The sequence below is a fragment of the Streptomyces sp. NPDC045701 genome, assembly GCF_056432045.1.
Genome location: NZ_JBWKJV010000018.1, coordinates 1 through 57,099, shown reverse-complemented (window position 1 = coordinate 57,099; position 57,099 = coordinate 1). Strand labels below are relative to the sequence as shown.

The window sequence follows — 57,099 nt, the reverse complement described above, 5'->3', positions numbered from 1 at the left end:
ACCGCCCGCACGTCACCCGCGTCCAGCAGGGCGATCGTCCGCTCGACGCGGTGGTTGTCGGACACCACGTGGCGGACGTACGAGCGAACCGTCTCGTCATCCAACCGCCGCAGCGCGTCGCGCAGTCGCGCGTACTCCACCTCGCGCAGCGTCCGCACGCCGAGCGCCCGCGCGCCCGCCTCGCACCCGGCGCGCCGCTCCGCGTACGCGCCGTCGCCGAGCGCGTGCTTCACCCGGGTGTCGACGACCAGCAGCCGCAGGCCCCGGGCGTCGAGATCGAACGGCACCTGGCGCGTCGCCAGGTCACGGGTGTCGAGGTACAGGGCGTGACCCTCGGTGCAACACGCCGACGCCATCTGGTCCATCACGCCGCACGGCACGCCCACGAACCCGTTCTCGGCGCGCTGCCCGAGGACGGCCAGCTCCGGGGCGGACAGCCCCAGCCCGTACAGGTCGTTCAGGGCGAGCGCGGTGACGACCTCCAGGGCGGCCGACGACGACAGTCCGGCGCCCGTGGGCACGGTGGAGGCGAGGTGGATGTCGGCGCCCGTGACGGCGTGGCCCGCCTCGCGCAGCGCCCACACCACCCCGGCCGGATAGGCGGCCCAGCCGGTGTCGGCGAGCGGCTCCAGGGCGCCGGTGTCGAGCTGGACCACGCCCTGGTCGGTGTCGGCCGAGTGGACCCGCAACCGCCCGTCGGTGCGCCGCGACACGGCGGCGACGGCGGTGTGCGGGAGCGCCAGCGGCATGACGAGCCCGTCGTTGAAGTCGGTGTACTCGCCGATCAGGTTGACCCTGCCGGGCGCGGCCCACACGCCCTCCGGGGCGTACCCGTACAGCCGGTGGAACTCCTCCGCGACGCTCATGCGCCCGCCTCCGCCGCTCGGGCCCGCGCGTCCCGGGCCTCCGCGTCCCGGGACCGCGCGAACTCCCAGGCGTCCGCCACGATGTCCGCCAGCTCCGGGCGGGACGGCTTCCAGCCGAGCCGGTCGCGCGCGGTGGCGGCCGAGGCGACCAGCACCGCCGGGTCGCCGCCGCGGCGGGCGGAGACGACCTCGGGCACCGGGTGGCCGGTGACCTCGCGCACGGTCTCGATGACCTCGCGGACCGAGAAGCCGTTGCCGTTGCCGAGGTTGCAGATCAGGTGCTCGCCCGGGGTGATCGCGTCCATGGCGAGCAGGTGCGCCTCGGCGAGATCGGCGACGTGGATGTAGTCGCGCACGCAGGTGCCGTCCGGCGTCGGGTAGTCGTCGCCGTACACGGAGATCGACGGGCGCCGGCCGATCGCGACCTGGAGGACCAGCGGGATGAGGTGGGACTCGGGGTCGTGCCGCTCGCCGTGGCGCCCGTACGCCCCGGCGACGTTGAAGTACCGGAGCGAGGCGGCGGCCAGGCCGTGGGCGGCGGCCTCGCCGGTGATCATGTGGTCGACGGCCAGCTTGGAGGCGCCGTAGGGGCTGGTGGGGGCGGTGGGGTCGGACTCGGTGAGGGGGGTGGACACCGGCTCGCCGTAGGTGGCGGCCGTCGAGGAGAACACCAGGCGGCGCACGCCGGCCCCGCGCATGGCGGCCAGCAGCGCCATCGTCCCGCCGACGTTGTTCACCCAGTACTTCTCCGGGTCGACGACGGACTCGCCGACCTGGGAGAAGGCGGCGAAGTGCAGGACGCCGTCGTAGGAGGCGTCCAGGTAGCGGGCGGCGTCCTGGACGCGGCCCTCGATGAAGTGCGCGCCCTCCGGGACGCCCTCGCGGAAGCCGGTCGACAGGTCGTCCAGGACGGTCACCCGGTGCCCCGCCTCCAGCAGGTGCGCGGCGACCACTCCGCCGACGTAGCCGGCCCCGCCCGTCACCAGGTACTTGGCTGTGCTCACTTGGTCGCCACCTCTCGCAGTCGGCGGGCCGCGGCCTCCGGCGGCACGTCGTTGATGAACACGCTCATGCCGGACTCGGAGCCGGCGAGGAACTTCAGCTTGCCGGACGTGCGCCGGATGGTGAAAAGCTCCAGGTGCAGCGCGAAGTCGTCGCGCTCGGGGTCCCCGAACGGCGCCTGGTGCCAGGCGGCGATGTACGGCGTCGGCGGTTCGCCCTCCCCGTCGCCCCGGACGTCACCCGGTGCGTCGAAGATCCGGTCGAAGCGCCTCAAGAGTTCCAGGTAGACCTGTGGGAACTCTGTGCGCGCCGCGTCGTCCAGCGCCAGCAGGTCCGGCACGCGCCGCTTGGGGTAGAGGTGCACCTCGTACGGCCAGTGGGCGGCGTACGGCACGAACGCGACCCACTCGGCGGTCTCCAGGACCACCCGTTCGGCCTCCGCGCGCTCGCGCCCGACGACGTCGTCGAAGAGGTTGCGGCCGGTGGCGGCGCGGTGGGCCGCGGCGGAGCGCTGCATCAGCGCCGTGCGCGGCGTGGTGAAGGGGTACGCGTAGATCTGGCCGTGGGGGTGGCCGAGGGTGACGCCGATCTCGGCGCCCCGGTTCTCGAAGCAGAACACCTGCCGTACGCCCGGCACCTCGGCGAGTTCGGCGGTGCGGTCCGTCCATGCCTCCAGGACCAGCGCGGCCCGGTCCTCGGTGAGGTCGGCGAACGAGGCGTCGTGGTCGGAGGTGAAGCAGACGACCTCGCAGCGGCCGGAGTCACCGGCGAGGGAGGGGAAGCGGTTCTCGAAGACCACGACGTCGTAGTCCTCGTCGGGAATCTCGCTCCGCCGCCCGTCGCGCGACGGGCACAGGGGGCACTCGTCGGCCGGGGGGTGGTAGGTACGGCCCTGGCGGTGCGAGGCGATGGCGACGGAGTCGCCCAGCAGCGGGTCGCGGCGGATCTCCGAGGTGGTGGAGATCGGGTCGAGGGGCCGCCGGTCGACGGCGTCGCGCACGACGTCGTCCCGGGCGTCGTAATAGACCAGCTCACGGCCGTCGGCCAGCCGGGTCGACGTCTTCTTCACTCGGGCTCCTCGCACGCCTTGCACCTATGCCCAACAGAAACAAACACAATCAACCATAAGTGAACAGGTTGCGTCAACGACCGGGACACGTGCGCGCTCGGCCACCCACGACTGCGGCGCGGGTTCACGTTGTAAGCGCTTGCTTGCGGACATTTCACCTCACCCGATCACAATCAAACAAAGAAAACCAACAGAAGTGTTCAGATCATGAAGGGGGAGGCGTAGGTTCCGGCCTGATCAGTTCGCGCGACGAAGCGAGTACTCATGCATCACCTGGCCGATGGGCCGTACCTGGCCGACGGGCTCCGGCTCCCCACCAACGGGCTCGACTACACGATTCTGGCGATCTACTTCGCCGTGGTCCTGGGCATCGGCTTCGCCGCCCGGGCGAGCGTGAAGACCAGCCTCGACTTCTTCCTCTCGGGCCGCTCCCTGCCCGCCTGGGTCACCGGACTGGCGTTCGTCGCCGCCAACCTGGGAGCGACGGAGATCCTGGGCATGGCCGCCACCGGCGCGCAGTACGGCGTGGCCGTCGTCCACTGGTACTGGATCGGCGCCATCCCCGCCATGGTCTTCCTCGGCCTGGTGATGATGCCCTTCTACTACGGGTCCAAGGTCCGTTCCGTACCCGAGTTCCTGCTCCAGCGGTTCGACAGGCCGGCGCACCTGCTCAGCTCCGTGCTGTTCGCCTTCGCCGCCATCCTCATCGCGGGCGTCAACCTCTACGCCCTGTCGATCGTCGTCGAGGCGCTGCTCGGCTGGCCGCAGTGGGTCTCCATCGTCGTCGCCGGGTTCTTCGTCCTGGCGTACATCACCATCGGCGGCCTGTCCTCGGCGATCTACAACGAGGTGCTCCAGTTCTTCGTGATCCTCGCGGCGCTCATCCCGCTGACCATCCTCGGTCTGAAGCGGGTCGGCGGCTGGGACGGCCTGACCGGCTCACTGGAGAAGAGCCACGGCTCCGACTTCCTCTCCGCCTGGGGCGGCACCGGCATAGGCGACGCCAACCCGCTGGGCGCCAACTGGCTGACCATCGTCCTCGGCCTCGGCTTCGTGCTCTCCTTCGGCTACTGGACCACCAACTTCGCCGAGGTGCAGCGCGCCCTGTCCGCGAAGAACCTGTCGGCCGCCAGGCGCACCCCGCTGATCGCCGCCTTCCCCAAGATCTTCATCGTGTTCGTGGTGATGATCCCCGGCCTGGTCGCCGCCGTCCTCGTCCCGAAGATCGGCACCGCGGGCTCCGACCTCACCTACAACGACGCCATCCCACTGCTGATGCAGGAGCTGCTGCCGAACGGCGTCCTGGGCATCGCCGTGACCGGACTGCTCGCCGCCTTCATGGCCGGCATGGCGGCGAACGTGTCGTCGTTCAACACCGTCTTCACCGCGGACATCTGGGCCAAGTACGTGGTCAAGGACCGCGACGACACGTACTACCTGCGCTTCGGCCGGATCGTCACCGCCGTCGGCGTCCTCGCCTCCATCGGCACCGCGTTCCTCGCCGCCAGCTTCTCCAACATCATGGGCTACCTCCAGACCCTGTTCTCCTTCTTCAACGTGCCGATGTTCGTCGTCTTCATCATCGGCATGTTCTGGAAGCGCGCCTCCGTCAAGTCCGGCTTCTGGGGCCTGATCGCGGGCACCGTCGCCGCGATGGTCAACTACTTCGTCATCTACAAGCAGGGCGTCATCGCCATCCCCACCGACCAGGGCGCCAACTTCGTCTCGGCGATCGTCGGCTTCGTCGCCGGCGCGGTGGTGATGGTGGCCGTCACGCTCTTCACCGCCCCCAAGCCCGAGGCCCAGCTGGCGGGACTGGTGTACGGGACGAGGTCGCCGGGCATGGAGGAGGCGCCGTCCGAGGGCGACGACGCCTGGTACCGGCGCCCCGCCCTGCTCGGCTGGGGAGCCGTACTCCTGGCCGCCGCCTGCTACCTGCCGTACTCCTTCTGACCACCCCGGAGGCACCGAGCCATGTCCGAACTGCAGCGTGAAGTCTCCGAGCTGGAGAAGAAGTCCGCCACCGCCGCCCGCCTCTTCGACATCCGGCGCATCATCGGGGGCCTGTTCACGGTCTACGGGATCATCATCACCGTCGCCGGGCTCACCGCGTCCGACGCGGACCTGGAGAAGGCCGTCGGCGTCAACATCAACCTCTGGACGGGCCTGGGCATGCTCGCCCTCGGGCTGTTCTTCCTGATCTGGCTCCGGCTGCGCCCGGTCGCCCCGCCGCCCCCGGCGCCGCCCGCCGAGTGAACCCGGGGCCGGGCATCAGGGGATGTCCGGCCCCCGCGGCGTCCCCGCCGCCCCCGGCACCCGGGGCGACCGGGGCGCGACCACCGTCCCCGAGGACGCCGCCCGGTCGAGCAGCCCGGTACGGGCGGCGAGGGCGGCGGCCTCCAGCCGCGACCCGACACCCAGCTTCATCAGCACCCGCTGCACATGCGTACGCGCGGTGCTCGGCGCGATCCTCATCCCGGCCGCGATCAGCTTGGTGTCCTCGCCCTCCGCGACCCGCACCAGCACCTCCACCTCGCGCGGAGTGAGCAGCCGCAGCAGCCGCTGCCCCTCGTCGTCCGGCTGCGCCACCGGGTTGAGCAGCTCGGTGAAGGCGCCCTGGAGCAGCTGCGGCGCCACCGCCGCCTCCCCAGCCCGAGCCTTCATCATGGCCCGCTCCACGCCCTCGATGCGCTCGTCGTGGCGTACGTAGCCCGAGGCGCCGGCCGCGAAGGCCGCCGCGATCCCGCGCGGCGACGGCACCGGGCCGAGCACCACCACCGCCACCTGCGGGCGCTCCCGCTTGATCGTCACGATCGGGTCGAAGATCCCCGGCTCGGCCGGTGCGGCCGTCCCCAGCAGGCACACCTCGGGCGCCCGGCTCACCACCAGCTCGGCCGCGCCCGCGGTGGGCGCGGCGGCGGCGAGCACCCGGTGCCCGCGCAGTTTGAGCGCCGAGGCGAGCGCCTCGGCGAGCAGCCGGTGCTCGTCGACCACCATGAGCCGCACGCCCATCGACCATCCCCCATCCCCCGGGGCCCGGCCCCCCGCCGCCCCCGGCACTGTTGACCCGGCAAGCTACACGCTTGTTCGACGGAGCGCGCCCCCTACGTGGCGAAAGCCCCCCGGAATGTCGAATAGTTCGCCGCACGGGGCTACAAGCGCCTCACCAAGTGGACGGCCCGGGACCCCGGAGGAGCCGGGGTGCCGGGCCGTCGGTCCGACCGGTGGGTACGGCTCAGCTCGTGCTGAACGAGATGGCCAGGTACTCCTTCCGGTCGGTGGACGTGCCGCTCGGCGCGTCGAACAGGTCGTCGGCGATGAACAGCCTGCCGTCGGTGTAGAGGATCTCGGCGGAGTCCAGGACGAAGGACGACTCGGCGTCCCGCACGGCCTTGTCGGACGGGTTCTCCAGCAGGACGGTCTGCTTGAACGTCCCGCCGTCGATGCTCACGACCTGCCCGCCCTTGTCGTACGGCGGCTTCTTGAAGGCGATGATGTTGCCGCCGTCCATCCGCAGCGGGAACATCGAGTACCGGTCGCCCGCGTCGGCCTTGTCGGTGGTGGGCTTGCCGGTGGTGAGGTCGAACGACACGATCTCGTTGGTGTCGCCGTACTCGCCACCGCCCTCGTGGTCCTCGGTCGGCAGGTAGAGCCGGTTGTTGCCGACGACCACGCGGTGACAGACCTCCACGCCGGTCGAGTCGCACTCGGCCGCGTACCGCTCGGCGTCCGCCGCGATCTTCACCTTGAGCTTGCCGGTCTTCTCGTCGATGGAGAAGAAGTCCGAGATGCCGGAGCCGTCACCGGCGGTGTCACCGACGTCGGCGGCGACCACCAGCGGCTTGGTGGAGACGATGCCCGCGTCCTCGACACCGGCCGGCATCTTGTAGGACGACAGGGGCGCGCCGGTCTTCGGGTCGAGGTTCTGGATCAGCAGGTACCCGTCGTCGAGCGAACCGCACAGCCGCGCCGCGACCAGTGCCTCGCCGCCGCCGTAGCCCCGGTCCTCGCAGCCCTCGGCGTTGATCTGCGGCCGCCACAGCTCCTTGCCGGTGGCCAGGTCCCAGGCGGCGCCGCCGTCCAGGCCGCCCGCGGCGACCGTGCCCGCGCCGACGGTCACCTCGTCGAACGAGGCCTTCTCGTCGCCGGAGTCGGGGCTCGCGACGGACTTGCGCCACAGCAGCTTGCCGGTGGTCAGGTCGATGGCGCCGACCTCGGTGCAGGGCTGGAAGTTCTTCGGTGGCACACGCTTGGCCGCCTCGAAGACGATCGCGGTCCTGTTGTCCTTGACGTGCCGCGAGGCCGCGCAGACCTGGCCGGGCAGCGCGGTGGTCCACAGGGGCGTGCCCTTGGCGATGTCGTGGCCGACGACCGACTCGATGCCGGTCTTCACATACGCCTTGTCCGTGGTCCAGGAGCCGCTGACGTCGGTGATGTCGGTGACCTTCGGCAGCGGCAGCTGGAACGCCACCTTCGCCTGGGTGTTGGCGGGGGGCTTCTCCGCGCCGCTGCCGCCCGGGGCGCCGCCACCGGTTCCCTGGCCGCCGCTCTCGCTGGTACCGGTGGACCCCTTGGCGTCGTTCGCGGGGTCGTCCTTGGAAGCCGCGTACCAGATGCCGGTGCCGACGATCAGGACCACGGCGACGGCAGCGGCGATGATAATCCGCATCTGCGTGGACAGCTTCCGGCCTCCGGCACCTCCCCGCGGTGGCATCGGCTGCGGGGGCTGCTGCATCGGAGCCGTGGGGTAGCCGTAGCCGGCCTGCTGGGGCGGGTACTGGCCGGGCGCCTGCGGGTAGCCGTAGCCGGGCGGCTGGGCGGGGGGCGGTGTCTGCGGCGGTTGCGGGGCGTGCGGGTACCCGTAGCCCGGGCCCTGCGGCGGGGGCGTCGGGGCGCCGAACCCGCCGGGGGGAGGGTCCTGCGGGGCGCCGAAGCCTCCCGAGGGGGGTTGGTTCGGCGGCTGGTTGGGCGGCGGCGGTGGCTGCGTCATGGGATGCGTACCTCTGGAAGTGAAGGATGTCGGTTCATGGCGGGGGGCGTCAGGACGCGGTCACGTACCGGAAGCCGTGGTCATCGCCGGTTGCCGCGCCTGCCCGTCCCGTCCGGGCGGGGTCGGCCGGAACCCCCGGCAGGGCGCGCGGTCCGGAGGTGCCCGGGGCGGCGGCGGACGCGACCACGTCGTACGGCCCGGACGGGCCGTACGACGGGTGGATCGGCCGACTCATCGAACTGGCCCTGTACCTACTTGCCGAAGGCCATCATCGTCTTCGTCTGCTTCTCCTCGGTGTCGTTGCGGGCGCTGACGCGACCGCTGGCGATGAAGAAGCGGCCGTCGGCGTACACGTACCTGGGCGAGTAGAAGTCGCTCTCGATCTCGGCCGTCGACGCCGGGTGCTGGAGCAGCACCTTCGGCGCGCCGCCGGTCGGGGCGAGGGTCGCGACGGCGCCGCCCCGGTCCCAGGAACCCTCCATGTACAGCAGCACGTTGCCGCCCTCCATGCGCAGCGGCGTCATCGTCCGCTGCGGCCCGGCGGGGGCGCGCCACTTGGCCTTGCCGGTGTTCAGGTCGAACGCCACCACGTCGTTGGTGCCGTTGGTGAGCTGGGTGGGCTCCGTCGACATGTAGAACGTGCCGGCGTCGGCGGCGACCCCGATGCAGCCCTGGAGGTTCTCCCCGAAGACGACGAAGGAACCGCCGCACTTGGGGTTGAACTTGTCCTTGCCGCCGTCGAGCGTCGAGCGCAGCTTGCCCGAGTCCGTCAGTGCGACGATGCTCCAGGTCTTCTTGTCGGGCTCCTCGGTGGAGATGACCAGCGGGCTCACCGAGAAGACCTTGGTGACCTCCCAGTTGGCCGGCAGGCTGTACGTCCACTTCGGCTTGCCGGTCGCCGGGTCGACCTCGCTGACCTGGTGCTGGGTCTTGTTGTAGTCACCGGTACGGCACCGGGACGCGGCGATCAGCTTCGGCCCGCCCGCGAAGGCGAACGGCTTGCAGTCGGCGTCCGGCGTGCCGAACAGCTGCTTGCCGTCGGCGAGGGAGAAGCCGTGGGCGTTGCCGGTGCCGGCGGCCGTCACGGTGTTGCCGCTGATGGCGAGCGTCATGTCGGACAGCGCGTTGAAGCCGGTGCCCTGCGGCACGGGCTTCTTCCACCCGGCCTTGCCGGTCTTGAGGTCGATCTTCTGGAGCACGACGCAGTCGGCCTTCTCGCCGGCCTTGTCGTTGAGGCCGAGGACGATCGTGCCGTCCGCGGCGGGCGCCACGGGGGCGGTGCACACCTCGGTGGTGAACGGCACCTCCCACTTCTTCTTGCCGTCGGCCGCCGAGTACCCCACGACGCTCTTGTACATGGCCTTGACGACGGTGTCGCCGACGACCCACGGGCCGTACACGTCCGCGCCGTTGCGCGGCAGGTCCACGTCGTTGGTCGCCAGCCACTCGACCTTGGCCTCGCCGTCCTTGCGGCCGGCGTTCAGGTCGTCACCGGCGTCGCGGCCGTCGCCGGTGCCGTCGCCCTGGTCGACCTCGTCGGAGCCCGTCGGGGCCGGCGCGGCGCTGGAGCCCTTGGCGTCGGGCTTCTTTGGGTCGCTGTCGTCACCGCTGAGGGCGACATACGTGCCGCCGCCGATGACCAGCAGGGCGGCGACGGCCGCCGCCACGATGGCGGCCGGCTTGCCCTTGAACGGCCCGCGCGGGCCGGCGGGCGGCGGGGTGGGCACACCGGGGTACTGCGGCTGGGCCGGGTAGCCGCCGTAGGGGTTCGGCTGGTCATAGGGCCCGGGCACCTTGTACGGGCCGGGCTGCTGGCCGGGAGCCTGCGGGTAGCCGTAGCCCGGCTGGCCCGGAGGCGTCTGCGGGTAGCCGTAGCCCGGCTGCCCCGGAGGCGTCTGCGGGTGGCCGTACCCCGGTGCGGTGGCCGGCGGCGGGCCGGGGGGCATCCGGGGCGGCGCCGGCGGCGGGGCGGCGTGCGGCGGTGTCCCGTGACCGGGTGCGGCGGCAGGCGGCTGCGGTGCCTGAGGAGGCTGCTGGTGCGGGTCCTGCGGAGACCCGAAGCCCCCCTGCGGCGGTTGCTGGCTGGGCGGCTGAGTCATCAGCGCTTCCCCCTTCGTGCGGCCCGCTGCCCGACCGGCCTCCCCCGCGATTCCGGCGCGCACGTACCGCCGGAAAGGAGCGAATCGGACATGGATTCCGCAGTGTTGCGTGAGTCGAGCGGGGCTTCTTTCTATCACTCGGCACCGACACGAAAGGGGCCGGTCCGCCCCTGTTCCCAAGGGAGGACCGGCCTGTGACGCCCTCGTTATCCGCTTTCCACGGCTTCCCCACGTACCCGTCGGGCTACGCGTCCTCGGCGAGTTCCAGCCACCGCATTTCCAAGTCCTCCCGTTGCGACGCCAGTTCCCGCAGCTCCGCGTCGAGTTTGGCCACCTTCTCGAAGTCCGTGGCGTTCTCGGCGATCCGGGCGTGCAGCGCGGACTCCTTCTCGGAGACCTTGTCGAGCTGGCGCTCGATCTTCTGCAGCTCCTTCTTCGCCGCCCGGGAGTCGCCCGCCGACTTCTCCTTGACCGGCGCGGACGCGGCGGCGGCCGGTGCGGGGGCGGCCGTCTCGATCATCCGTCGGCGCCGCTCCAGGTACTCGTCGATGCCGCGCGGCAGCATCCGCAGCGTGGCGTCGCCGAGCAGGGCGAAGGTCTTGTCCGTCGTCCGCTCGATGAAGAACCGGTCGTGGGAGATGACGACCATCGACCCGGGCCAGCCGTCGAGGAGGTCCTCCAGCTGCGTGAGCGTCTCGATGTCGAGGTCGTTCGTCGGCTCGTCGAGGAACAGGACGTTGGGCTCGTCCATCAGCAGCCGCAGCAGTTGCAGCCGTCGGCGTTCACCACCGGACAGGTCGCCGACCGGGGTCCACTGCTTCTCCTTGGTGAAGCCGAACTGCTCGCACAGCTGCCCCGCCGTCATCTCCCGGCCCTTGCCGAGGTCGACGCGGTCACGCACCTGCTGCACGGCCTCCAGCACCCGCAGGGTCGCCGGGAGCTCCGCGACGTCCTGCGACAGGTAGGCCAGGCGCACCGTCTTGCCGACGACGATCCGCCCGCCCGCCGGCTGCTCCTCGCCCCGCGAGGTGGCGGCGTCGGCGAGGGCACGCAGCAGCGAGGTCTTGCCCGCGCCGTTGACGCCGACCAGGCCGACGCGGTCGCCGGGGCCGAGCTGCCAGGTCAGGTGCTTCAGCAGCACCTTCGGCCCGGCGGTGACGGTCACGTCCTCCAGGTCGAAGACGGTCCTGCCGAGCCGCGCGTTGGCGAACTTCATCAGCTCGCTCGTGTCGCGCGGCGGCGGCACGTCGGCGATCAGCTCGTTGGCGGCCTCGATGCGGTAGCGCGGCTTGGAGGTACGCGCCGGGGCGCCGCGCCGCAGCCACGCCAGCTCCTTGCGCATCAGGTTCTGCCGCTTGACCTCCTCCGTGGCGGCGATGCGCTCCCGCTCGGCACGTGCGAAGACGTAGTCGGAGTAACCGCCCTCGTACTCGTGGACCGACCCCCGCTGGACGTCCCACATCCGGGTGCAGACCTGGTCGAGGAACCACCGGTCGTGCGTCACGCACACGAGCGCGGAGCGCCGCTCCTGGAGGTGGCGGGCCAGCCAGGCGATGCCCTCCACGTCCAGGTGGTTCGTCGGCTCGTCGAGGACGATCAGGTCCTGCTCGGCGATCAGCAGCTTCGCCAGCGCGATGCGGCGCCGCTCGCCGCCGGACAGCGGCCCGATCACGGTGTCCAGCCCCTGCGGGAACCCCGGCAGGTCGAGCCCGCCGAACAGCCCGGTGAGCACGTCCCGGATCTTGGAGCTGCCGGCCCACTCGTGGTCGGCGAGGTCCCCGATGACCTCGTGGCGCACCGTGGCGGCCGAATCGAGCGAATCGTGCTGCGTGAGCACCCCGATCCGCAGCCCGCCGCTGTGCGTGACCCGCCCGGTGTCGGCCTCCTCCAGCTTGGCGATCATCCGGATGAGGGTGGTCTTGCCGTCTCCGTTGCGCCCGACGACACCGATCCGGTCCCCCTCGGAGACGCCGAGGGAGACACCGTCGAGCAGGGCACGGGTGCCGTACACCTTGCTGACTGCCTCGACATTGACCAGGTTGACGGCCATTTCACTCCTGTGCAGGTGGGCGGGGTCGACCTACCAGGGTAGTCGCCGCGGGGGTGCGGTAGCGTGCGGCGTTCGATCGGGCGGTCAGGCGGGGGTGGATGGTCATGGGGCGAGACGGGTGGCTGCGCGGGGCCGGCGCGGTGGTGGTGGCCTGCGTGGTGCTGACCGGCTGCTCGGCCGGGGCCCCCGCGGCGAAGCCGTCCGCCACGGCGACCGGGGCGAGCGCTGCGGCGACGGAGGGCGGCCCCGAGCCGGTCGAGGGCGGCACCACGCTGGGCGGCGCGGGGACGCCGTGCCCACTGCCGGTGACGTTCGAGACGGCGCCGAAGTGGACCGCCGAGCAGGTGACGGTGTCCGGGGACCCCGATTTCGCGGCGCTGGCCGAGCAGGGGCCGGTCGTGCTCGTCTGCGAGGTCGACGCCAAGCCGGCCGGGAACGTCGGCTTCCTCCGCGTCTGGACGGGCAAGGACGCCGGGGCGAAGCCGCGTGAGATCCTGGCGGGGTTCGTCGGCGCGGAGAAGAACGCCTCGAAGGTCACGTACACCGAGACGGAGGCGGGCGGTCTGCCGGCCACCGAGGTGACGTACACCATCAGCAGCGAATTCACCGACGGACCCAAGCCCGAGCGGGCGTTCGCCGTCGCCACGCCGCGCGGCGCGGTCGTGGTGCACCTGGGCGGGCTGGACGCCGGGGAGCACAGGGCGATGTTGCCGGCGTACGAGCTGGCGAAGCGGACGACCGCGCTCGCGGGCTGACCCCGGCGCCGCTCCCGGCCGGCCGGGCCGCCCGCGCGGGCCGTCGGTTCGCGCGGCCCGCCCGCTCCACCAGCAGCCAGCCCACCAGCGCCGTGCCGACCGCCGCCGGGGCGGTGACGGGGACGGCGACCAGGAGGGCCGTACGCCCCTCCAGCAGGCCGCCGAAGCCCACCATCGACAGGCCCAGGACGCCGAACAGGCACAGCGTGATGCCGAGCGCCGCGACGGGCCCCGAGCCCCCCGCGGCCTCCGGCGCCCGCCGTACCGGCGGTCGCTCGACCGCACGGAACACGGCGACCAGCAGGGCCGTGACCGCCGCCGCGACCGCCAGCCGCACCGGCACCTGCGCCCACCACGCGCCGGTCGCCGGCTCCGGGAGGGGCACGTCCAGCGCGAGCATCGCGCCGTACACGCCGAGCATGGCCGTCAGGTGCCACAGGAACGCGGTCATCGCGACACCGTTCGCCGCGATGACGGCCCGCCACACGGCGGGGCGCCGCGCCAGGCGGGCACCCGGGCCCCGCAGCAGCTCCACCGCGCCGACCAGCCACAGGGCGTGGCACAGCAGCGCGAGGGTGGGCGGGGCCATGTTGGAGACCTTCTCGCCCGGCATGCCGACCATGGACAGCGGGTACGGGCCGAGCGCCACCAGGGCGGCGGCACCCACCAGGCCACCCGCGGCCAGGGCGGCGGGCAGCCGGATCCGGCCGTCCGCCCGCAGGAAACCCAGCTGGTGCACGGCCAGCCAGACGAAGGCGAAGTTCAGGAACTCGGCGTACGGCACCCCGGCGGCGAACCGCAGCGCGTCCACCGCTCCCGCGCCCGCCACCAGCCCGGCGAACGCTCCCCATCCATACCGCTGGTGCAGCTTCAGCAGCGGCGGGGTGAACGCCACCATGGCGAGGTAGATGCCGATGAACCACAGCGGCTGGGCGACCAGGCGCAGGGCGACGCCCGTCAGGCCGCGGTCGCCGCCCGCGAGCTGGACGGCGAGCGCGACGGCGGTCCACACGCCGATGAACACCAACGTCGGGCGCAGCAGGCGCTGGAGGCGGGCCCGCAGGAACGCGGCGTAGCCGGGGCGGGAGCGGTACGACAGGGCGTGCGAGAAGCCGCCGACGAAGAAGAAGACGGGCATGACCTGGAGCACCCAGGTGAGCACCTGGAGTTCCGGGACGACGGCCAGGAGGTTGCCGACGGACCCGTCGGCGGTGACGGCGGCCATCAGCCAGTGCCCGAGCACGACGGTCCCGAGGGACGCGACCCGCAGCAGGTCGATGTACCGGTCGCGGGTGTCGGGGGTGCGGGCGGCGAGCTCGAAGACGCTGGTTGCCATGCCGGTACGGTCCCGGAGGGTGCCGTACCGGCGTCAGGGCATTCGTACTCAGGTGCGGATCTGAGTAGCTCCCGGCGCGGGGGAGGTGGCCACGCGCGCGGTGCGGCAGGTCCCGGAGGCGAGCAGGGCGCCGGCGACGGTGCGGGCCGCTTCCTCGTCCTTGACCAGGAACGCGGTGGTCGGGCCGGATCCGGAGACGAGGCCCGCCAGGGCGCCCGCGCCGGTGCCGGCGGCCAGGGTGGCGGCGAGCGAGGGGCGCAGGGAGAGGGCGGCGGGCTGGAGGTCGTTGACGAGGGCGCCCGCCAGGAGCGCGGTGTCGCCGGTGCGCAGGGCGTCCAGCAGGGCGGGCGAGGCGGCCGGGACGGGGACGTCGGTGCCGGCGACGAGCCGGTCGAACTCCCCGTACACCGCGGGTGTGGACAGCCCGCCGTCCGCGACGGCGAACACCCAGTGGAAGGTGCCGCCGACCTCCAGCGGCTCCAACCGCTCGCCGCGGCCGGTGCCGAGCGCCGCTCCGCCGACGAGGCTGAACGGCACGTCGCTGCCGAGCCCGGCGCAGATGTCGAGGAGCTCCTCCGTGGAGGCGCCGGTGCCCCACAGGGCGTCGCACGCGAGGAGCGCGCCCGCGCCGTCCGCGCTGCCGCCGGCCATGCCGCCGGCGACGGGGATGTCCTTGGCGATGTGGAGGTGGACGTCCGGGGAGATGCCGTGCCGTCCGGCGAGGGCGAGCGCCGCGCGGGCGGCCAGGTTCGTGGCGTCCAGCGGCACCTGGTCCGCGTCCGGACCGGAGCAGGTGACGCGCAGCCCGTCGGACGGGGTCGCGGTCACCTCGTCGTACAGGGAGACGGCGAGGAAGACGTTGGCCAGGTCGTGGAAGCCGTCCGGGCGGGCGGCGCCGACCGCCAGCTGGACGTTGACCTTGGCGGGTACGCGTACGGTGATGCTCTCGGTCACGCTGACTTGGCCTCCGCGACGCGGGCGAACTCTTCCACGGTGAGGGACTCGCCCCGCGCCTGCGGGGAGACGCCGGCGGCGAGCAGTGCGGCCTCGGCGGCGGCCGGGGAGCCGGCCCAGCCGGCCAGCGCGGCGCGCAGCGTCTTGCGGCGCTGGGCGAAGGCGGCGTCGACGACGGCGAAGACCTCCCGCTTGGTGGCCGTGGTCCGCACCGGCTCGGAGCGGCGCACCAGGGACACCAGGCCGGAGTCGACGTTGGGGGCGGGCCAGAAGACGTTGCGGCCGATGGCACCGGCGCGCTTGACCTCCGCGTACCAGTTGGCCTTGACCGACGGCACGCCGTACACCTTGTTGCCGGGCCGGGCGGCCAGCCGGTCGGCGACCTCGGCCTGGACCATGACGAGGGTCCGCTCGATGGTGGGGAAGCGGTCGAGCATGTGCAGCAGGACGGGTACGGCGACGTTGTACGGGAGGTTGGCGACGAGCGCGGTGGGCGGCGGGCCGGGCAGTTCCTCGACGTGCATGGCGTCGGAGTGGACGAGCGCGAAGCGGTCCTTCCTGGCCGGCATGCGGGCGGCGATGGTGGCGGGCAGGGCACCGGCCAGGACGTCGTCGATCTCGACGGCGATCACCCGGTCGGCGGCCTCCAGCAGCGCCAGGGTCAGCGACCCGAGCCCGGGCCCGACCTCCACGACGACGTCGTCGGGGCGGACCTCCGCGGTGCGGACGATGCGCCTGACGGTGTTGGCGTCGATGACGAAGTTCTGGCCGCGCTGCTTGGTGGGACGTACGCCCAGTGCGGCGGCCAGTTCGCGGATGTCGGCGGGGCCGAGGAGGGCGTCGGGCTCAGTGGTGCTCACCGATACAGCCTACGGCCGCAGTGCGGCCACGGGCTCGCCCCCCGTTGCACGTAGAGCTTCTTCGCCCGGTATGTCTGTTCGGCGGCGGGGGCGTCCTGGGCGACGCCGCTGCCGCCGAGGGCACGCCAGGTCCCGGGGTCGAACTGGTACAGCCCGCCGTAGGTGCCGGAGGCGTCCACGGCGTCGGGCCGGCCGCCGGACTCGCACTGGGCGAGCGCGTCCCAGTTCAGGTGGTCGGCGCCGTCGACGGAGTCGGGCCTGGCCTTGGTGCCGACCAGGACCCGCCGGTGGACCGGCTCCCGGACGACCTCGTCGGCGATCCGGCGGTGCGTGTGCCGGACGCCGTTGACCGTGCGCAGGGAGTAGGTGATCCGGCGCGCTCCCGGCCGGCCCTGGCGTTCGACGATCTCGGTGCCCTTGAACAGGGTGGGGTCCTCGATCCTCTGGACCTGGTACGGGATGGGTTCCTCGTGGACCTCCCGGGTGTCGGTGATCCGCATGATGGTGATCGTCTGGCCGTCGCGCGGGAAACTGTCGGGCGGTACGGAGGTGGTGTCCCGGCCGCTGAGGGTGATGCCCGCCTGGTCCACCGCCTCGCGGACGGTGGCGGCGTTGGTGCGGACGGTGCGTTCGCGGCCGTCGGCCATGAAGGTCACGGTGCGTTCGGTGCGTACGTCGAGGGCGAGGCCGCGGCGGGTGATGGCGGCGGAGCGGGACACCGACAGGTAGGCGCCCTCGGCGCGGACCCCGAGGGCGCGCAGCGCCTCGTCGACGGTGCGGGCGGTGGTCCAGACGCGGCGGTGCTGCCCGTCCAGGGTGAGGGTGACGGGGCGGCCGTAGCGCAGGACGACCTCGTCGCCGCTGGCGATGGCCCGGTGGGGGCCGGGGGCGACGAGGTCGTGTGCGGAGACGGTCAGCCCCTCGTCGGCGAGGAGTTCGGAGACGTCGTCGGCGAAGGTGTGCAGGGTGCGGGGTACGCCGTCGACGCTGAGCCGCACCGCCTTGTCGTCGGCGACGAACGCGCTGGTGCCGCCGGCGAGGAACGCCACGACGAGGGCCTGCGGGACGAGTCGGCGCAGCCCTTCGGGGCCGCGGGGCTTGGGCGGCCTGCGGCGGCGTGCGGCGCGGCGGGCCTCGGCGCGGCCCGCGGGGGGTACGGCCGTGAGGGTGGGCGCCTCGGGGTCCAGGCCGGCCGGGGTGCCCGCGTTCTGGCGGGGCAGTGCCCGGTACACGGCGACCGGCGTGGTGCCGGGCGGGGGCGCGGGGCTCGGCCCGGTGGCGTCCCACTCCCCGCGCCCGGCCACGGCGACCGGGGCGGGGGCGGGCGCCCCTGAGGCGTGGCGGGCGCCCCGGGCGGGGGCGCGGTGACTGCCCTGGGAGTTGCTCACGAGGCCGGGACCCTAGCGGAGCACCGGTCACTCTCCAAAGCGACTCGACTACCCAGTGTCGCGGCGCTACCCTGTGCGGCCGGTGTTCGTTATCGGTCAGTAATCAAAGGCCCGCGCGGTGTTGACGGCGATCGCGGTCGACATGGCCTCCTCGTCGATCCCACGGACCTCTGCCATGGCGCGGACCGTGATCGGAACGAGATAGGGGGCGTTGGGCCGTCCGCGGTAGGGCGCGGGCGTCAGGAACGGCGCGTCGGTCTCGACGAGGACGAGGTCCAGCGGGGCGACGGCGAGCGCGTCGCGCAGCGGCTGGGCGTTCTTGAAGGTGACGTTCCCGGCGAAGGACATGTAGTACCCGGCCTCGGCGCAGACGCGCGCCATGTCGGCGTCGCCGGAGTAGCAGTGGAAGACCGTCCGCTCGGGGGCGCCTTCCTCGGCGAGGATGCGCAGGACGTCGTCGTGGGCCTCCCGGTCGTGGATGACGAGAGCCTTGCCGTGCCGCTTGGCGATCTCGATGTGGGCGCGGAAGGACCGTTCCTGGGCGGCGATGCCCTCCGGGCCGGTGCGGAAGTGGTCGAGGCCGGTCTCGCCGACCGCCCTGACCTCGGGGAGTGCGGCGAGCCGGTCGATCTCGGCGAGCGCGTCGTCGAGCGCCGCGTCGCCGCCGGCCTCGCGGGCGCCCTGCCGGGACCCGCCTCCTCCAGGATCGCCGAGCACGATGCGCGGGGCCTCGTTGGGGTGCAGGGCGACGGCGGCGTGGACGTTGGCGTACGCGGCGGCCGTCTCCGCCGCCCAGCGGGAGCCCTTGAGGTCGCAGCCCACTTGGACGACGGTGTCGACGCCGACGGCGGCGGCCCTGGCGAGGGCCTCGTCGACGGTGCCGGACTGCATGTCCAGGTGGGTGTGGGAATCGGCGACCGGCACCCCGAGGGGCTCGGGCAGCGGCGGCGGGGCGTCCTTGGAACTCATGCCCCGATCGTACGGAAGGGGCCGGGGCCTACTTCCGGTGGAAGGCGTGCAGCAGGTCGGACAGGTGCCAGTGGTGCGGCTCCTTGACCGGCGGCGTTTCCGTGGCCCCGGCGGGCCGCCCGGCAGGCGCGCCCGCGGGTGTCCCCGTGGGCGAGCCCGGGGCCGGTCCCCCGGTGGGCGCCTCGGCCCCGGGCCGTTCCTGGCCCAGGGTCGGTCCGGCGGCTCCGACGGAGCCCTTGGTGGGCTCGGGCTGATGCCGGGCGAGGAGTTCGAGCACGGAGGAGACCTGGCCGGCCCGCATGATCCGGACGACGTGACGCCCGCAGTTGAGGCAGGTGGGGTTGGACAGCGGCGACGGCACCCGGCGGCCCCCCGCCTTGTAGACGATGAACTCGTGACCGCCGATGTCGGTGTGGTGCTCGATGTCGTAGGCCTGCTCCCAGCCGTACCCGCAGTTCATGCACGCGAAGGCATATGCCTCATGGCCGACCGGTGTGCTTGTGGTCTCGCTCATGCCAGCTCCTTTCCACTGCAACCAGTGGACGCCTCTACGGGCGGGAGTGGGCAGGCACCTGCCGAATGTTGGAGCGGTCTTGGGGCTTCCCATGCCGAAAGGCCTGCCGCACGGTCTGGTCTTTGCCTTTCACGATAGTCCTTTACCGGCCGCGGGGCCTTCGGCAGACGCGTTCTTCGCCGCGACCACGGCGTCGAACACCTCCCGTTTGGGCAGGCCCGCCTCGGCTGCGACGGCCGCGATGGCTTCTTTGCGGCGCTCCCCCGCCTCCTCGCGCACCCGTACCCGGCGCACCAGCTCGGCCGCGTCCAGATCGGCGGGCCCGGCCTCGGGGGCACCCTCGACGACGATGGTGATCTCGCCGCGTACTCCTTCGGCCGCCCACGCCGCGAGGTCGCCGACGCCGCCGCGCTTGACCTCCTCGTACGTCTTGGTGAGCTCCCGGCACACCGCGGCCCGCCGGTCCGCGCCGAACACCTCGGCCATCGCGGCGAGCGTGTCGTCGAGCCGGTGCGGGGCCTCGAAGTAGACCAGGGTGCGCCGTTCGGCGGCCACCTCCCGGAGCCGGGACAGCCGCTCGCCCGCTTTGCGGGGCAGGAAGCCCTCGAAGCAGAAACGGTCGACGGGCAGCCCGGACAGCGCGAGCGCGGTCAGCACGGCCGACGGGCCGGGTACGGCGGTGACCTTGATGTCCCGCTCGACGGCGGCGGCGACCAGCCGGTAGCCGGGGTCGGAGACGGACGGCATGCCCGCGTCGGTGACCAGCAGGACACGCGCGCCGCCCACCAGGGCCTCGACCAGTTCGGGCGTACGGGCCGACTCGTTGCCCTCGAAGTACGACACGACACGGCCGGTCGTGTGGACGCCGAGCGCCTGCGTCAGCCGGCGCAGCCGCCGGGTGTCCTCCGCGGCGACGACGTCGGCGGTCTCCAACTCGGCGGCGAGGCGGGGCGGGGCGTCCTGGACGTCCCCGATCGGGGTTCCTGCGAGTACGAGCGTTCCGGTCACCGTTCCTGTCACGGGGCCATCCTCGCAGCCCGGACGGGCGACTCGCACAGGCGCGTTCCCTACGATGGCGCGGTGACCAGTACTGCTCATGAGGCCCTGCGCGGGCAGGACGCCGGGAAAGCGCCGCCCCCGTGGCAGCGGCGCCTGCGCCGTTACGGCTATGTGCCGCGGCCGGTGACGGGCCTGCGCGAGCGGCTGGTGCCCCCGTACGCCCGCCCCTCGGACCGGTTGTGGACGGTGCTCGGCGCGCCGCCGGCCGCGGCCCGGCGGCTGTGGCTGCTGGCGGCGTGGGGCGGGCCGCTGCTGGTGGCGCTCGTCGCGGGCCTGCTGCGGTTCTGGAACCTGGGCCGGCCCCATGCGGTGATATTCGACGAGACGTACTACGCCAAGGACGCCTGGGCGCTGGTCGAGCAGGGGTACGAGGGGGCGTGGCCGAAGGACGTCGACGCGTCGATCCTGCGGAACCCCGACGCGGTCGCCGTCCCGGCGGACCCGGGGTACGTGGTGCACCCGCCGGTCGGCAAGTGGGTCATCGGCCTGGGTGAGCAGTTGTTCGGGTTCACCCCGTTCGGCTGGCGCTTCATGGTGGCGGTGCTGGGCACGCTGTCGGTGCTGATGCTGTGCCGGATCGGACGGCGGCTGTTCCGGTCGACGTTCCTCGGCTGCCTGGCGGGCGCGCTGATGGCCGTGGACGGGCTGCACTTCGTGATGAGCCGCGCGGCGCTGCTCGACCAGGTGCTGATGTTCTTCGTCCTGGCCGCGTTCGGCTGCCTGCTCGTGGACCGGGACCGGTCCCGGCGGCGGCTCGCGGAGGCGCTGCCGGTGGACGCGGACGGGTTGCTGCGGCCGGACTCGGGGGTCGCGGGGACGCTGCGCCTGGGGTGGCGGCCGTGGCGGATCGCGGCGGGGCTGATGCTGGGCCTGGCGGCGGCCACCAAGTGGAACGGCCTCTACGTGCTCGCCGCGTTCGGCGTGCTGACGGTGCTGTGGGACGTGGGCGCCCGCCGTACGGCCGGTGCGTACCGGCCCTACGAGAGCGTGCTGCGGCGGGACCTGCTGCCCGCGTTCGTCTCGACGGTCCCGGTGGCGATCGTCACGTACGTCGCGTCCTGGTCGGGCTGGATCCTCTCGGACAAGGGGTACTTCCGGAACTGGGCCGGCACCGAGGGCAAGGACAGTTCATGGTCGTGGCTGTTCCCCGACTGGTGGCGCAGCCTGTGGCACTACGAGTCCGAGGTGTACAGCTTCCACGTCAACCTGACGTCGGGGCACACCTACGAGTCGAACCCGTGGAGCTGGATCGTGCTGGGCCGGCCGGTCTCGTACTTCTACGAGGACCCGGCGGCCGGGAGGGACGGCTGCCCGGCGAACGCCGCGGAGAAGTGCGCGCGCGAGGTGCTGGCGATCGGTACGCCGCTGCTGTGGTGGGCGGCGTGCTTCGCGCTCCTGTACGTCCTGTGGCGCTGGTTCTTCCGCCGCGACTGGCGGGCGGGCGCGATCGTGTGCGCGGTGGCGGCCGGCTGGGTGCCGTGGTTCCACTACCAGGAGCGCACCATCTTCCTGTTCTACGCGGTGGTGTTCGTCCCCTTCCTCTGCCTGGCGGTGGCCATGATGATCGGCGCGCTGCTGGGCCCCCCGGGCACCGGCGACGCGGCCGAACGGCGCCGCACGATCGGCGCGGTGGGCGCGGGGGTGCTGGTGCTGCTCATCGTCTGGAACTTCATCTACTTCTGGCCCCTGTACACCGGCCAGTCGATCCCGATGGACGACTGGCGGGACCGGATGTGGCTGGACACGTGGGTGTGAACCGGCCCCGGACGCCGTGCGGATGTCCGGGGCCGGGGCACGTTCCGTTCGGGTAACGACCACCCCGTGATGTCACACCTGTCCCGTAAGGTGACTCCCATTACGGGCTTGAACACGTTCAAGCCGCTCCTGGGGAGGGGGACCGCACGATGCGGAGTGGAGCGAAGGTCGCCGTCATCGGCTCGGTGTTCACCGTCGTGGCCGGTGGCGTGGGGTACGGCGCCTACAACGTCTACACCGGGATCACCGGTGGGACGCAGGAGACCACCACGACATCGGCCGCGGCGCCGCGGAAGGCCGGTTCCGGGCCGGTGACCGCCGAGGAGATCGAGCGGACGGCGAAGGACTTCCTCGTCGCGTGGGCGAAGGGGGACGAGGCGGCGGCCGGCGAGCTGACCGACGACGCCGCCACCGCGACGTCCGCCGTCGCCGGCTTCCGCGGGCGGGCCCACGTGTCGGAGGCGGTCATCACGCCGGGCACACCGATCGGGCCGAAGGTGCCGTTCACGGTCGACGCGACGGTGACGTACAAGGGGCGGTCCCAGCACCTGAGGTACGCCTCGCAGCTCACCGTCGTACGGGGCGTCACCAGCGGCCTGCCCCTGGTGCACTGGGCGCCCTCGGTGATCCACCCCAGGCTGACCGGGCAGTCGGTGCTCCGCACCGGCGAGGCGTCCCGTCCGCCGGTCAAGGCGGTCGACCGCGACGGCAAGGAGCTGACGCCGGAGAAGTACCCGTCGCTGAAGTCCGTCCTGGCCCAACTGCTGGAGAAGTACGGCTCCGGGGCGGGCGGCAAGCCCGGCGTCGAGACGTGGATCGACTCCACCGCCGAGGGCGTGCCCGACCAGACGCTCCTCACGCTCACCAAGGGCGTGGAGGGCAAGCTGCGCACGACGCTCGACGCGGACGTGCAGGCGGCGGCCGAGCGGGCGGTGAAACGGTACGGCGAGTCGTCGGTGGTGGCCATCGCGCCGTCGACGGGCGAGATACGGGCCGTGGCCAACAACCGCGGGGACGCGTTCGACGCGGCGCTCAACGGGCAGCAGGCACCCGGCTCCACGATGAAGATCGTGACCGCGGCCATGCTGCTGGAGAAGGGCCTGGTGACCGCGGACGGGCCGGCGCCGTGCCCGGCGGAGGTCATGTACCAGAGCCGGACCTTCCACAACCTGGACCACTTCGACCTCCCCGAGGGCAGCACCTTCCGGGAGAGCTTCGAGCGGTCCTGCAACACCGCCTTCATCAAGCTGATCGACGACGTCAAGGACGACGCCGCGCTCGGCAAGGAGGCCCGGGACGTCTTCGGCATCGGCCTGGAGTGGCGGACGGGCGTCAGCACCTGGGACGGCGCCGTGCCCGCGGAGACCGGCGGCGAGGCTGCGGCCCAGTACATCGGGCAGGGCACCATCCAGATGAACGCCCTCAACGTCGCGTCCATCACCGCGACCGCGAAGCACGGTTCCTTCCAGCAGCCGGTCATCGTGCCGCGCGACCTGGACGACCGGCCGATCGCCACCGCCTCCCGGCCGCTGGAGCCGTCCGCCGCCCGGCAGTTGCGCGACATGATGCGGGCCACCGCGACCAGCGGTACCGGCGCGGCGGCGATGGCCGGCGTCGGCGGCGACAAGGGGGCCAAGACCGGGTCGGCCGAGGTCGGCGGGCAGGCCGACTCCAACAGCTGGTTCGCCGGATTCGCCGACGACCTGGCGGCCGCCGCGGTCGTCCAGTCGGGCGGCCACGGCGGGGACGCGGCCGGTCCGCTCGTCGCCTCGGTGCTCCGGGCCCGGTAACCCACTCGCGTGGCCCGTACAGCCACCGCTAGCGTGCGGGCCATGAGCGCTTCACTCGCCCACCCCCGTTTCGCCGAGGCCCTCCGCGCGCTCGGCCTGCACGACGTCGAGGTCCGCCGCTTCCCCGACGCCACCCGCACCGCCGCCCAGGCCGCCGCCGCGATCGGCTGCGACCCGTCCGAGATCGTCAAGTCGCTCGTCTTCGCGGCGGACGGGGTACCGGTCCTGGTCCTGATGGACGGCTCGTCCCGGGTGGACGTCGAGCTGGTCAGGCGCGAGCTGGGCGCCGCCACCGTGACGCGGGCGGACGCCGGTCTCGTACGGGAGACGACGGGATACGCGATCGGCGGCGTGCCGCCCTTCGGGCACGTGACGCGGACGCGGGTGCTGGCCGACCGGGCGCTGCTCGACCACGAGGTGGTGTGGGCGGCGGCCGGGACGCCGCACACGGTGTTCCCGCTCCCCCCGAAGACACTGATCGGCCACGCGGGCGGCACGCTGGTCGACGTACGGGAGCGGCCGGCGTGACAGCGCTGGTCGCCGCGGCGGTGCTGCTGGCCGCGGTGACGCACGCCGGCTGGAACGCGATCGCCCACCACATGAAGGACCAGTTGCTGTCCTTCACGCTGATATCCGGCGGCGGCGCCCTGATCGGCGCGGCCGCCGCCTGCCTCGCCCCCGCGCCGGCCGCGGCCGCCTGGCCGTACCTGCTGCTGTCCGCCGCCCTGCACGTCGGCTACCTGGCCCTGCTGATGCGCTCGTTCACGCTCGGCGACTTCGGCCAGACGTACCCGATCGCGCGCGGCACGGCACCCCTGGTTGTCACTGCCCTGGCCGCCGTCCTCCTCGGCGAGGTCCCCGGCGGCGGGCAGCTCACCGGCGTCGCCGTCGCCTGCGCGGGCCTGCTCGGCCTCGCCCTGTGGGGCTTCCGGGGCACGGGCCACCGCCCCAACGTCCCGGCCGTCGCCGCCGCCCTGGCCACCGGCCTGGCGATCGCCGCCTACACGGTCGTGGACGGCGTCGGGGTCCGCGCCTCGGACAGCCCGCTGGGCTACCTCGCGTGGCTGATGCTCCTCCAGGGCCTCGCGGTCCCGGCGTACACCTTCCACCGCCGCCGCCGGGCCCTCGCCGCCCAGCTCCGCCCCCACGCCGCCCTCGGCCTGCTCGGCGCCGCCCTCTCGATCTCGGCCTACGCCCTGGTCCTCTGGGCCCAGACCCACGCCCCCCTCGCCCCGGTGGCCGCCCTGCGCGAGTCCTCCATCATCGTCGGCGCGGCCATCGGCGCGCTGTTCTTCAAGGAGGACTTCGGCACCCCGAGAATCGCTGCGGCGGGCCTCATGCTCGTGGGCATCGGACTGCTGCTGCACGCGGGTTGAGGTCCCCCGCCGGGGCCCGGGCCGCTAGGGTCCGGGGACAGGGCGACGAAGGGGGGCCGGTATGGCCAGGGTCGACATCAGTCTGGACGCCGAACTGGTGGTGGAGGTGATGGTGCTGGCCGGGGTCGGTTCGCCGCAGGACGCCGTCGAGCTCGTCGTGCGCGACTACATCGCCCGCGGCCACCGCACGGAGGCGCGCACCGAGCTGAAGGACCGGAGCCTGCGCGAGACCGACGCACGGCCGCAGGAGCCGCAGGGCTGACGCGGGGGCGGGCGGTGTGGGCGGCGCGGGTGGGTGTCAGCGCGGGCCCGCGCCGGCCCGGGCGGGGGGCTGGGAGCGCGGCAGCAGGCCGAGGTCCTGGGCGCGCAGGACCGTGCCAAGGCGGTCGGCGGTGTCGAGTTTGCGGTAGAGGTTCTGGAGGTGCTTGTGCACCGTCCGTACCGACACCCCGAGCCGGCGGGCCATGGCGGTGGCGGGGAGTCCCTCCGCGAGGGTCAGCAGGACGGCCGTCTCGCGGGGCGTGAGGCCCGCGGCGTCGGGGGCGCCGGGCGGTGGCACCGGGTCGGCCGCGGGCCGGCGGCGCGCCAGCAGCCGGCACTGGGCCGCGGCGGCGGACAGGAGGGGCTGGACGCGGGCCGCGTACAGGAGGTCCTGGGCGTCGAAGTCGCGCCCGGCGCGGTGGACGATGAAGCCGCGGACGGCGCCGTCGCGGTCGGGGAGCGGCAGGCCGAGCATGTGGCGGGTGCCGTACGATTCGCGCAGGGCGCTCGCCGTCTCGCTGTTCCGCCAGGCGTGGTCCCCGACGAGCTGGGCCGCGGTGCGCGGCTCCCGGTCGGTGTGGACGCCGTAGTGGGTGGCGAACGGGTAGCCGGACCTGACGAACCCGGCCGTCCGGCCCGCCGGTTCGACGGGCGCGGGGGCGTCCCGCAGCCAGGCGTCGACCGTGCCGCTGGACGGGGTCCACTCCTCGTCCTTCATGAGCAGTACGGTGCCGTCGAGCGTGCGCAGGAGCTCCTGGGCGACCAACCGCCAGACGGTCTCGGGCTGTCGGCTCTCCAGGACGCCGACGGCGAGACCGAGCATCCGCTCGTAGTCGTCCTTCCTCAGGTACGGCATGGCCCCTCCGCAGTCCATACGCAGTTCTCCCCATGGAACGGCCCCTGCCCCGCTGTCATCGTAGGGGCCGGATCCCCATCCGCCGACGATCCGGTCTCCGGGCCGCCTCCGCCGGCCGCCCGCCGAACACCTCCCGCACAAGCGCGCTCCGCACGGCCTGAGCCGGTCCTGCGGGGCGCGCGCACGTCCGTCCGCCGCCCGTTCCCGTTCCCGGCCCGTACGCCGCCCGTCTACGCGCCGATGGCCGCCTTGACCGCCCGTACCAGGGCCTGGGCCCTGGGGTCCGCCGTGACGCCCTTGCGCATCCCGTTGGTGACGTAGCCGAGCGCGATGCCCGACTCCGGGTCGGCGAAGCCCAGGCAGCCGCCGCGCCCGGGGTGGCCGAAGGAGCCGGGACCCAGCAGCGGCGACGCGGGGCCGTGGAGCATGTAGCCGAGGCCGAAGCGGGTGGAGACCACCAGGACCCGGTCGGGCCCGGCGCTCTCCTCGGTGCGGGCCATCGCGAGGGTCGCCGGGGCGAAGAGCCGGTGGCCGTCCACCGGGCCGAGCGTCGCCGCGTAGAAGCGGGCGAGGGCGCGGGCGGTGGAGACGCCCCCCGAGGCGGGGAGTTCGGCGGCGCGGTGGGCGGGGTCGTTCTCGTCCGGGGACGGGTCGACGGAGCCGAAGGCGCGGCGGGTGAGCGAGGAAGGGTCGGCGTAGGCGTCGGCGACCGAGCGCTTGGGGCGCAGCTTCGGCGCGCCGGCGGCCGCGGGCTCGTCGACCGGGCCGATGCGGCCGGCCCGGTGGGCCTCGTCCTCGGGCAGGCCGATCCACAGGTCGAGGGCGAGCGGGCGGGCGATCTCCTCGGCGACCCAGCGGCCCAGGGAGCGGCCGGTGACCCGCCGGACCAGCGCGCCGAGCAGGAAGCCGTAGGTGTGCGGGTGGTAGCCGTGGTCGGTGCCGGGCTCCCACGCGGGCGCCTGGGCGGCGACGGCGTCCGACGCGACCGGGAGGTCGGCCGCCTCCGCCGGGGTCAGCGGGCGGTCCAGGGCCGGGACGCCCACCTGGTGCGACAGCAGGTGGCGGACCAGCGCCCGTTCCTTGCCCGCCGCCTTGAACTCGGGCCAGTACGTGCCGACCGGGGCGTCCAGGTCGAGCTGCCCGCGCTGGTGCAGCAGCAGCGGTACGGCGGCGGCGACGCCCTTGGTGGCCGAGCGGACGACCTGGGCGGTGTCCACGGCCCACGGGGCGGTGCCGTCGACGTCCCGGGTACCCGCCCACAGGTCGACGACCTTGCGGCCGTCCCGGTAGACGGCGACGGCGGCACCGCGCTCGCCCCGGTGCCGGAAGTTGCGTACGAACGCGTCCCTGACCGGTTCGAAACCCGCCTGCACCGTGCCCTGGACGGCCTGCTCGTCCACGCTCCCACGCTCCTCTCGCGTTCGTTCACCCCATGGTGCAACGCGCTAGCGGGTGGCCGGCTTCCGGGTGGGGTCGAAGCCGAAGGGGAGCTCCAGGCGGTGCCGGCGCATCAGGTCCTCGTCGGCGAGCAGCTCACCGGTCGGGCCGTCGGCCGCGATGACGCCGTCGCTGAGCACCACCGCGCGGGGGCACAGTTCGAGCGCGTACGGCAGGTCGTGGGTGACCATCAGGACGGTGACGTCCAGGGAGCGCAGGATGTCGGCGAGTTCCCGCCGGGAGGCCGGGTCCAGGTTGGAGGACGGCTCGTCGAGGACGAGGATCTCCGGCTCCATGGCGAGGACGGTCGCCACCGCGACCCGCCGCCGCTGGCCGAAGGACAAGTGGTGCGGGGGCCGGTCGGCGTACTCCGCCATGCCGACCCGGGCGAGGGCCCGGTGCACGACGGCCTCCAGTTCGGGGCCGCGCAGTCCGGCCGCCGCCGGGCCGAAGGCGACGTCCTCCCGGACGGTCGGCATGAACAGCTGGTCGTCGGGGTCCTGGAAGACGATGCCGACCCGGCGGCGGATCTCCGCGAGGTTGGCCTTCGCGACGGGCAGCCCGGCGACGGTCACCGTCCCGGCGCCACCGGTGAGGATGCCGTTGAGGTGGAGCACCAGGGTGGTCTTGCCGGCGCCGTTGGGGCCGAGCAGGGCGACCCGCTCGCCGCGCTCGACGGTGAGGTCGACGCCGAAGAGCGCCTGATGGCCGTCGGGGTAGGCGTACGCGAGGCCGCGGACGTCGAGGGACGGCACGAAACTGAGACTCATAGCGTCCATCCCAGCAGACAGATGAGCAGGGCCGTGAAGGGGAGGGCGGCGGCCGAGCACCACTGCGCCCGGGAGGCGGTCGCCTCCTCGACGAGGGGCATGGAACCGGCGTACCCGCGGCTCACCATCGCCAGGTGGACGCGCTCGCCGCGTTCGTAGGAGCGGATGAACAGGGCGCCCGCCGACTTGGCGAGCACCCCCCACTGCCGGACGCCCCTGGCCTCGAAGCCGCGCGAGCGCCGGGCGACGGACATGCGGCGCATCTCGCCGGTGATGACGTCGCCGTACCGGATCATGAAGGAGGCGATCTGGACGAGGAGGGGCGGCAGCTTCAGCCGCTGGAGGCCGAGCAGCAGGGCGCGCAGTTCGGTGGTGGCGGCGAGCAGTACGGAGGCGGCGACGCCCAGGGTGCCCTTGGCCAGCACGTTCCAGGCGTCCCACAGGCCCGGTACCGAGACATCGACGCCGAGCAGCTGCGTCTGCTCGCCGGGCACGACGAACGGCATCAGGAACGCGAACGCGACGAACGGGACCTCGATCACCAGGCGCCGCAGCACGAACCCGGGCGACACCCGGGCGGCCGCCGCGACCGCGCCGAGCAGCACGGCGTACGCCGCGAAGGCCCACACCGCCTCGCGGGGCGTGGAGACGACGACCACGACGAAGGCGAGGACGGCGGCGAGTTTGCAGTGCGGCGGCATCCGGTGCACGGGCGAGTGCCCGTGCCGGTAGAGCTTGTGCGCGTGGCCGGCGCCCACGTCAGACGTTTTCCTGGGTGCGGGTGTCGTCCCGCGTGCCGGCGTCGCCACGGGTACGGGCGTCCTCGCGGCGGCGGCGGACGGCCCAGAAGACGCCGGTGCCGACCAGGACGGTCGAGCCGACGCCGACGGTGCCCGCCAGCCCCCCGGACAGGCGGGCGTCGGTGAGGCCGCTGACGCCGTAGTCGGCGAGCGGCGAGTCGGCGGCGGCGTGCTCCTCGGCCTTCTGGTCGATGCCCTGGTCGGCGGCGACCTTCTCCAGGCCGTCGGGGCTGGCGGAGGCGTAGAAGGAGACGAAGCCGGCCAGCACCAGGGCGGTGGCCAGGCCGGTGACCCACACCGTCCTGGTGGACCGGGCCGCGGGCGCCGCGGGGGCCGGAACGGGCACGGCGTCCACCAGCTTGCCGCCCACCATCAGCTTCAGCGGCGCGGACAGCCCGCGGGCCCCGTACACCAGGTCGGGGCGTACGGCGATGACGGCGCCGACGGTCGCCGTGGTGATCACCGCCTCGCCGAGGCCGATCAGGACGTGGACGCCGACCATCGCGGTGAGGACCTTGGTGACCGGCACGTCGGTGGTGCCGCCGATCGCGTACAGCACGGTGAACGCGGTGGCGGCGGCCGGCACGGACACCAGCGAGGCGACGAACGAGGCGACGGTCACCAACCGGCGGGAGCGCGGCAGGACCTTGACCAGGCCGCGGAAGAGCCCGTACGCGACGAGGACGGTGACCACGCCCATGACGGTGATGTTGACGCCGAGCGCGGTGAGCCCGCCGTCGGCGAACAGCACGCCCTGCATCAGCAGGACGACCGCGATGCACAGCACCCCTGTCCAGGGCCCGACGAGTATCGCGGCGAGCGCCCCGCCGAGCAGGTGTCCGCTGGTCCCGGCGGCGACCGGGAAGTTGAGCATCTGCACGGCGAAGATGAAGGCGGCGACCAGCCCGGCGAGCGGCGCGGTCCGGTCGTCCAGCTCCTTCCGCGCCCCGCGCAGGCTCGCCGCGACGGCACCGGCGGCGGCGAGACCGGCCGCCGCGGAGACGGGTGCGTCGATGAATCCGTCGGGGACATGCATGCGTGGACCGCTTTCGGACAGGCGGACAGGAACGGCTCTGATGATGGGTCCTTTTGCGAAGGACTTGCAAGAGCGTCCACATCACAGAAGCGGGGCGGCGCACACCACGGAATGGTGGGACATTAGAGACAAATAAGGCGAGTGTGAGGAGTCGGCCCATGTACCCCGCCGAGGAAGGCGTCGTAGTCCACACCAAGGCCCTGATAGTGACCGACGGTCCCCTCTCCCGCCCCGTCCCCGTCGCGGTGCGTTACGAACCGGCCGCCGGGCCGGACGCCGAGCCGCCCGCCGCCGAGCCCGCCACCGTACGGCTGTGCTTCCCGGGCGGCACCGAGTGGAGCTTCCCGCGCACCCTGCTGGAGTCGGGGCTGCGCGCACCGGCCCGTGGCGGCGAGATCGGCATCTGGCCGTGCGGCCGGGTCCAGACCATCGTGGAGTTCCACGCCCCGGAGGGCGTGGCCGTGGTGCAGTTCGACTCCTCCGCGCTGCTCCGCTTCCTCCGGCGCACGTACGCCGCCACCACGTCGACCGTCACCCGGTAGGACCCGGGGGCACGACGCGGCGGCGGCGTGACGTACGCGCCCGCCCGCCGTCCCCACCGCGGTCCGGGCGCGTGACCGGGACGGCCCCCTCCGCTCAGGCGGCCGCCCCGGGGATCGGTGTCAGGCGCGTACGAGCTCCCGCTCGCCGCCATCGGGCGCGTCGGCCGCCAGCTCCTTGCGCAGGCGCTCGCCCTCGACGTCCACGTTCGGCAGGGCGCGGTCCAGCCAGCGCGGCAGCCACCAGGCCTTGCGGCCGAGCAGGGCGAGCACCGCCGGGACGATCGCCATGCGGACCACGAACGCGTCGAAGAAGACCGCGACCGCGAGGCCGAAGCCGATCATCTTGACCATCTGCTCGCTGGAGCCGATGAAGCCCGCGAAGACGGCGATCATGATGACGGCCGCCGCCGTGACGACCCGCGCCCCGTGCCGGAAGCCGGTCACGATCGCCTCACCGGGCCGCTCCCCGTGGACGTACGCCTCACGCATCCGGGTGACGAGGAAGACCTCGTAGTCCATCGCCAGGCCGAAGACGACGCCCACCATGAAGATCGGCATCATGCTCATGATCGGGCCGGTCTGCTCCACCCCGAAGAGCGAGCCGAGCCAGCCCCACTGGAAGACGGCCACGACCGCGCCGAGGGCGGCGACCACCGACAGCAGGAAGCCGAGCGCGGCCTTGAGCGGCACCAGCACCGACCGGAAGACCACCATCAGCAGCAGGAAGGCCAGGCCCACGACGAGCGCCAGGTACGGCAGCAGCGCGTCGTTCATCTTCTGCGAGAAGTCGATGTTCATCGCGGTGGCGCCGGTGACCAGTACGTCGTCGCCGGTGGTGTCCCGGATCGAGTGGACCAGGTTCTCCGTCTCGACGGAGGAGGGACGGTCCTTCGGCACGACGGTGATGATCGAGGTGTCGCCCGCCGGGTTGGGCGTGGGCGGGGTGACGGCGGCGACCCCGTCCAGCCCCTTGATGCCGGTGACGGTACGGTCCGCGGCGGCCTCGTCGCCGTCGACGACGACCATCAGCGGCCCGTTGGAGCCGGGGCCGAAGCCGTCCGACAGCAGGTCGTAGGCGCGGCGCTGGGAGGTGGAGGTGGGCTGGGCGCCGTCGTCGGGCAGGCCCATCTCCAGCGAGGCGGCCGGTACGGCGACGGCACCGAGACCGATGACACCGACCAGCAGCACGGCGACCGGGCGGCGCAGCACGAAGCGGGCCCAGCGGGTGCCCGTGTTGGGCCCGGCCCCGGCGGGCGCGGCCCCGGTGGCCGCGGCCGCTTCATCGGCCTTGCGTGCCTTGCGGCCCACCACGCGCTTGCCGGCGAACCCGAGCAGGGCGGGGATGAGGGTGAGGGCGATCAGGACGGCGATCAGGACCGTGCCGGCCGCCGCGAAGCCCATCTTCGTCAGCATCGGGATGTTGACGACGGCCAGGCCGACCAGGGCGATGACCACGGTGAGGCCGGCGAAGACGACGGCGGAGCCGGCGGTGCCGACGGCCCGTCCGGCCGCGTCCTCCCGCTCGCGGCCCTCGGCGAGCTCGGCGCGGTAGCGGGAGACGATGAACAGCGCGTAGTCGATGCCGACCGCGAGGCCGATCATCATCGCGAGGGTGGAGGTGGTGGAGCCGAGGTCCAGGACGGACGCCAGGGCCGTGATCGTGGAGACGCCGATGCCGACGCCGATGATCGCGGTGAGCAGCGGCAGTCCGGCCGCGACCAGGGACCCGAAGGTGATGACGAGGACGATGCCCGCGACGACCACGCCGACGATCTCGCCCGCCCCGGTCTCGGGGACGGTCTGCAGGGCGTCGCCGCCGATCTCGACGGTGAGCCCGCTCCCGCGCGCCTCCTCGCCGGTCTCCTTCAGCGCCTCACGTGTCGCGTCGGTCAGCTCCATGCCGTTGACCTTGTAGGACACCTGGACGTAGGCGGTGCTGCCGTCCCGGGAGACCGCCTGGACGGTGTACGGGTCGGTGACGTTCGCGATCTGGTCGGAGCCGCTCCTCAGCTCGCCGACGGCCTTGCCGACCGTGGCCTTGTTGGCCGGGTCGGTCATCTTCTGCCCGTCGGGGGCCTTGAAGACGACACGGGCGGTGGCGCCGTCTGCGCCGGCGGACGGGAAGCGCTCTTCGAGGAGGTCGAAGGCCTTCTGGGCCTCCGTCCCCGGTATGGAGAAGGAGCTGGAGGTCGCGACGGGCGCGGAGGCGGCGCCGACGCCGGCGAGCGCCAGCAGCGCGACCCATATGAGGGCCACGAGGTGGCGGCGCCGGAAGGCGGACCGGCCGAGTCGGTAGAGGAACGTTGCCACGGGGGCGTCTCCCGGTGATGGATGGGACAAGGACATGGGGAGTCGGCCCGACAGCGTGAGCGGTACGTGTCAGGTGGTGCGGGTGGTGCGGGTGGCTCCTGGCGGGGCCGGGTGGCCGTCGTGCGGTCGTACGCGGTGGTTCCCGTCGTATACGCGGTGACGCCGGTGGTGCGGTGGACCGTCAGACGCCCAGGGCGGGGAGAACCACGGCGTCGACGTAATCGGTGAGGAAGGCCCGGTCGACCGGCCGGTCCTCGATGAGGGGACGGGCGACGAAGGCACCGATGAACATGTGCGGTACGAGCCGCAGCGCCGGGTTGTCCGCGCTGACCTCGCCGCGCCGCACCGCGCGGTTCAGCACCTCGTCGAGCCCGGTCATCTCGGGTTCGACGAGCAGGTCGCGCAGTGCCTGGAGCAGGTCGGGGTTGTCGTGCACGGCATGGGCGAGGCCCCGCATCAGCGCGGAGTCCCGCTCCATCTGGCAGTCGTCGGACCGGGCCAGCAACTCGTGGAAGTCGCCGCGCAGCGAGCCGGTGTCGATCTCGTCGATGCCGACCGGCTTGTTGTGCCGCAGGGCGTGGGCGACCAGCTCGGGCTTGCTCCCCCACTGGCGGTAGAGGGTGGCCTTGCTGGAGTGGGTGCGGGCGGCGACGGCGTCCATGGTGAGGGCGTCGTAACCGACCTCGCGGAGCAGGTCGAGCACGGCTTCGTACAGCTCTGCCTCGCGCTCCGGGGTGAGCCTTCCGCGTGCCATGACCTCGACTCCCATCGAGACGAAACGGTTTCGTACACCTAAGAGGTTACGACTCCGCGCTGCGAAACGAAACCGTTTCGTACGTGTGCTGGATCACGTGATCGGGTTGCCGGGCCCCCTCGGCGCGGAAAGCATGGCTGTGTGAGCAGCGACGGCGCGTACCTCCGCCACCCCCACCTCCACGACGGCCTGCTGTGCTTCGTGGCCGAGGACGACCTGTGGGTCGCCCCCCTCGCCCCGGACGGCGAACCACCCGGCCGTGCCTGGCGCGTGACGGTCGACCGGACGCGCGTCGGACACCCGCGCTTCTCGCCGGACGGGCGGCACATCGCGTACACGACCTGGCGCAGCCTGGACCCGGAGATCCACCTGGTGCCGGTGGACGGCGGGCCCGCGCGCCGGCTGACCTACTGGGGGGCGCTCGACACCCGGGTGTGCGGGTGGACGCCGGACGGCGAGGTCCTGGCCGTCGCCTCGCACGGCCAGCCGTTCGCGCACTTCTCCTGGGCGTACAAGGTGCCGGTCGACGGCTCGCCCGGCGGGCGACTGCCCTGGGGGCCGGTCTCCGACATCGCGGTCGCGGACGTCGGCGGGCAGCACCTCACCCTCCTCCTGACCGGCAAGCCGCCGCACGAGCCGGCCGCGTGGAAGCGGTACCGGGGCGGGGCGACGGGGCGGCTCTGGCTGCACGGGGAACGGCTGCTTCCCGACCTCGGTGGCCACCTGGACTGCGCGATGTTCGTCGACGGCCGGATCGCGTTCCTCTCCGACCACGAGGGCGTCGGCAACCTCTACTCCTGTCTGCCGGACGGCACGGACCTCCGGCGGCACACCGACCACGACGACTTCTACGCCCGGCACGCCTCGTCCGACGGGCGCCGCGTGGTCTACCAGTGCGCGGGCGACCTGTGGATCGTGGACGCCCTGACCCCGGACTCCGTGCCGCGCCGGCTGGCCGTGCGCCTCGGCGGGCCGCGGGCCGGGCGGCGCACCCACCAGGCGCCGGCCGCGAGCAACGTGGACGCCGTGTCGGTGGACGAGACGGGCCGGGCGAGCGCCGTCTCCGTACGCGGCAGCCTGTACTGGCTCACCCACCGGGACGGGCCCGCCCGGACCATCGCCGACACCCCGGGGGTACGGGTGCGGCTGCCGGAGATGCTCGGGAGCAGCGGGCGCGTCGCGTACGTCACCGACGCCGAGGGCGAGGAGGCCGTCGAGGTGGCCCACCTGCCGCGCGTGAGCGGCGACCGGCCGCCGAGGCGGCTGGCCGCCGGCAGGCTGGGCCACGTCACGGAGATGGCGGCCGACCCGGACGGCGAGCGGCTGGCGATCGCGTCGCACGACGGGCGGCTGCTGCTGCTGGACGTCCCGGAGGAGCCCGAGGACTCCGCGGGGGCCCTGGACACCGAGGACACCGAAGAGGCCGGGGAGGGCGAGGAGCCCGGGGAGTCCGGGGAGGCCGGGGAGTCCGTGCGGGCGGTGGACTCCGTGGGGGCCGGGGGGCCGGGCGGCGGGCCGGCGGTGGACGGACCGGCGGGGAGCGACCGGGCGGCGGAGGACGGGCTGACGGAGCTGGCCCGCTCCCTCAACGGCCCCGTCCGCGACATGGCCTTCTCCCCCGACGGCGCCTGGCTGACCTGGTCCCACCCGGGGATCGGCCGGTCCCTGCGGCAGATCAAGATCGCCCGTATCAAGGACCGGACGATCGTCGACGTCACCAACGGCAGGTTCGAGGACGAGAGCCCCGTCTTCACCCGCGACGGCCGCTACCTCGCCTTCCTCTCCTGGCGGGGCTTCGACCCGGTGTACGACGTGCACACCGGCGACCTGTCCTTCCCGCTCGGCTGCCGCCCCCACCTCGTACCCCTCGCCTCCACCACGCCGTCCCCGTTCGCGCTGTCGCCCGAGGGGCGGCCGGCGGCGGGGGGGCTGGACCTCACGGAGGAGGCGACGGAGGGCGACGGAACGGTGGTCGTCGAGTTCGAGGGGCTGGAGAACCGGGTGACGCCCTTCCCGGTCGCCGCCTCCAAGTACTCGTCGCTGCACCCGGTGAGCGGCGGCGGCCTGGTGTGGCTGCGGTGGCCCATCTCGGGCGCGCTGGGCGAGACGTTCGCCAACCCCGCCGACACCTCCGGGCGGCCCACGCTGGAGCACTTCAACCTCGCGAAGGCCCGCCGGACCGAGCTCGTCGACCACCTGGACTGGTACGCCGTGAGCGGTGACGGGACGCGGCTCGTCGTGTTCGACGAGGGCGACCTGCGGGCCGTCCCGGCCACCGAGTCGGGCGACAGCGACAGCACGGTGTACGTCGACACCCGCCGCATCCTGCACGAGGTGGACCCGGGCGCGGAGTGGCGCCAGGCGTACGACGAGGCGGGGCGGATCATCCGCGCCTACTTCTGGGACCCGGGGATGAGCGGCATCGACTGGGACGCCGTCCTCGACCAGTACCGCCCGCTGGTCGAACGGGTTGCCTCGCCCGACGAGTTCGCCGACCTGCTGCGGGAGGTGCTCGGCGAGCTGGGCACCTCGCACGCGTACGTCACGCCCGCGCGCCGCAACGAGGGCCCGCCGCACTACCAGCGCGCCCAGGGACTGCTGGGCGCCAACTTCGTCTGCCGGGACGGCCGCTGGACGGTGAAGCGGATCCTCCCGGGCGAGTCGTCCGACTCCAGGGCGCGCTCGCCGCTGGCCGGTACGGGCATCCGCGAGGGCGCCGTCCTCACCCACGTGGACGGCCGCCCGGTGGACCCCGTGGCGGGGCCCTACCCGCTGCTGGCCGGGGCGGGCGGGACGACCGTCGAGCTGACGTTCCGCCCCGGCGGGGGTGAGGGCCGCGCCCGGCGCGTCGCCGTCGTCCCGCTGGTCGACGAACGGCCGCTGCGGTACCAGGACTGGGTCGCCAAGCGCCGGGAGGTGGTACGGGAGCTGAGCGGCGGCAGGTGCGGGTACCTCCACATCCCGGACATGGGCGGCTCGGGCTGGGCGCAGTTCAACCGGGACCTGCGGCTGGAGGTGTCCCGGCCCGCCCTGATCGTGGACGTCCGGGGCAACGCGGGCGGGCACATCAGCGAGCTCGTCGTCGAGAAGCTCACCCGCCGGATCCTGGGCTGGGACCTCACGCGGGGCGCCCAGCCCGTCTCGTACGCCTCGAACGCCCCGCGCGGCCCGGTGGTCGCCCTCGCGGACGAGGCCACGGCGTCGGACGGCGACATGATCACGGCCGCGTTCAAGCTGCTGGGCCTCGGGCCCGTCGTCGGCCAGCGCACCTGGGGCGGCGTCGTCGGCATGACGGGCCGCCACCGGCTGGGCGACGGCACGGTGATCACGGTGCCGATGAACGCGGCCTGGTTCGACGAGTACGGCTGGTCCGTCGAGAACCACGGGGTGGCCCCGGACATCGAGATCCCGCGCACCCCGCTGGACTGGGCGGAGGGCCGCCACCGCCAGCTCGCGGACGCGGTGCGGGTCGCGCTGGACCTGCTCTCCACCCACCCGGCGTCCCGGCCCCCGGACTACTCCCAGGTCCCCTCCCTCACCCGCCCCAAGCTCCCGCCGAGGCCCGGCGCCTGAGCCGCCGCGGGGGTCGCCGACCCGGGCCGGCGGAGGCGCGGCGGTACGGGCGCGCGGCGGTACGGGCGCGCGGCGGTACGGGCGCGCGGCGTCGGGGGTACGGGCCGCGGAGGCGCGCCCGCCCGAGCGCCCGCGCGGGACGCGCGAAAGGCGCACCCGGCGTCCCGGGTGCGCCCTCACCGCTGCCGTGACGTCGGTCAGACGTCCATCGGGTCCCGCGGCGTGCCCTGCTCGTCCCTCAGGCCCTGGCGCCGCTCGTCACGCGGCGGGCGGGTCTTCTGCTGGCCCTTCTGCGTACGCTCCTGCGCCTCGCGCTTCGCGTCCTGGGCCTTCCGCTTGGCCTGGTCCTTCATGTCCTGCGCCTTGTCCTGGAACTGGTCTGCGATACCCATCGAGGTTTCTCCTGAAAGGGTGTGTGGGGAGTGCCGGGAACCGTCGTCGGCTCCCGGCCTCGACCAGCCTGGCACGCCCCGACATACCGCGCATTTCGATCATCGAGTGACCGGAAGGTCACCCTGCGTGCGCACCCTCTCGTCGGCCGCGCCGCCCGCTCCGACCAGCCCCTTGCGCACGTTCCCGAGCCTCGGCTCGAAGCGCCGCATCTCGCGCTGCCCGACCGTCGCGATGAGCCCCGGCAGGTAGCCGCGCACCGACTGCATGCCGCGCAGCCACCACTGGGCGTACACGTGCGCCGACCGCCGCTCGATGCCGTCGACGATCCGGTCGACCGCCGGGCCGAGCGGGTACGTCCGGTTCGACGGCCACGGCAGCCGTTGCCGCAACTCCCGCATCACGTCGTCCTCGTCGGCGCCGCGCACCATGTCGGTGTCGGTCCACGACAGGTAGCCCACACCGACCCGCACGCCCTTGTACCCGACCTCGGCGCGCAGACTGTGCGCGAACGCCTCCACGCCCGACTTGGACGCGCAGTACGCGCTCATCATCGGCGCGGGGGTGATCGCGGCGAGGGACGCGATCTGCAGGAAGTACCCCCGGCTCTCCAGCAGCACCGGCAGGAACGCCCGGCCCGTCACCGCGCCGCCGATCAGATTGACCTCGATGACCCGCCGCCACGCGACCGGGTCGGAGTCCACGAACGGACCGCCCGCCGCGACGCCCGCGTTGGCGACGACGACGTCCACCTTGCCGAAGCGTTCCTTCACTTCGGCCGCGACCCGGGCCATCGCCTCGTGGTCGGTGACGTCGACGTGCCACCAGTCGCTCTCGGTGTGCAGCCGCCCGGAGACCTCCTTGAGCAGCTCCGGCTCCAGGCCCAGCAGCGCCACCCTCGCGCCCCGCGCGGACAGCTTGCGCGCCAGCAGCTCGCCGACCCCGCGCGCGCCGCCCGTGACGACGACGACCTGCCCCTCGAGGCTCACCCTGCTCATGCGACTTCCTCCTGCTCGGTACGGACGTACGTCGTGACCAGGGCGCGTATTCGGGCCGTCACGGCCTCCGGCGCCTCGACCGGCGTCATGTGCCCGACGCCGGCCAGTTCGTCGACCCCGACGCACCGGGGCAGCGCGGCGGCCAGCGCCTTCGCGTGCACGGGCGGGGTGAGCCGGTCGGCCGTGCCGACGATCACCGCCGTCGGTACGGTCAGCTCCCGCACGCCGGCCTCCACGTCGAGTCCGGCGAGCACGTGCGACCACGCCACCCGCACCGCGCGCGGGCAGGCGTGCACGATCCGGGCGCACTCCGCGACCCGCTCGGCCGCCGAACCGGGCCCCATGGTCGCGTACTTGAGGATGGCCTTCGACACGGGCGTCACCGGCCCGAGGGGTGCCCGGGCGCCCAGCACGGCGCCGGTCAGCCGGGTCCGCAGCCGGCCGGCCCGCAGTGGCAGCACCAGCGACTCGGCGACCAGCCGCGAGGGGCCGGTGCTGCACAGCACGACGGCCGCCGCGTGCTCCCGCATGCCCGGCCGCCCGGAGGCCGCCATGAGCGTCATGCCGCCCATGGAGTGCCCGGCGAGCACGGCCTTCTCGCCCGGCGCGAGCGTGGCGGCCAGCACGGCCTCCAGGTCGTCGGCGAGGGCGTCCGTGGTGTACCCGGCCCGTCCCACGGCCGGCGTGCGCCCGTGGCCGCGCTGGTCGTAGACGATCACCCGGTGGTCGGCGGACAGGTCGCGCACCTGGGCGGCCCAGAAGAGCGTCGAGCAGGTCCAGCCGTGGGACAGGACCACGGCCGGGGCGCCCTCGGGCCCGTACACCTCGACGTGCAGCGTCGATCCGTCGGCGGAGACGGCGGGGACGACCCTCATGCCGCGGCCTCCTTCGACCCGGTCAGCGAGCGGGCGCGGACCACCTCGTACTCCGACAGGTCCACCGCCTTCGTCGCGCGCCGGAACTCGGACGTGGTGCCCGGCCAGAGCGTGGTGTTGCGGCCGTTGGCGTCCAGGTACCAGCTGTCGCAGCCGCCCGCCTTCCACACCGTCTTCTCCATCCGCGCCTGCACGCGCCGGTTCCACGCGGCGACCGCGGACGGCCGCGCCGCGAGGGCCGCCCGGCCGCCGAGCCCGGCAAGCTGCCGGAGGTAGTCGGCCATGTAGTTCAGCTGGGACTCGATCATGAGGATCATGGAGGAGTTCCCGAGGCCGGTGTTGGGCCCGATGATCGTCATCCAGTTGGGGAATCCGGCGGCCGTCGCGCCGCGCAGCGACTCCATGCCGTCCTTCCATGCCTCGGCGAGCGTGATCCCGTCCGCCCCGATCACCCGCTCGGCGATCGGCATGTCGGTGACGCGGAACCCGGTGCCGAAGATGATCGCGTCGACCTCGGTCTCCGTCCCGTCGGCGGCGACGACGGTCGAGCCGCGCACCTCCGCCAGCCCCGAGGCGACGACGTCCACGTTGGGCCGCGCGAGCGCCGGGTAGTACTCGCTGGACAGCAGGATCCGCTTGCAGCCGATGCGGTACGACGGGGTCAGCTTGGCGCGCAGGGCGGGGTCCTTGATGGCCCTGGCCATGTTGGCCTTGGCGATCGTCTCGACCAGCCGCAGTTCGTTCGGCCGCTTGGTGAACGCGCTGACCTGGAGCTCCCGGATGCCCCACAGCAGGCCGCGGCGGGCCGTGCCGGTGAGGGGCACCTGCCGGTGCAGCCACCGCTCGACGCCGCTGATGGCGCGGTCCATCCGGGGCATGACCCACGGCGGGGTGCGCTGGAACAGCGTCAGCCGGCCGGCCTTCGGCTGGATCGCCGGCACGATCTGGATGGCGGAGGCGCCGGTGCCGATCATCGCGACGCGCTTGCCGGTCAGGTCGTAGTCGTGGTCCCAGCGGGCCGAGTGGAAGACCTTGCCGCCCGCCTCCTCGAAGGAGGCGAGCCCGGGTACGTCCGGGATTTTGGGGTCGGACAGCGGGCCGGTGGCGGAGACCACGACGTCGGCGGTGAGCGTCCCGCGCGAGGTCTCGATCTCCCACCGGAGTTCGTCGTTGTCCCAGCGCATCATCAGCACCTCGTGGCGGAGGCGGATGTGCGGGCGCAGCCGGAAGGTGTCGGCGACGTGCTCCAGGTAGGCGCGGATGTGCCGCTGCCCGGAGAACGTGCGCGGCCAGTCGGGGTTGGGCGCGAACGAGAACGAGTAGAGGTGCGACGGTACGTCGCAGGCGCAGCCGGGGTAGCTGTTGTCGCGCCAGGTGCCGCCGACGGCGTCGGCCCGCTCAAGGACGACGAAGTCGGTGATCCCCTCGCGGCGCAGCCGGACGGCGGCACCGAGGCCGCCGAATCCGGATCCGATCACCGCCACTCGTACATGCTCGTGCTGGCTCATGCCGCCTCCGCATCGGAAATCCGAGATCCGCAAAACTCTGCCAGCAATCACTGGCACGGTTGTTGGGAGAGTAGAGCAGCCGCATACCGAGCGGTAGGGGTACGGCCAAGGAAGTTACCGGCGGTACGACATAGGGTTGCGGGCGTGACGAACCAGCGGGCGAAACGGCGGGTGGACGAACCCGCGGACGACCGGACGGCCCCCGGGGCGGCGGTCGGCACGGGAGTCCGGGCGGCCGGCCCGGCGGGGAGCCGGGCGGGTGGCACGGCGCACGAGCCCACGGGCAGCCTGGCCGAGAGGCCCGGCGGCGGGCGCGAGTACCGCATGGAGGAACTGGCCGAGGCGGCCGGCATCACCGCCCGTACGCTGCGCTTCTACCGCGAACGCGGGCTGATCCCGCCGCCCCGCCGCGAGGGCCGCATCGCCTGGTACGGGCCGCACCACCTGGCCCGGCTGCGGACGATCGCCGCGCTGCTGGAACGGGGCCACACCCTCAACGGCATCGCCGACCTCGCCGCCGCCTTCGAGAGCGGCCGCGACGTCGGCGAGGTGCTCGGGCTCGGCGAACCGACGGAGGAGGAGCCGGTCCGGCTCACCCCCGAGGAGCTGGCCGACCACTTCGGCGACCAGGTCACGCCCGAGAACTTCGCCGCCGCCCTGGAGCTCGGCTACCTGGCCACCGACGGCGAGGAGATCGTCCATGTCAGCCGCCGGCTGCTGGAGGTCTCGGCCGCGCTCGTCGCCGAGGGCGTCCCGCTGTCCGCGGTCCTGGCCGCCGCGGCCCGGGTACGCACCCACGCCGACGCCCTCGCCTCCCTCTTCGCCGACCTGCTGCGCACCCACGCGGCGGGGGCCGCCGACGCCGTACGGCTGCGCCCGCTGGCGAAGAGCGTGGTGGAGGCGGAGGTCTCGATGGCGCTCGACCGCCGCCTGCGCGCCCTCGACGGCTGACGGGGCCGCCGCCGGGGTCGGCTCTAGGGGCGGCACCACCGGCCCGCCGCACCAGGGGCCCCCACCGCACCCCCGCTCACAGCACCCACCGCGCCGGACACCGTCGCCGCCGCCGGGCCCCACGCCACCGACCCGCCCGGCCCGCCCCGCCGGTCGCAGCGAGCGGTCCACCACCGTGCCTTGTAGACGCCCCCGCCCGCCAGCCGGTAGCGCCCGTCCGGCCGGTGCACGGCCACGGTGCGCGTCCACCAGGTCTCGCCCAGGCCCCGCTCCGGCACCGTGGAGATCACCTGACCGGTCACCGGGTCGTCCCCCACCGCCTTGACCCGCGCCCGGTCGATCCCCGCCGCGCCCGGGAAGTCGCGCCGGAAGGTCCCGGAGCTCTTCACGTACTGGTAGACGGCCGAGCCGCTGCTCACCCACAGCCGGTCCGGGTCGCCCGCGACCGGCCCCAGGTCGTGGCCGTGCGGGGTCGGCAGCCGCGCCTCGAAGACCGCCCGGAGGGCCGGCCGCGCCGCCGTACCGCCCACCCGCAACGCCACCAGCCGGTCGCCGCCCAGCGCCCACAGCACCCGCCGCCCGCCGTCCCAGTGCAGTCCGTGCGCGTCCCTGAGGGGGTGGTCGACGTACGGCACGCCGGCCCGGCCCCGCGATGCGGCGTACAACCGCACGACACCACCGGTGCTGCCCGCGACGGCGACGTTCCCGTCAGGCAGCAGTTCGATGCTGTGCGGGTTGTGCCGGACGGTGCCCGGTGAGAGCGCGGCACCCCAGTACCGCGCGCCCGAGGGGTACGCGACCACCGCCGCGAAGCCGAACGAGGCCACCGTCAGCACGTACGTCCTGCCGCGCCAGGTCCGCACCTTGGCCTCACTGGGGTGCACCCAGCTGGCGTCCGGCTCCAGGTCCGCGTACCGGGCGTCCCCGACCGGCGAGAACGCCCACTTCACGACGGCCGGGTCGGCAACCGGGTCCCATGCGCGCCGCCCGCCGTCGAGGAGCAGGACGCGCCGGGATGCCTGGTCGGTGAGGAGGACGTCGGGCGTCCCGGCGGGGATCTCGGCAGCGGGAACCGGGACGGTGGCCGACGTCTGTACGGTGGCGGCGATCAGCACACCGCACGCGACGGCCGCGATCAGGGCTGACTTCAGCGGCGTCCGTACGGCGGTGAATCGCACACCGCCTCACCTTGCCAGAAGCATCCCCAGAAGTGAGGTTCGCCACACAACCGCTGACACACCCTCACTTGCGGATGCGGATCAGCCGCTCCCGTTTCGGCGGGACGGGCTCACAGCTCGTACGCCGCCGTCACCGGGGCGTGGTCGCTCCACCGCTCGCCGTGCGTCGCGGCGCGCTCCACCCAGGCCTTGGCCGCGCGGGCCGCGAGGCCCGGCGTCGCCACCTGGAGGTCGATGCGCCAGCCGGCGTCGTTGTCGAAGGCCCGGCCGCGGTAGGACCACCAGGAGTACGGGCCCTCCTGGCCGGGGTGCAGGGCGCGCACGACGTCCACGTACGACGCCTCGTCGAAGACGCGGGTCAGCCACTCCCGCTCCTCGGGGAGGAAGCCGGAGCTCTTCCGGTTGGCCTTCCAGTTCTTCAGGTCGGCCTCCTGGTGGGCGATGTTCCAGTCGCCGCAGACGACCACCTCGCGGCCGTCGGCCGCCGCGCGCTCCCGGAGCCCCTTGAGGTACGGCAGGAACTCGTCCATGAAGCGGGTCTTCTCGTCCTGCCGCTCGGTGCCGACCTCGCCCGAGGGCAGGTACAGGCTGGCGACGGTGACGCCCGGCAGGTCGGCCTCGACGTACCGGCCGGTGCCGTCGAACTCGCTCGACCCGAAGCCGATCCGTACCGCGTCGGGCTCGCGCCGCGTGTAGATCGCGACGCCCGCGCGGCCCTTGGCGGCGGCCGGGGCGTGCACGGTGTGCCAGCCCTCGGGCGCGCGGACCGCCTCGGGCAGCTGGGACTCCTCGGCCCGTACCTCCTGGAGGCACACCACGTCGGCCTCGGTGGCGGCGAGCCACTCCACGAACCCCTTCTTGGCGGCGGCACGCAGACCGTTCACGTTCACGGACGTCACAATGAGCATGCGCGAACCCTACCGACACCGCCTCGAAGACCACTCCGCATGATTGTACGATGCCCCGCATGATTATTCAGACCCGGCCGTTCGACCACCCCGACGCCCGCAAGCTCAACGACATGGTGCAGCTCGAGTACGCCGAGCGGTACGGCGACGAGGGCGACCTCACACCGCTCGACCCGTCGATGTTCCGCCCGCCACGCGGCCTGTACCTCATCGCGTACGACGAGCACCAGCGCCCCGTGGCGACCGGCGGCTGGCGCGCGCAGGAGCGGAACGAGGAGGGGTACGCCGACGGCGACGCCGAGCTCAAGCGCATGTACGTCGTCCCGGAGGCCCGGGGCCTCGGCCTCGCCCGCCGCATCCTCGCCGCCCTGGAGGACGACGCGAGGGCCGCCGGCCGCACCCGGATGGTGCTGGAGACCGGCGACGCCCAGCCGGAGGCCATCACGCTGTACGTGTCCAGCGGCTACGCGCCCTGCGCCAAGTTCGGCTACTACCGCGCGTACGAGAGCAGCCGATGTTTCGCCAAGCCACTGAAGTGACGCCGCACGTCCCGAGTGACGGCGAACCGGCCCCGCCGGTGAACTCATCGTGACGAGCCCCTGACAAAACAGCGCCGTCCATGGCACCCTGCCACACGCACGTCGATCCGCACCGCTCTTCGTTCCCCCACCCTGCCCGGCCGCGCCGGCCGCGCACCGGGCACGGCAGAAGGAGACATGCGTGAGAGGCCAACGCACCGCCACGGGCGTCCTGCTGACCGTCGGAGCCCTGCTCACCGGCACCCTGTCGACCACCGCCGCCACCGCGGCCCCGCCGGCACCCGCCCCCGCCACCAGGTCCGTCACCACCGCCGAACAGCACGAGGCGCGCACCTTCTGGACCGCCGAGCGGATGCGCGCCGCCACCCCGCTCGACCTGCTGCTCACCCCGAGCGCCGCCAAGAAGCTCAGGACTCCGCAGCGGGGCGGCGCCACCACGACCGTCGCCCCCACCGCCTTCCCCCAGGCGGGCGGCGCCTGGACCGGCGGCGGAGCCGTCGTGAAGACGTCCGGGCGCGTCTTCTTCAGCTTCCAGGGCCGTACGGCCTCCTGCTCCGGCAACGCCGTGACCAGCCAGAACGCCAGCACGGTGATCACTGCCGGGCACTGCGTGAAGTACCAGGGCAGCTGGCACACCAACTGGGTCTTCGTTCCCGCGTACGACAACGGCCAGGCGCCCTACGGTCAGTGGACCGCCGCCAAGACGCTCACCACCCCCCAGTGGGAGGCGAGCGAGGACATCAACCACGACATCGGCGCGGCCGTCGTCGCACCGCTGAACGGCCAGACCCTCACCTCCGTCACCGGGGCGCAGGGCATCCAGTTCAACGGCGGCTACAACAAGCAGATGTACGCCTTCGGCTTCCCGGCCGCCTCCCCGTACGACGGCTCCAAGCTGGTCTACTGCAGCGGGAACTCCGCCAAGGACTTCCTCTTCTCCCAGGACCACAGCCTGGCCTGCAACATGACGGGCGGCTCCAGCGGCGGCCCCTGGTTCACCGGCTTCAGCGAGACGGCCGGCACGGGCCTCCAGGTCTCGGTGAACAGCTTCGGCTACACCTTCCTGCCCAACCGGATGTTCGGGCCGTACTTCGGCAACGAGGCCAAGGCCCTGTACGACAAGGCCCAGGTGTCGTAGCGGGCCCGGCGGCGCCGGCGGGGCGGCCCCCCGCCGGCGCTCAGCGCGCGCCGGCCGCGACGGCGGAGGCCGGGGCACCGGGGGCCGGGGCGCCGACGCCCCGGACGCCGTGCCGTTCGCCCGGCGTGGCCCCGCCCACCGCTCCGCGCCCGCGGGACGCCGGCGGCGGCGGGCCGGACGCCGGGTCCGGCGACGGGCCCCGTGCCGAGCCCGGGACGACGGCCCCCTCCACCACCCCGGCACCCCGGGTGGCATCGATGTCATCGACGGCCCGCCGGGGCGAGGGGGCGGCGCCGGTGTCGTCGGTCAGCCAGCGCTGCTCGGGCGACCCGTCCCGCACCTTCACCACCACGGTCGCCCCCGCCCGCGCGGCCGACGGCACCAGCCCCAGGCCCGCGTGCCACCGGGGCACCACGTCGCCCCGGACACTGAGGTCGTAGCGCACGGTCACCGCGGCCTGTGTCGCGCACAACCGCAGCACGACCACGCCGGAGGGCTCCTGCGAGTGCGGGCACAAGTCCGGGGCCGCCGCGCTGCGCAGCAGCCCGTCCGGCTCGTACCGCCATCCCTGCGTCGGGGAGCCCGAGCAGGACGCCAGCGTGAGTTCGGCGCCCACCAGCGGCCGGCCGTCCCGGATGTCGAGGCACAGCGCGGTCGCGGCGTTGCGCAGCCGGGTGCTCGGCGTCCCGGTGGCGTGCCCGGCGGACGCGGGTGGCCGCGGTGGGGCGGCGGTGGGCGGCGAGCCGGGCGCGGGGACGGCACCGCCCGGCGGGGTCGCCGTGCCCGCGGGGGCCGCCCCGGCGCCGCGCCCGCCGTCCTCGGCGTCCGTCCGGAGGCCCGACACGACCGCCACGCCCAGCAGTCCGGTCATCACCAGCCCCAGTCCCACCAGGAGCGCTCCCCCTCCCGGCACGGCCCCCGCGAGGCGCCGCGCGGCGCCCACCGGCGCGGCCCGGGAGTGGCGCCCGGTCCGGCGTGCCTCCGCCGGGGCCCCGGCGCCCGTGCCGGTACGGGTACGGGAGCGGGCCGGCCGTGAGGCGACGTACTCGCGGGCACCCCCGCCGAGGACGGCCTCGGCCAGCAGCAGCGGCAGCCGCCCGTCGGAGTGGCTCAACTGGTCCGCGGCGTAACGGCAGTGCCGGCACTTCGACAAATGCCGGCGGATGTCCGGGATCAGCTCGCCGCCCCGGCGCAGCGATATGTCGAGCAGCCGGTTGTAGTGCCGGCATTCCGGGTCCGCCGCGAGTTCCGCGTGGGCGCGCAGACAACCGGCGCGCAACAGTTCTCGGGCTTCTTCGAGTCGGGCCGTGGCGGCACGGGGATCGACGGCCAGCAATGCGGCCGGAATGGATATCCCCTCCGCCTCGACCTCGCGGTGCCACAGCAGTACCTGCGCCGGTCCGGGCAGTGCCGCGAACGCGCGGGCGAGGAGCTGCCGGTCGGGCCCGGGCTCCGCGGGGGCGCACTCCCCGGTCAGCAGGGCGGCGACACGCGGGTCCCCGGCCCACTCCGCGACGGTACGGCGCACGGCCACCAGCAGCCGGGGTCTCAGCGCCGCCTGCGTCCCGCCCTGGTCGCCGTGGCGCAGCTCGTCCAGGACCCGCGCGAAGGCGGCGGACACCGCCATCGAGGCGTGGGCACGCGAGGTGGTGAGCAGCGTGGCGTAGTCGCTCACCGCGCCGCAGTGCCGCGCCATGATCGCGGTCGCGGGGTAGGCGTCCGCCGTACCGTCGGGCGCCGCGCCCAGCAGACCGGCGAGTGCCGCGTCCGCCCCTCCGGACGTGGGCGCGTAGGGAGGCGGCGGTGGAACGGAATGCTCGGGACGGGGAAAGGGCATGGGTGTTTGTCCGTTCAGGGCATTGCGATGGGGGGCTGAAGTGAACGCAGCCTGATTGGTACATACCTGGTCGGCGCGATTCCCTTTTGAGGGACGACATCGCCCGGTAAAGGGAACTGCCGCTCGAAAAAGCCCTGTTGGGGCCGTAGGGCTGCACAGCTTTCCATAACCCGCCGGTAGGGAACAAGAGTTCCGGCGCGCGGCACCTCCGGCCCATTCCGGCCGTCCCGCCGTCCGGCGTGGGTGATCGCCCGCAATTCCCGCCACCGGCCCGCCGGGCTGTTCACCGGCCCCGCCGGCCGTTCCGGGGTACAACGACAAGATCCCGCCCGATCGGAACGATCGGACGGGATCTTGTGTGTGCGTGGACCTGAGGGGATTTGAACCCCTGACCCCCTCGATGCGAACGAGGTGCGCTACCAGTCTGCGCCACAGGCCCTTGCGACGTGTGAAACATTAGCATCCCGATCCGGGTGCCCGGAAATCCGCTCCTCCCCCGCGGCCCCGGAGGGCGTCACACGGCCCTCACTCGTTGGCGGCGCGCGGGCGGTCCTCGTCCGCGTACTGGTCGAAGAGGGGCGTCCTGCCGTGGTCGTGGGAGCGGCGCGGCGGGTGCGGACTGGGGTGCGGGTTCTGCCGGGTGGCCGGCGGCGGGGTGGGTTCCGCCGCGGAGGAACGCGCCGCGCTCCAGGTCTCCGGGTCGGTGACGTCGACGCCACCGCCGGCGCGGGGGGCGACCGGCGCGGTGACGTACGTGGGCAGCGGCACGGGGACCGGGTCCCAGCTGTCGCCCCGGGTGGGGCCGTGGTCGCGCTGCTGGTCCACCCACTCGGCGTGGTCCGTCTGCTCGACCAGCGCGCGGCGCCCGGCCTCCTGCGGGGTGAGCGCCGGGGCGGGCTCCGGCTCGGGCTCCGGGTGGCGGGCCTCGGGCGCTTCGGCCTGGGCCGGGACGGGCCGGCCGTGGGGGCGGCTCTCCCGCAGGCGCTGCGCCGCGGCCTCGGCGCGGCGCCGGTCCATCACGTACACGAAGCGCCGGCGCTCCTGGGCCCGCAGATGAACGATGTACGCGCTGAGCAGCACGGCGGGGACGCCCGGGGCCCACAGGAACGCGAGGCCCCCGACGGCCGCGACGATGGCGCCGAGCGTGAACGCGAGGAAGAGGACGACCGTGGTACGCCGTCGCCTGGCCAGGACCTTCGAGCGCCGGGCCCGCTCGGCGGCGGCCCCGGCGGCGCCGGCGGGCCGGGGGCGCCGCGCGGGGCGTGGCCCGGCGGGCGGGGCCGCGGGAACCTCCAGGCGCGCCTCGGTGCGGTCCGGGGGCGCGGCGAAGGCCCGGACGTCGACCGAGCTGAGGTGCTCGGTCTCGGCGTCCGGGTCGACGTCGGGCGAGGCCGCCTGTTCGGCGCCCCGCTCGCGCAACTCCTTGGCGTACCGGCGCTCCATGCCCGCCCGTCCGGAAAGGAGCCGGATGGCGGTGCTGAAGCGTTCCGTCGGACGGGCTTCGTTCAGCTCGTCCTGCCTGCGGAGCCACATCGGCACCAGGTAGGCGGCCCAGGCCCCGACGATGACTGCGTAGATGAGGCCGCTGCTGCTCACGCCTCACACCGTAGAGGGGTTCGCATCCGGCCATCGGCCAATTGGGCCGGTGTGTCGCACGATCTGGCTGATATCACTGAATTTTTTTGCGATTGACGGACCGGTTCCGACAGATCGGCGGCCGAATTCGAACATTTATTTTAATTGCGGCATTCCCGGGCCGGGTCAGCGGGGTGTTCCCCGGCCGGTCCGGTGCCAGCGGCGCAGCAGTCCCTCCGGGACCTCCTCCGCGGTGAGCGCGAAGACGAGGTGGTCGCGCCAGGCGCCGTCGATGTGGAGGTACCGGGGACGCAGCCCTTCCTCACGGAATCCGAGTTTCTCCACGACCCGGCGGCTCGGGGTGTTCTCGGGCCGGATGCACACCTCGATCCGGTGCAGGCCGACCGTGCGGAAGCAGTGGTCCGCGGCGAGCGCCACGGCGGTCGGCATGACGCCCCGGCCGGCGACCTCGCGGTCCACCCAGTAGCCCACGTGGCCCGAGCACATCGAGCCCCAGGTGATGCCCGCCACCGTCAGCTGGCCCACCAGCCGGCCCTCGTACGCGACGACGAACGGCAGCATGCGCCCCGCGTTCGCCTCGGTACGCAGGTGGCGGACCATCTGGCGGTACGTCGGGCGCTGCGCGAGCGGGACGCCCGGGGCGGGCGGGGGGACGGTCGCCTCCCACGGGCGCAGCCAGTCGCGGTTGCGCCGGTTGACCTCGCGCCATTCCCGCTGGTCGCGCATCCTTATCGGCCGCAGGAGCACCGCGCCGTCCGCCAGTGTCACCGGCCAGGACGGGTTCATGACGGTCTGGGGTGGTCGCCGCCGCGCAACTGGTCGACCGCGTGGACCAGGAGCCGTTCCAGGACGGCCAGGCCGTCGCGGACGCCGCCGGTGGAGCCGGGCAGGTTGACGATCAGGGTGCGGCCGGCCACCCCGGCCAGCCCCCGGGACAGGGCGGCGGTCGGGACCTTGTCGCGGCCGTGGGCGCGAATGGCCTCCGGGATGCCGGGGACCTCGTGGTCCAGCACGCGGCGGGTGACGTCGGGGGTGCGGTCGGTGGGCGAGACACCGGTGCCGCCGGTGGTGAGGATGACGTCGTACGCGGCCTCGATCCCGGCGCGCAGGGCGGCCTCGACGGGGTCGCCGTCGGGGACGACCCGGGGGCCGTCGACGGTGAAGCCGAGCCTGGTGAGCCCCTCGGCGAGGAGGGGGCCGCCCCTGTCCTCGTACACCCCGGCGGAGGCCCGGTTGGAGGCGGTCACGACGAGCGCCCGGTAGGGGGCGGTGCCGGCGGGCGCGGTCCCGGCCGGCGCGTGCTCCGGCTCGTGGTGGTGCTCCGGCCGGTGGGCGTGCGGGGCGGACTCGGGGGCGTGCGGGGCGGCGGCGCGCTCCGGCTCGTGGGCGTGCGCGCCGTGGACGTGGCCGGCCCGGGGCGTCACGCCTGCGCCCCTTCGGCCTCGGTGCGCCGGTAGGGGCCGGACTTGCCGCCCGTCTTCTCCTCCACCCGAACGTCGGTGATGACGGCCGTCTTGTCGACGGCCTTGATCATGTCGACGACGGTCAGCGCGGCCACCGACACGGCCGTGAGGGCCTCCATCTCGACCCCGGTGCGGTCGGTCGTCCTCACGGTCGCGGCGATCTCCACCGCGTCGTCCGCGACCGACAGGTCCAGCGTCACGCCCGAGAGGGCCAGCGGGTGGCACAGCGGGACGAGGTCGGGGGTGCGCTTGGCGCCCATGATCCCGGCGATACGGGCAGTGGCCAGGGCGTCGCCCTTGGGGACGCCCTCGCCGCGCAGCAGCTCGATCACCCGGGGGGAGACGAGGACCCGGCCGGTGGCGCGGGCGGTGCGGGCGGTGACGTCCTTCCCGGAGACGTCGACCATACGGGCCGCCCCCGACTCGTCGATGTGCGTCAGGCTGCCTTGCGTACTCACTGCTGAACTCCGCCTCGCGTGTTCCGGCGCCGATTGCCCCGCACGGCCATTGTCGCGCCGGCGAGGGCCGGGGGTGGTCCCCCGGGAAGGCACAGCGGCAGACACGGTACCGCCACGCCCGGCCCGTCAGCCGATGAGGACCACGTCCAGCTCGTCGCCCGGCTCGACCGTGGTGGTGTCCTCGGGGACCACGAGCAGGGCGTCCGCCTGCGCGAGGGCCGCGATCAGGTGGGACCCGGTACCGCCCACCGGGGTGACGGTGCCGGCTCCCGCGTCGTACGTGCCACGCAGGAACTGGCGCTTGCCGGGCGGCGACGACAGCGGCTCGCCGGCGGCGAGGGCGGCACGCACACGTGGCCGCTGGGCGTCCTCGACGTCCCCGAGGCCCATCAGCGCGCGGATCGCCGGCCGGACGAACAGCTCGAAGGAGACGTACGACGAGACCGGGTTGCCGGGCAGGGCGAGGAGCGGGGTGTGCTCGGGCCCGATGGAGCCGAAGCCCTGCGGCTTGCCCGGCTGCATGGCGAGCCTGCGGAAGTCGATGCCGCTGCCCGGTTCGTCCTCGTCGCCCACCGAGGACAGGGCCTCCTTGACCACGTCGTACGCGCCGACGCTGACCCCGCCGGTGGTGACCAGCAGGTCGGCGCGGATCAGCTGGTCCTCGATGGCGGCCCGCAGCGTCGTGGCGTCGTCGGTGACGGCGCCGACCCGGTAGGCGATGGCGCCCGCGTCGCGCGCGGCGGCCGCCAGGGCGAAGCTGTTCGAGTCGTAGATCCGTCCCTCGCCCAGTTCCTCGCCCGGCTGGACCAGTTCGCTGCCGGTGGACATCACGACCACCCGCGGGCGGGGACGCACCCGCACGGTGCCGCGGCCGATGGCGGCCAGCAGCCCGATCTGCGGCGGGCCGAGCACCGTGCCCGCCGCCAGGGCCAGGTCGCCGGCCTGGACGTCGCTGCCCCGCGCGCGGACGTGGGCGCGGGCCTCGGCCGGGCGGTGGACGCGGACCTGGCCGGTGGCGCCCTCGGGGGCGGCGCTCGCGGCCCGCATGCCGGTGGCGGCCGCGCCGCCGGTGCCGCCGTCGGTCCACTCGACCGGGACGACGGCCTCGGCGCCGGGCGGCAGTGGGGCGCCGGTCATGATGCGGGCGGCCTGGCCGGGGCCGACGGTGGGCAGCTCGCCGCTGCCCGCCGCCACGTCGCCGATGACCGTGAGCACCGCGGGGAACTCCTCGGTGGCTCCGGTGACATCGGCGACCCGTACCGCGTACCCGTCCATGGAGCTGTTGTCGAAGGGCGGCAGGGCGACGGGCACCATGACGTCCTCGACCAGGACACAGCCCTGGGCGTCGGGCAGCGGCAGCTCGATGGGGTCGAGCGGGTGGACCGCCTGGAGGATGTCCTCCAGGTGCTCGTCCACCGACCAGGTCGTACTCACAGTCCCTGCATCTCCTCGGTGACGTAACCGCGCAGCCAGTTCCGGAAGTCCGGTCCCAGATCCTCACGTTCGCACGCGAGTCTGACAATGGCCCGCAGGTAGTCCCCGCGGTCGCCGGTGTCATAGCGGCGGCCCGCGAAGACGACGCCGTGCACCGGACCGCCCACCGACTCGTCGGCGGCGAGCTTCTGGAGGGCGTCGGTCAGCTGGATCTCCCCGCCCCGGCCGGGCTCGGTCTCGCGCAGTATGCCGAAGACGGCGGGGTCGAGGACGTACCGGCCGATGATGGCGTAATTGCTGGGCGCCTCGGCGGGGTCGGGCTTCTCGACCAGGCTGGTCACCCGCACGACGTCGGCGTCGCCGGTGGGCTTCACGGCCGCGCAGCCGTAGAGGTGGATCTGGGACGGCTCGACCTCCATCAGGGCGACGACGCTGCCGCCCTCGCGCTCCTGGACCTCCACCATGCGGGCCAGCAGGGGGTCGCGCGGGTCGATGAGGTCGTCGCCGAGGAGGACGGCGAAGGGCTCGTCGCCGACGTGCGGGGCGGCGCACAGGACGGCGTGGCCCAGGCCCCGCGGGTCGCCCTGGCGGACGTAGTGCATCGTGGCCAGGTCGCTGGACTCCTGCACCTTGGCGAGGCGTTCGTGGTCGCCCTTCTTGATGAGGGCCTCTTCGAGCTCGTAGTTCCGGTCGAAGTGGTCCTCGAGGGGCCGCTTGTTGCGGCCGGTGATCATCAGCACGTCGGAGAGGCCGGCGCCGGCCGCCTCCTCGACGACGTACTGGATGGCCGGCTTGTCGACCACAGGCAGCATCTCTTTGGGAGTGGCTTTGGTGGCCGGCAGGAACCTGGTGCCGAGGCCGGCGGCGGGGATGACAGCCTTGCTGATCCTGGGGTGCGACTCGTTCATGCGGAGCACCATATCCGGTCGGTATGAGATGAAGATGAGGTTGCGATCGACTTCGTGCTCATACGGCCTGCTACGAGGGGTTTTGTGAGGTATTGATGACCGGCGACATGTCCGAAAAGGCCGTTCTGCGACGCCAACTGCTGGCCGCTCGCACCCTTCTGACCAGTGATGACGTCCAGAAGGCGGCCGCGGTTCTCGCGGACGCCGCCCTGAACCTGCCCGAGCTGAGGCGAGCCCGGACGGTCGCCGCGTACGTCTCCATAGGGAGCGAACCGGGCACGCGCGCGTTGCTCGACGCGCTGCACGCGCGGGGCGTCCGCGTGCTGCTGCCGGTCCTGCTGGAGGACAACGACCTCGACTGGGCCGCCTACGAGGGCGCCGAGCGGCTCGTACGGGCCCGGCGCGGCCTCCTGGAGCCGGCGGGACCCCGGCTGGGCGTGGACGCCGTCCTGACGGCCGACACGGTCCTCCTGCCCGGCCTGGCGGTGGACGCGCGGGGCATGCGGCTGGGGCGCGGTGGCGGCTCGTACGACCGGGTGCTGGCCCGCGTCGTCCGGTCCGGGCTCGATCCGGCCCTGGTGGTGCTCCTGTACGCGAACGAGGTGGTCGCGCGGGTCCCGGAGGAACCGCACGACCACCCCGTCCACGCGGCGGTGACCCCGGAGGTCACCCTCCGCTTCCGCGCCTGAGGGCCCGGGACCGGCGTCCGCTACGGCGTGAGCACGAGCGCGTCGACGGTCCTGGCGTCGACCGCCTGCTTGCCGTAGGCCCAGTCGATCAGCTCGCCCTTGGCCCACTTGTCCGTCTGGTCGGTGTAGTGGGCGTTGTAGGCGTGGCCGGAGGCGCCGGTCAGGTTGATCCAGCGGGACTTGTCCCAGTCGCCGACGTTCACCACCATCCGCATCGACGGCACCCACACGACCCCGTACCCGCCGGCCGCGTTCCAGCCGGTGGCGTTGACCGCCGCCTCACCGCCGGACAGGTTCCACGGTCCCCGGTTGAGCAGGAACTGGATGAAGCCCGGCCCCTCGGTACCGAGGGTCTGGTTCTTCAGGGTCAGCTGGTGCAGCCGGCCCCAGCTCCAGCTGTTGACGTCCTTGCCGAGCTGGGAGGTCAGCTCCCAGCGGGCGTCCTCCATGGCGCGCTTCAGCAGCCCGTCCCGGGTGTCGGTGCCCTCGTGCGTCCGGCTGCGGGGGGACTGCCACCACTCGCTCTTCTCGTCCTCCAGGATCCAGCGGACCACTTCGTACCAGCGGTCGCCGCCGTCCGGCTGGGCCGTTTCGGCGTCGCGCTGACCGCACTCCCGCACCAGCCGGTTCTGCTCGTCGACCGGCCCGGTCGAGTCGGCCGGGCGGACGTTGAGGCACTCGCCCCTCACCCGCAGCTCCTTGGGCAGCTTGTTGCCGAAGGCGAGCTTGAGGACGTTGCGCCAGACGCCGTTGAAGTACGCGGCCGCTCCGGAATCCGCGTCCTGGGTGTAGTTCCAGCCCTCCAGGAGCTTCTGCGCCTCACGGACGTGCGGGTCGGAGATGTCGATCTTCAGCAGGTAGGGCGTCAGCAGCTTGGCGATCTCGCTGCTGTTGTCCATCTGCATGGTGCGCATGTCCTCGGTCGAGACCTTGGCCCCGTCCTTGGTCTTGGACTCCAGCAGGTCGTTGATGCGCTGGCTGCGCGACCCGTATCCCCAGTCCTCGGTGAGCAGGTACGGGTACTTCCCGGAGTCGACGACGGCCTGGTTGGCGGTCACGATGTAGCCGCGCTCCGGGTTCTCCTCGTAGGGCAGCTCGTCGAAGGGGACGTACGTCTTCTTCCAGGTGTACTTCTTGTCCCAGCCGGGCGCCGGCATGGTGCCGTCGTGGCCCTTCTGCCGGACCGGGATCCTGCCGGGCGCCTGGTAGCCGATGTTGCCCTCGGCACCCTTGGCGTCGGCGTAGATCAGGTTCTGCGAGGGCACCTCGAAGTCGCGGGCGGCCTCACGGAACTGCTGGAAGTCGGTGGCGCGGTTCAGCTTGAACACGGCGTCCATGGACTTGCCCGGGTCCAGCGCCGTCCAGCGCAGGGCGACCGCGTAGCCGTCGCCGCGGTCCGGGGCGAGGGCGTCGACGGGGGCCTCGTCGCCGACCTTCTCCAGCTCGTTGCTGCGGTCGGACACCAGGGGGCCGTTGTTCGTCGAACGGACGGTGATGGTCCTGGACCCCTCACCGGCGATCTTGATGACTTCCTTGCGGGTGACGAAGGGGACTTCCTTGTTGTCGAACTCGTAACCGCTGTCGGTGATCTTCTCCAGGTACAGGTCGCTGACGTCCGCGCCCAGGTTGGTGAAGCCCCAGGCGATGTCCTGGTTGTGGCCGATGACCACACCGGGCATGCCCGAGAACGTGTAGCCCGACACGTCGTAACGGCACTTGTCGGAGACGGAACGGCAGTGCAGACCCATCTGGTACCAGAGCGAGGGCAGCTGGGGCGCCAGGTGCGGGTCGTTGGCCAGCAGCGGCTTGCCGGTCGTCGTGTACTTGCCCGAGACGACCCAGGAGTTGGACCCGATGCCGTTGCCGTTGGGGCCGAGCAGGGCGGGGATCTTCTCCAGGGAGGCGGAGAGGGCCGAGAGCTGCGACTGGAGTCCCTGGGTGGCGCCCTGGACAGTGCCGGAACCGATGCCCGCGCCGGTGCCCTGACCGGTTTCCTGGCCGGTGCCGTCGCCCCGGCCGTCGCCCGTGCCGGTGTCCGCGTCCTGGGCGTCGCCCTCCGCGGCCGGGTCGAACTTCCCGGTGGCCTCGTCGACGCCGCCCTTGTCGACGATCGGGCGGTGCAGGTCGTACGGGTACGCGGGGTACAGCTCCTTGATCTGCTTCTCGCTGAGCCTGCTGGTCATCAGCGAACGGTCGATCTCCTCCTGCATGTTGCCGCGCAGGTCCCAGGCCATGGCCTTGAGCCAGGCCACGGAGTCGACCGGCGTCCACGGCTCGATCGCGTAGTCGTTGCTGAAGGCGAGGGCGGCGTACTCGACCGAGACGTCGCGGCCCTCCTTGCCCTTCAGGTAGGCGTTCACGCCGTCCGCGTACGCCTGGAGGTTCTTCTTGGTGTCGGGCGACAGGAGCCTGTCGTACTCCTCCTGCGCCACCCGGTGCCAGCCCAGGGTGCGCAGGAACGCGTCGGTCTCGACCTGCTCCTTGCCGAACATCTCGGACAGACGCCCGGCCGTCATGTGCCGGCGGACGTCCATCTCCCAGAACCGGTCCTGCGCCTGGACGTAACCCTGGGCGCGGAAGAGGTCCTCGTCGGTGGAGGCGTAGATCTGCGGGACGCCGTAGTCGTCCCGTTTCACGTCGACGGGCCCGGACAGGCCGTCGAGCTTGAGGGTGCCGGTGGTCTGCGGGAAGGGGGCGCGCACGGTGCTGACGCCCCAGTAGGCGCCGTAGCCGACTCCCGCGACCAGCGCCAGCACCAGGGCGATCACGAGCAGACGGGCACGTCGCCCCTTCTTCTTGGTGGAAGCGGCGGTGGTGTTGGCGGGCATCGCTGTCCTTCGAGGCGCAGGCTGGTCCTGGAGTGCTGGAGCAACCATAGGCGCAGCGCCCACCCGGCCCGGACGCGGTGTCAGTAACGACCTTGGGGGAAATACGGGGCGGCCCGGCCCGTGACATGAGAAGGGCCGTGCGGGTTGGGTGAGTTGTGATGCTTACCTGGGCCCGCACGGCCTGCTCCCATCCTGCCCTGTCCGGGGTCTCTCGCGCACATTTCGGCGAG

At 73.3% G+C, this 57,099-nt stretch carries 49 protein-coding genes, 1 tRNA gene and 1 pseudogene (1 of these 51 only partly in view); 14 read left to right on the top strand and 37 right to left on the bottom strand.

The genetic code is table 11. The features are described 5' to 3' along the window. The 3 genes in view from galK to galT are tightly spaced (each overlapping or abutting the next) and all read right to left on the bottom strand, a layout consistent with a single transcriptional unit that may run on beyond the window. A protein-coding gene (galK, locus tag AC07DW_RS19985) for a galactokinase (protein WP_478858988.1) crosses the window boundary here: on the bottom strand, positions 1-866 show its 5' portion. Its footprint begins 277 nt before the window's first position; the window shows 866 of its 1,143 coding nt (coding positions 1-866); the start codon lies at positions 864-866; the stop codon falls past the left edge of the window. After that, a complete protein-coding gene (galE, locus tag AC07DW_RS19980) occupies positions 863-1,870 on the bottom strand; it encodes a UDP-glucose 4-epimerase GalE (RefSeq protein ID WP_478858987.1) in 1,008 nt (335 codons plus the stop codon). Before galE ends, galK begins: the two co-directional genes overlap by 4 nt. Then, on the bottom strand, positions 1,867-2,937 hold the full coding sequence (gene galT / locus AC07DW_RS19975; protein ID WP_478858986.1) for a galactose-1-phosphate uridylyltransferase: 1,071 nt from the start codon (positions 2,935-2,937) through the stop codon (positions 1,867-1,869). Before galT ends, galE begins: the two co-directional genes overlap by 4 nt. 264 nt (positions 2,938-3,201) lie before the next feature. Between galT and AC07DW_RS19970 the strand changes: the two genes are divergently transcribed. Beyond that, positions 3,202-4,890, top strand: coding sequence for a sodium:solute symporter family protein (locus AC07DW_RS19970; protein ID WP_478858985.1), 1,689 nt, complete (start codon positions 3,202-3,204; stop codon positions 4,888-4,890). Between the two features lie 21 nt (positions 4,891-4,911). Beyond that, the gene (locus AC07DW_RS19965) at positions 4,912-5,193 is read left to right on the top strand and encodes a hypothetical protein (protein WP_478858984.1); all 282 of its coding nucleotides are present in this window, start codon (positions 4,912-4,914) and stop codon (positions 5,191-5,193) included. Between the two features lie 15 nt (positions 5,194-5,208). Here the strand turns inward: AC07DW_RS19965 and AC07DW_RS19960 are convergent, their stop codons facing one another. The 5 genes from AC07DW_RS19960 to AC07DW_RS19940 form a co-directional block, all read right to left on the bottom strand. Beyond that, the gene (locus AC07DW_RS19960) at positions 5,209-5,949 is read right to left on the bottom strand and encodes a response regulator transcription factor (RefSeq protein WP_478858983.1); all 741 of its coding nucleotides are present in this window, start codon (positions 5,947-5,949) and stop codon (positions 5,209-5,211) included. 223 nt (positions 5,950-6,172) lie between these two features. Further along, positions 6,173-7,927, bottom strand: a complete 1,755-nt coding sequence (locus AC07DW_RS19955) for an outer membrane protein assembly factor BamB family protein (protein WP_478858982.1) — start codon at positions 7,925-7,927, stop codon at positions 6,173-6,175. A gap of 49 nt (positions 7,928-7,976) precedes the next feature. After that, positions 7,977-8,162 carry a hypothetical protein gene (locus tag AC07DW_RS19950; protein ID WP_478858981.1) on the bottom strand — a complete coding sequence of 62 codons (186 nt, stop codon included), beginning with the start codon at positions 8,160-8,162 and terminating at the stop codon, positions 7,977-7,979. 16 nt (positions 8,163-8,178) lie between these two features. Continuing rightward, positions 8,179-10,026, bottom strand: a complete 1,848-nt coding sequence (locus AC07DW_RS19945) for an outer membrane protein assembly factor BamB family protein (RefSeq protein WP_478858980.1) — start codon at positions 10,024-10,026, stop codon at positions 8,179-8,181. 244 nt (positions 10,027-10,270) lie between these two features. Next, positions 10,271-12,076, bottom strand: a complete 1,806-nt coding sequence (locus tag AC07DW_RS19940) for an ABC-F family ATP-binding cassette domain-containing protein (protein WP_478858979.1) — start codon at positions 12,074-12,076, stop codon at positions 10,271-10,273. Between the two features lie 98 nt (positions 12,077-12,174). Between AC07DW_RS19940 and AC07DW_RS19935 the strand changes: the two are divergent. Continuing rightward, positions 12,175-12,753, top strand: a pseudogene (locus AC07DW_RS19935) (lipoprotein); the annotation flags it as partial. Here AC07DW_RS19935 and AC07DW_RS19930 read toward each other — a convergent pair. From AC07DW_RS19930 to rsmI, 7 genes are all read right to left on the bottom strand, one after another. After that, positions 12,680-14,167: an acyltransferase family protein gene (locus AC07DW_RS19930; protein WP_478858978.1), complete on the bottom strand. Its 1,488-nt coding sequence runs from the start codon at positions 14,165-14,167 to the stop codon at positions 12,680-12,682. The pseudogene AC07DW_RS19935 and the gene AC07DW_RS19930 sit on opposite strands and share 74 nt — an antisense overlap. A 48-nt stretch (positions 14,168-14,215) precedes the next feature. Further along, positions 14,216-15,121 (bottom strand): 4-(cytidine 5'-diphospho)-2-C-methyl-D-erythritol kinase, encoded by a 906-nt coding sequence (locus AC07DW_RS19925; RefSeq protein ID WP_478858977.1) that lies wholly within the window; start codon positions 15,119-15,121, stop codon positions 14,216-14,218. Next, positions 15,118-15,981 carry a 16S rRNA (adenine(1518)-N(6)/adenine(1519)-N(6))-dimethyltransferase RsmA gene (rsmA, locus tag AC07DW_RS19920; protein ID WP_478858976.1) on the bottom strand — a complete coding sequence of 288 codons (864 nt, stop codon included), beginning with the start codon at positions 15,979-15,981 and terminating at the stop codon, positions 15,118-15,120. Before rsmA ends, AC07DW_RS19925 begins: the two co-directional genes overlap by 4 nt. Beyond that, positions 15,978-17,369, bottom strand: coding sequence for a ubiquitin-like domain-containing protein (locus AC07DW_RS19915; protein ID WP_478858975.1), 1,392 nt, complete (start codon positions 17,367-17,369; stop codon positions 15,978-15,980). Before AC07DW_RS19915 ends, rsmA begins: the two co-directional genes overlap by 4 nt. Positions 17,370-17,465: 96 nt before the next feature. Next, complete coding sequence (locus AC07DW_RS19910; protein ID WP_478858974.1) at positions 17,466-18,338, bottom strand: TatD family hydrolase; 873 nt, start codon at positions 18,336-18,338, stop codon at positions 17,466-17,468. A gap of 28 nt (positions 18,339-18,366) precedes the next feature. Beyond that, entirely contained in the window at positions 18,367-18,852 is a 486-nt protein-coding gene (locus tag AC07DW_RS19905) for a hypothetical protein (protein ID WP_478858973.1), read from the bottom strand. Between the two features lie 129 nt (positions 18,853-18,981). Next, positions 18,982-19,860: a 16S rRNA (cytidine(1402)-2'-O)-methyltransferase gene (gene rsmI / locus AC07DW_RS19900; protein ID WP_478859047.1), complete on the bottom strand. Its 879-nt coding sequence runs from the start codon at positions 19,858-19,860 to the stop codon at positions 18,982-18,984. 72 nt (positions 19,861-19,932) lie between these two features. Between rsmI and AC07DW_RS19895 the strand changes: the two genes are divergently transcribed. The 5 genes from AC07DW_RS19895 (at position 19,933) to AC07DW_RS19875 (ending at position 25,094) form a co-directional block, all read left to right on the top strand. Next, on the top strand, positions 19,933-21,666 hold the full coding sequence (locus AC07DW_RS19895) for a dolichyl-phosphate-mannose--protein mannosyltransferase (RefSeq protein ID WP_478858972.1): 1,734 nt from the start codon (positions 19,933-19,935) through the stop codon (positions 21,664-21,666). Positions 21,667-21,815: 149 nt separating this feature from the next. Then, on the top strand, positions 21,816-23,456 hold the full coding sequence (locus AC07DW_RS19890; RefSeq protein WP_478858971.1) for a penicillin-binding transpeptidase domain-containing protein: 1,641 nt from the start codon (positions 21,816-21,818) through the stop codon (positions 23,454-23,456). Positions 23,457-23,498: 42 nt separating this feature from the next. Then, complete coding sequence (locus AC07DW_RS19885; protein ID WP_478858970.1) at positions 23,499-23,984, top strand: YbaK/EbsC family protein; 486 nt, start codon at positions 23,499-23,501, stop codon at positions 23,982-23,984. After that, a complete protein-coding gene (locus AC07DW_RS19880) occupies positions 23,981-24,832 on the top strand; it encodes an EamA family transporter (RefSeq protein ID WP_478858969.1) in 852 nt (283 codons plus the stop codon). The genes AC07DW_RS19885 and AC07DW_RS19880 overlap by 4 nt, the downstream gene beginning before the upstream one ends. A gap of 61 nt (positions 24,833-24,893) precedes the next feature. Further along, positions 24,894-25,094 carry a type II toxin-antitoxin system VapB family antitoxin gene (locus AC07DW_RS19875; protein WP_478858968.1) on the top strand — a complete coding sequence of 67 codons (201 nt, stop codon included), beginning with the start codon at positions 24,894-24,896 and terminating at the stop codon, positions 25,092-25,094. Between the two features lie 36 nt (positions 25,095-25,130). Here AC07DW_RS19875 and AC07DW_RS19870 read toward each other — a convergent pair whose 3' ends face one another. The 5 genes from AC07DW_RS19870 to AC07DW_RS19850 form a co-directional block, all read right to left on the bottom strand. Continuing rightward, entirely contained in the window at positions 25,131-25,949 is an 819-nt protein-coding gene (locus AC07DW_RS19870) for a helix-turn-helix transcriptional regulator (protein ID WP_478858967.1), read from the bottom strand. A gap of 230 nt (positions 25,950-26,179) precedes the next feature. Continuing rightward, on the bottom strand, positions 26,180-27,349 hold the full coding sequence (locus tag AC07DW_RS19865; protein WP_478858966.1) for a serine hydrolase domain-containing protein: 1,170 nt from the start codon (positions 27,347-27,349) through the stop codon (positions 26,180-26,182). A 45-nt stretch (positions 27,350-27,394) separates the two neighbouring features. Then, entirely contained in the window at positions 27,395-28,156 is a 762-nt protein-coding gene (locus tag AC07DW_RS19860) for an energy-coupling factor ABC transporter ATP-binding protein (RefSeq protein WP_478858965.1), read from the bottom strand. Continuing rightward, positions 28,153-28,914 (bottom strand): cobalt ECF transporter T component CbiQ, encoded by a 762-nt coding sequence (gene cbiQ, locus AC07DW_RS19855; RefSeq protein WP_478858964.1) that lies wholly within the window; start codon positions 28,912-28,914, stop codon positions 28,153-28,155. Before cbiQ ends, AC07DW_RS19860 begins: the two co-directional genes overlap by 4 nt. 1 nt (position 28,915) lies before the next feature. Further along, the gene (locus tag AC07DW_RS19850) at positions 28,916-29,992 is read right to left on the bottom strand and encodes an energy-coupling factor ABC transporter permease (RefSeq protein ID WP_478858963.1); all 1,077 of its coding nucleotides are present in this window, start codon (positions 29,990-29,992) and stop codon (positions 28,916-28,918) included. 158 nt (positions 29,993-30,150) lie between these two features. On the opposite strand from AC07DW_RS19850, the gene AC07DW_RS19845 reads away from it, so the two are divergent. Continuing rightward, entirely contained in the window at positions 30,151-30,534 is a 384-nt protein-coding gene (locus AC07DW_RS19845) for an SsgA family sporulation/cell division regulator (RefSeq protein WP_478858962.1), read from the top strand. Positions 30,535-30,654: 120 nt separating this feature from the next. On the opposite strand, the gene AC07DW_RS19840 is transcribed toward AC07DW_RS19845, so the two are convergent. Beyond that, positions 30,655-32,844: an MMPL family transporter gene (locus tag AC07DW_RS19840; protein ID WP_478858961.1), complete on the bottom strand. Its 2,190-nt coding sequence runs from the start codon at positions 32,842-32,844 to the stop codon at positions 30,655-30,657. Between the two features lie 181 nt (positions 32,845-33,025). Next, a complete protein-coding gene (locus tag AC07DW_RS19835) occupies positions 33,026-33,598 on the bottom strand; it encodes a TetR/AcrR family transcriptional regulator (RefSeq protein ID WP_478858960.1) in 573 nt (190 codons plus the stop codon). A gap of 141 nt (positions 33,599-33,739) precedes the next feature. Between AC07DW_RS19835 and AC07DW_RS19830 the strand changes: the two genes are divergently transcribed. After that, complete coding sequence (locus tag AC07DW_RS19830; RefSeq protein ID WP_478858959.1) at positions 33,740-37,171, top strand: S41 family peptidase; 3,432 nt, start codon at positions 33,740-33,742, stop codon at positions 37,169-37,171. Between the two features lie 197 nt (positions 37,172-37,368). Here the strand turns inward: AC07DW_RS19830 and AC07DW_RS19825 are convergent, their stop codons facing one another. The 4 genes from AC07DW_RS19825 to AC07DW_RS19810 form a co-directional block, all read right to left on the bottom strand. Then, entirely contained in the window at positions 37,369-37,563 is a 195-nt protein-coding gene (locus AC07DW_RS19825) for a hypothetical protein (protein ID WP_478858958.1), read from the bottom strand. Positions 37,564-37,662: 99 nt separating this feature from the next. Further along, positions 37,663-38,559: an SDR family oxidoreductase gene (locus AC07DW_RS19820; RefSeq protein WP_478858957.1), complete on the bottom strand. Its 897-nt coding sequence runs from the start codon at positions 38,557-38,559 to the stop codon at positions 37,663-37,665. Continuing rightward, complete coding sequence (locus tag AC07DW_RS19815; RefSeq protein WP_478858956.1) at positions 38,556-39,434, bottom strand: alpha/beta fold hydrolase; 879 nt, start codon at positions 39,432-39,434, stop codon at positions 38,556-38,558. The genes AC07DW_RS19820 and AC07DW_RS19815 overlap by 4 nt, the downstream gene beginning before the upstream one ends. Next, positions 39,431-40,942, bottom strand: a complete 1,512-nt coding sequence (locus tag AC07DW_RS19810) for a flavin-containing monooxygenase (protein ID WP_478858955.1) — start codon at positions 40,940-40,942, stop codon at positions 39,431-39,433. The genes AC07DW_RS19815 and AC07DW_RS19810 overlap by 4 nt, the downstream gene beginning before the upstream one ends. 324 nt (positions 40,943-41,266) lie before the next feature. Here AC07DW_RS19810 and AC07DW_RS19805 point away from each other — a divergent pair, with 324 nt between their 5' ends. After that, positions 41,267-41,893 carry a MerR family transcriptional regulator gene (locus AC07DW_RS19805; protein ID WP_478859046.1) on the top strand — a complete coding sequence of 209 codons (627 nt, stop codon included), beginning with the start codon at positions 41,267-41,269 and terminating at the stop codon, positions 41,891-41,893. Positions 41,894-41,916: 23 nt separating this feature from the next. On the opposite strand, the gene AC07DW_RS19800 is transcribed toward AC07DW_RS19805, so the two are convergent. Both AC07DW_RS19800 and AC07DW_RS19795 read right to left on the bottom strand, forming a co-directional pair. Beyond that, positions 41,917-43,071, bottom strand: coding sequence for a DUF6528 family protein (locus AC07DW_RS19800; RefSeq protein WP_478858954.1), 1,155 nt, complete (start codon positions 43,069-43,071; stop codon positions 41,917-41,919). A gap of 110 nt (positions 43,072-43,181) precedes the next feature. Next, positions 43,182-43,979 carry an exodeoxyribonuclease III gene (locus AC07DW_RS19795; protein ID WP_478858953.1) on the bottom strand — a complete coding sequence of 266 codons (798 nt, stop codon included), beginning with the start codon at positions 43,977-43,979 and terminating at the stop codon, positions 43,182-43,184. A gap of 59 nt (positions 43,980-44,038) precedes the next feature. Between AC07DW_RS19795 and AC07DW_RS19790 the strand changes: the two genes are divergently transcribed. Both AC07DW_RS19790 and AC07DW_RS19785 read left to right on the top strand, forming a co-directional pair. Further along, entirely contained in the window at positions 44,039-44,518 is a 480-nt protein-coding gene (locus AC07DW_RS19790; protein ID WP_478858952.1) for a GNAT family N-acetyltransferase, read from the top strand. Between the two features lie 181 nt (positions 44,519-44,699). Continuing rightward, positions 44,700-45,656: a trypsin-like serine peptidase gene (locus AC07DW_RS19785; RefSeq protein ID WP_478858951.1), complete on the top strand. Its 957-nt coding sequence runs from the start codon at positions 44,700-44,702 to the stop codon at positions 45,654-45,656. 40 nt (positions 45,657-45,696) lie between these two features. Here AC07DW_RS19785 and AC07DW_RS19780 read toward each other — a convergent pair whose 3' ends face one another. The 8 genes from AC07DW_RS19780 to galU all read right to left on the bottom strand — a co-directional run bounded on the left by AC07DW_RS19780 (position 45,697) and on the right by galU (position 53,352). Beyond that, positions 45,697-47,493, bottom strand: a complete 1,797-nt coding sequence (locus AC07DW_RS19780; RefSeq protein ID WP_478858950.1) for a ricin-type beta-trefoil lectin domain protein — start codon at positions 47,491-47,493, stop codon at positions 45,697-45,699. Between the two features lie 365 nt (positions 47,494-47,858). After that, positions 47,859-47,932: transfer RNA gene (locus AC07DW_RS19775), tRNA-Ala, on the bottom strand. An 86-nt stretch (positions 47,933-48,018) separates the two neighbouring features. After that, the gene (gene sepX / locus AC07DW_RS19770) at positions 48,019-49,089 is read right to left on the bottom strand and encodes a divisome protein SepX/GlpR (RefSeq protein WP_478858949.1); all 1,071 of its coding nucleotides are present in this window, start codon (positions 49,087-49,089) and stop codon (positions 48,019-48,021) included. 165 nt (positions 49,090-49,254) lie between these two features. Beyond that, entirely contained in the window at positions 49,255-49,875 is a 621-nt protein-coding gene (locus tag AC07DW_RS19765; protein WP_478858948.1) for a GNAT family N-acetyltransferase, read from the bottom strand. Next, positions 49,872-50,336, bottom strand: coding sequence for a MogA/MoaB family molybdenum cofactor biosynthesis protein (locus tag AC07DW_RS19760; RefSeq protein ID WP_478859045.1), 465 nt, complete (start codon positions 50,334-50,336; stop codon positions 49,872-49,874). The genes AC07DW_RS19765 and AC07DW_RS19760 overlap by 4 nt, the downstream gene beginning before the upstream one ends. A 173-nt stretch (positions 50,337-50,509) precedes the next feature. Then, positions 50,510-51,010: a cyclic pyranopterin monophosphate synthase MoaC gene (gene moaC, locus AC07DW_RS19755; protein ID WP_478858947.1), complete on the bottom strand. Its 501-nt coding sequence runs from the start codon at positions 51,008-51,010 to the stop codon at positions 50,510-50,512. 126 nt (positions 51,011-51,136) lie between these two features. Next, positions 51,137-52,444 carry a molybdotransferase-like divisome protein Glp gene (glp, locus tag AC07DW_RS19750; RefSeq protein WP_478858946.1) on the bottom strand — a complete coding sequence of 436 codons (1,308 nt, stop codon included), beginning with the start codon at positions 52,442-52,444 and terminating at the stop codon, positions 51,137-51,139. Continuing rightward, the gene (galU, locus tag AC07DW_RS19745; protein ID WP_478858945.1) at positions 52,441-53,352 is read right to left on the bottom strand and encodes a UTP--glucose-1-phosphate uridylyltransferase GalU; all 912 of its coding nucleotides are present in this window, start codon (positions 53,350-53,352) and stop codon (positions 52,441-52,443) included. Before galU ends, glp begins: the two co-directional genes overlap by 4 nt. 95 nt (positions 53,353-53,447) lie before the next feature. Here galU and AC07DW_RS19740 point away from each other — a divergent pair, with 95 nt between their 5' ends. Beyond that, positions 53,448-54,041, top strand: a complete 594-nt coding sequence (locus AC07DW_RS19740) for a 5-formyltetrahydrofolate cyclo-ligase (RefSeq protein WP_478858944.1) — start codon at positions 53,448-53,450, stop codon at positions 54,039-54,041. Positions 54,042-54,061: 20 nt separating this feature from the next. Here the strand turns inward: AC07DW_RS19740 and AC07DW_RS19735 are convergent, their stop codons facing one another. Continuing rightward, positions 54,062-56,869: a penicillin acylase family protein gene (locus AC07DW_RS19735; RefSeq protein WP_478858943.1), complete on the bottom strand. Its 2,808-nt coding sequence runs from the start codon at positions 56,867-56,869 to the stop codon at positions 54,062-54,064. Positions 56,870-57,099 lie beyond the last annotated feature (230 nt).

Excerpts from the sequence above, each read along its gene's own strand:
- AC07DW_RS19970 (WP_478858985.1), top strand. The coding sequence starts at position 3,202 with ATGCATCACCTGGCCGATGGGCCGTACCTGGCCGACGGGCTCCGGCTC.
- AC07DW_RS19965 (WP_478858984.1), top strand. The coding sequence starts at position 4,912 with ATGTCCGAACTGCAGCGTGAAGTCTCCGAGCTGGAGAAGAAGTCCGCC.
- AC07DW_RS19960 (WP_478858983.1), bottom strand. The coding sequence starts at position 5,949 with ATGGGCGTGCGGCTCATGGTGGTCGACGAGCACCGGCTGCTCGCCGAG.
- AC07DW_RS19955 (WP_478858982.1), bottom strand. The coding sequence starts at position 7,927 with ATGACGCAGCCACCGCCGCCGCCCAACCAGCCGCCGAACCAACCCCCC.
- AC07DW_RS19950 (WP_478858981.1), bottom strand. The coding sequence starts at position 8,162 with ATGAGTCGGCCGATCCACCCGTCGTACGGCCCGTCCGGGCCGTACGAC.
- AC07DW_RS19945 (WP_478858980.1), bottom strand. The coding sequence starts at position 10,026 with ATGACTCAGCCGCCCAGCCAGCAACCGCCGCAGGGGGGCTTCGGGTCT.
- AC07DW_RS19940 (WP_478858979.1), bottom strand. The coding sequence starts at position 12,076 with ATGGCCGTCAACCTGGTCAATGTCGAGGCAGTCAGCAAGGTGTACGGC.
- AC07DW_RS19930 (WP_478858978.1), bottom strand. The coding sequence starts at position 14,167 with ATGGCAACCAGCGTCTTCGAGCTCGCCGCCCGCACCCCCGACACCCGC.
- AC07DW_RS19910 (WP_478858974.1), bottom strand. The coding sequence starts at position 18,338 with ATGAGTTCCAAGGACGCCCCGCCGCCGCTGCCCGAGCCCCTCGGGGTG.
- AC07DW_RS19905 (WP_478858973.1), bottom strand. The coding sequence starts at position 18,852 with ATGAGCGAGACCACAAGCACACCGGTCGGCCATGAGGCATATGCCTTC.
- AC07DW_RS19890 (WP_478858971.1), top strand. The coding sequence starts at position 21,816 with ATGCGGAGTGGAGCGAAGGTCGCCGTCATCGGCTCGGTGTTCACCGTC.
- AC07DW_RS19885 (WP_478858970.1), top strand. The coding sequence starts at position 23,499 with ATGAGCGCTTCACTCGCCCACCCCCGTTTCGCCGAGGCCCTCCGCGCG.
- AC07DW_RS19875 (WP_478858968.1), top strand. The coding sequence starts at position 24,894 with ATGGCCAGGGTCGACATCAGTCTGGACGCCGAACTGGTGGTGGAGGTG.
- AC07DW_RS19870 (WP_478858967.1), bottom strand. The coding sequence starts at position 25,949 with ATGCCGTACCTGAGGAAGGACGACTACGAGCGGATGCTCGGTCTCGCC.
- AC07DW_RS19860 (WP_478858965.1), bottom strand. The coding sequence starts at position 28,156 with ATGAGTCTCAGTTTCGTGCCGTCCCTCGACGTCCGCGGCCTCGCGTAC.
- AC07DW_RS19850 (WP_478858963.1), bottom strand. The coding sequence starts at position 29,992 with ATGCATGTCCCCGACGGATTCATCGACGCACCCGTCTCCGCGGCGGCC.
- AC07DW_RS19845 (WP_478858962.1), top strand. The coding sequence starts at position 30,151 with ATGTACCCCGCCGAGGAAGGCGTCGTAGTCCACACCAAGGCCCTGATA.
- AC07DW_RS19835 (WP_478858960.1), bottom strand. The coding sequence starts at position 33,598 with ATGGCACGCGGAAGGCTCACCCCGGAGCGCGAGGCAGAGCTGTACGAA.
- AC07DW_RS19825 (WP_478858958.1), bottom strand. The coding sequence starts at position 37,563 with ATGGGTATCGCAGACCAGTTCCAGGACAAGGCGCAGGACATGAAGGAC.
- AC07DW_RS19820 (WP_478858957.1), bottom strand. The coding sequence starts at position 38,559 with ATGAGCAGGGTGAGCCTCGAGGGGCAGGTCGTCGTCGTCACGGGCGGC.
- AC07DW_RS19815 (WP_478858956.1), bottom strand. The coding sequence starts at position 39,434 with ATGAGGGTCGTCCCCGCCGTCTCCGCCGACGGATCGACGCTGCACGTC.
- AC07DW_RS19810 (WP_478858955.1), bottom strand. The coding sequence starts at position 40,942 with ATGAGCCAGCACGAGCATGTACGAGTGGCGGTGATCGGATCCGGATTC.
- AC07DW_RS19805 (WP_478859046.1), top strand. The coding sequence starts at position 41,267 with ATGGAGGAACTGGCCGAGGCGGCCGGCATCACCGCCCGTACGCTGCGC.
- AC07DW_RS19795 (WP_478858953.1), bottom strand. The coding sequence starts at position 43,979 with ATGCTCATTGTGACGTCCGTGAACGTGAACGGTCTGCGTGCCGCCGCC.
- AC07DW_RS19790 (WP_478858952.1), top strand. The coding sequence starts at position 44,039 with ATGATTATTCAGACCCGGCCGTTCGACCACCCCGACGCCCGCAAGCTC.
- AC07DW_RS19780 (WP_478858950.1), bottom strand. The coding sequence starts at position 47,493 with ATGCCCTTTCCCCGTCCCGAGCATTCCGTTCCACCGCCGCCTCCCTAC.
- AC07DW_RS19765 (WP_478858948.1), bottom strand. The coding sequence starts at position 49,875 with ATGAACCCGTCCTGGCCGGTGACACTGGCGGACGGCGCGGTGCTCCTG.
- galU (WP_478858945.1), bottom strand. The coding sequence starts at position 53,352 with ATGAACGAGTCGCACCCCAGGATCAGCAAGGCTGTCATCCCCGCCGCC.
- AC07DW_RS19740 (WP_478858944.1), top strand. The coding sequence starts at position 53,448 with ATGACCGGCGACATGTCCGAAAAGGCCGTTCTGCGACGCCAACTGCTG.
- AC07DW_RS19735 (WP_478858943.1), bottom strand. The coding sequence starts at position 56,869 with ATGCCCGCCAACACCACCGCCGCTTCCACCAAGAAGAAGGGGCGACGT.